Annotated in this window: 37 protein-coding genes; 23 read left to right on the top strand and 14 right to left on the bottom strand. The window is 40.2% G+C overall.

Going from position 1 to position 42,490, the window contains the following annotated elements; genetic code table 11:
- Window positions 1–222: 222 nt before the first annotated feature.
- From hemG to CVP05_RS12450, 5 genes are all read right to left on the bottom strand, one after another.
- The gene (hemG, locus tag CVP05_RS12470; RefSeq protein WP_100289884.1) at window positions 223–750 is read right to left on the bottom strand and encodes a menaquinone-dependent protoporphyrinogen IX dehydrogenase; all 528 of its coding nucleotides are present in this window, start codon (window positions 748–750) and stop codon (window positions 223–225) included.
- A 4-nt stretch (window positions 751–754) separates the two neighbouring features.
- Window positions 755–2,218: a TrkH family potassium uptake protein gene (locus CVP05_RS12465; protein WP_100289883.1), complete on the bottom strand. Its 1,464-nt coding sequence runs from the start codon at window positions 2,216–2,218 to the stop codon at window positions 755–757.
- A 2-nt stretch (window positions 2,219–2,220) separates the two neighbouring features.
- Window positions 2,221–2,835 carry a YigZ family protein gene (locus tag CVP05_RS12460; protein ID WP_100289882.1) on the bottom strand — a complete coding sequence of 205 codons (615 nt, stop codon included), beginning with the start codon at window positions 2,833–2,835 and terminating at the stop codon, window positions 2,221–2,223.
- A 144-nt stretch (window positions 2,836–2,979) separates the two neighbouring features.
- Window positions 2,980–3,831 (bottom strand): RNA polymerase sigma factor RpoH, encoded by an 852-nt coding sequence (gene rpoH, locus CVP05_RS12455; protein WP_100289881.1) that lies wholly within the window; start codon window positions 3,829–3,831, stop codon window positions 2,980–2,982.
- A gap of 124 nt (window positions 3,832–3,955) precedes the next feature.
- On the bottom strand, window positions 3,956–4,744 hold the full coding sequence (locus tag CVP05_RS12450; protein ID WP_100289880.1) for an IclR family transcriptional regulator: 789 nt from the start codon (window positions 4,742–4,744) through the stop codon (window positions 3,956–3,958).
- 194 nt (window positions 4,745–4,938) lie between these two features.
- On the opposite strand from CVP05_RS12450, the gene yiaK reads away from it, so the two are divergent.
- The 15 genes from yiaK to CVP05_RS12375 all read left to right on the top strand — a co-directional run bounded on the left by yiaK (window position 4,939) and on the right by CVP05_RS12375 (window position 21,279).
- Entirely contained in the window at window positions 4,939–5,937 is a 999-nt protein-coding gene (gene yiaK / locus CVP05_RS12445) for a 3-dehydro-L-gulonate 2-dehydrogenase (RefSeq protein WP_100289879.1), read from the top strand.
- A gap of 16 nt (window positions 5,938–5,953) precedes the next feature.
- Complete coding sequence (locus CVP05_RS12440; RefSeq protein ID WP_100289878.1) at window positions 5,954–6,424, top strand: NanQ anomerase/TabA/YiaL family protein; 471 nt, start codon at window positions 5,954–5,956, stop codon at window positions 6,422–6,424.
- A gap of 15 nt (window positions 6,425–6,439) precedes the next feature.
- On the top strand, window positions 6,440–6,919 hold the full coding sequence (locus tag CVP05_RS12435) for a TRAP transporter small permease (protein ID WP_100289877.1): 480 nt from the start codon (window positions 6,440–6,442) through the stop codon (window positions 6,917–6,919).
- Window positions 6,919–8,196: a TRAP transporter large permease subunit gene (locus tag CVP05_RS12430; protein WP_100289876.1), complete on the top strand. Its 1,278-nt coding sequence runs from the start codon at window positions 6,919–6,921 to the stop codon at window positions 8,194–8,196. The genes CVP05_RS12435 and CVP05_RS12430 overlap by 1 nt, the downstream gene beginning before the upstream one ends.
- 101 nt (window positions 8,197–8,297) lie before the next feature.
- Window positions 8,298–9,284, top strand: coding sequence for a TRAP transporter substrate-binding protein (locus CVP05_RS12425; RefSeq protein WP_100289875.1), 987 nt, complete (start codon window positions 8,298–8,300; stop codon window positions 9,282–9,284).
- Between the two features lie 96 nt (window positions 9,285–9,380).
- Complete coding sequence (locus CVP05_RS12420; RefSeq protein WP_100289886.1) at window positions 9,381–10,364, top strand: TRAP transporter substrate-binding protein; 984 nt, start codon at window positions 9,381–9,383, stop codon at window positions 10,362–10,364.
- A 70-nt stretch (window positions 10,365–10,434) separates the two neighbouring features.
- Window positions 10,435–11,949, top strand: a complete 1,515-nt coding sequence (locus CVP05_RS12415) for a sugar ABC transporter ATP-binding protein (protein ID WP_243389251.1) — start codon at window positions 10,435–10,437, stop codon at window positions 11,947–11,949.
- Between the two features lie 56 nt (window positions 11,950–12,005).
- Window positions 12,006–13,049, top strand: coding sequence for an ABC transporter permease (locus tag CVP05_RS12410; RefSeq protein WP_100289874.1), 1,044 nt, complete (start codon window positions 12,006–12,008; stop codon window positions 13,047–13,049).
- Window positions 13,050–13,079: 30 nt separating this feature from the next.
- Complete coding sequence (locus CVP05_RS12405; RefSeq protein ID WP_100289873.1) at window positions 13,080–14,189, top strand: ABC transporter substrate-binding protein; 1,110 nt, start codon at window positions 13,080–13,082, stop codon at window positions 14,187–14,189.
- A gap of 71 nt (window positions 14,190–14,260) precedes the next feature.
- A complete protein-coding gene (locus tag CVP05_RS12400) occupies window positions 14,261–15,145 on the top strand; it encodes an SMP-30/gluconolactonase/LRE family protein (RefSeq protein ID WP_100289872.1) in 885 nt (294 codons plus the stop codon).
- 9 nt (window positions 15,146–15,154) lie between these two features.
- Window positions 15,155–16,636, top strand: coding sequence for an FGGY-family carbohydrate kinase (locus CVP05_RS12395; protein WP_100289871.1), 1,482 nt, complete (start codon window positions 15,155–15,157; stop codon window positions 16,634–16,636).
- Between the two features lie 26 nt (window positions 16,637–16,662).
- Entirely contained in the window at window positions 16,663–17,523 is an 861-nt protein-coding gene (locus CVP05_RS12390) for an L-ribulose-5-phosphate 3-epimerase (RefSeq protein ID WP_100289870.1), read from the top strand.
- Window positions 17,517–18,212, top strand: a complete 696-nt coding sequence (araD, locus tag CVP05_RS12385) for an L-ribulose-5-phosphate 4-epimerase (protein ID WP_100289869.1) — start codon at window positions 17,517–17,519, stop codon at window positions 18,210–18,212. Before CVP05_RS12390 ends, araD begins: the two co-directional genes overlap by 7 nt.
- Window positions 18,213–18,404: 192 nt before the next feature.
- Entirely contained in the window at window positions 18,405–18,923 is a 519-nt protein-coding gene (hutZ, locus tag CVP05_RS12380; protein ID WP_100289868.1) for a heme utilization protein HutZ, read from the top strand.
- A gap of 4 nt (window positions 18,924–18,927) precedes the next feature.
- The gene (locus tag CVP05_RS12375) at window positions 18,928–21,279 is read left to right on the top strand and encodes a TonB-dependent hemoglobin/transferrin/lactoferrin family receptor (protein ID WP_100289867.1); all 2,352 of its coding nucleotides are present in this window, start codon (window positions 18,928–18,930) and stop codon (window positions 21,277–21,279) included.
- A gap of 28 nt (window positions 21,280–21,307) precedes the next feature.
- Here CVP05_RS12375 and CVP05_RS12370 read toward each other — a convergent pair whose 3' ends face one another.
- The 6 genes from CVP05_RS12370 to CVP05_RS12345 form a co-directional block, all read right to left on the bottom strand.
- A complete protein-coding gene (locus CVP05_RS12370) occupies window positions 21,308–22,003 on the bottom strand; it encodes a DUF8095 domain-containing protein (protein WP_100289866.1) in 696 nt (231 codons plus the stop codon).
- 43 nt (window positions 22,004–22,046) lie between these two features.
- A complete protein-coding gene (gene aroA, locus CVP05_RS12365; protein WP_100289865.1) occupies window positions 22,047–23,348 on the bottom strand; it encodes a 3-phosphoshikimate 1-carboxyvinyltransferase in 1,302 nt (433 codons plus the stop codon).
- A gap of 11 nt (window positions 23,349–23,359) precedes the next feature.
- Window positions 23,360–24,457: a histidinol-phosphate transaminase gene (hisC, locus tag CVP05_RS12360; protein ID WP_100289864.1), complete on the bottom strand. Its 1,098-nt coding sequence runs from the start codon at window positions 24,455–24,457 to the stop codon at window positions 23,360–23,362.
- Window positions 24,458–24,509: 52 nt separating this feature from the next.
- The gene (gene serC, locus CVP05_RS12355; protein WP_100289863.1) at window positions 24,510–25,586 is read right to left on the bottom strand and encodes a 3-phosphoserine/phosphohydroxythreonine transaminase; all 1,077 of its coding nucleotides are present in this window, start codon (window positions 25,584–25,586) and stop codon (window positions 24,510–24,512) included.
- 107 nt (window positions 25,587–25,693) lie between these two features.
- The gene (ygfZ, locus tag CVP05_RS12350) at window positions 25,694–26,560 is read right to left on the bottom strand and encodes a CAF17-like 4Fe-4S cluster assembly/insertion protein YgfZ (RefSeq protein WP_100289862.1); all 867 of its coding nucleotides are present in this window, start codon (window positions 26,558–26,560) and stop codon (window positions 25,694–25,696) included.
- A 10-nt stretch (window positions 26,561–26,570) separates the two neighbouring features.
- Window positions 26,571–27,434 carry a YicC/YloC family endoribonuclease gene (locus CVP05_RS12345; protein ID WP_100289861.1) on the bottom strand — a complete coding sequence of 288 codons (864 nt, stop codon included), beginning with the start codon at window positions 27,432–27,434 and terminating at the stop codon, window positions 26,571–26,573.
- A gap of 99 nt (window positions 27,435–27,533) precedes the next feature.
- Here CVP05_RS12345 and rph point away from each other — a divergent pair, with 99 nt between their 5' ends.
- Both rph and pyrE read left to right on the top strand, forming a co-directional pair.
- Complete coding sequence (gene rph, locus CVP05_RS12340; protein ID WP_100289860.1) at window positions 27,534–28,250, top strand: ribonuclease PH; 717 nt, start codon at window positions 27,534–27,536, stop codon at window positions 28,248–28,250.
- 11 nt (window positions 28,251–28,261) lie between these two features.
- A complete protein-coding gene (pyrE, locus tag CVP05_RS12335; RefSeq protein ID WP_100289859.1) occupies window positions 28,262–28,903 on the top strand; it encodes an orotate phosphoribosyltransferase in 642 nt (213 codons plus the stop codon).
- Window positions 28,904–28,982: 79 nt separating this feature from the next.
- Here pyrE and CVP05_RS12330 read toward each other — a convergent pair whose 3' ends face one another.
- The gene (locus CVP05_RS12330) at window positions 28,983–29,477 is read right to left on the bottom strand and encodes a YfbU family protein (RefSeq protein ID WP_100289858.1); all 495 of its coding nucleotides are present in this window, start codon (window positions 29,475–29,477) and stop codon (window positions 28,983–28,985) included.
- 15 nt (window positions 29,478–29,492) lie between these two features.
- The gene (locus tag CVP05_RS12325) at window positions 29,493–30,242 is read right to left on the bottom strand and encodes an MlaA family lipoprotein (RefSeq protein ID WP_100289857.1); all 750 of its coding nucleotides are present in this window, start codon (window positions 30,240–30,242) and stop codon (window positions 29,493–29,495) included.
- 354 nt (window positions 30,243–30,596) lie between these two features.
- Here CVP05_RS12325 and carA point away from each other — a divergent pair, with 354 nt between their 5' ends.
- From carA to argF, 6 genes are all read left to right on the top strand, one after another.
- A complete protein-coding gene (gene carA, locus CVP05_RS12320) occupies window positions 30,597–31,748 on the top strand; it encodes a glutamine-hydrolyzing carbamoyl-phosphate synthase small subunit (protein WP_100289856.1) in 1,152 nt (383 codons plus the stop codon).
- Window positions 31,749–31,796: 48 nt separating this feature from the next.
- Window positions 31,797–35,000, top strand: a complete 3,204-nt coding sequence (gene carB, locus CVP05_RS12315) for a carbamoyl-phosphate synthase large subunit (protein WP_100289855.1) — start codon at window positions 31,797–31,799, stop codon at window positions 34,998–35,000.
- A gap of 273 nt (window positions 35,001–35,273) precedes the next feature.
- On the top strand, window positions 35,274–35,435 hold the full coding sequence (speFL, locus tag CVP05_RS12860; protein WP_100289854.1) for a leader peptide SpeFL: 162 nt from the start codon (window positions 35,274–35,276) through the stop codon (window positions 35,433–35,435).
- Window positions 35,436–35,651: 216 nt separating this feature from the next.
- Complete coding sequence (gene speF / locus CVP05_RS12305; RefSeq protein WP_100289853.1) at window positions 35,652–37,814, top strand: ornithine decarboxylase SpeF; 2,163 nt, start codon at window positions 35,652–35,654, stop codon at window positions 37,812–37,814.
- 66 nt (window positions 37,815–37,880) lie between these two features.
- The gene (gene potE / locus CVP05_RS12300; protein WP_100289852.1) at window positions 37,881–39,197 is read left to right on the top strand and encodes a putrescine-ornithine antiporter; all 1,317 of its coding nucleotides are present in this window, start codon (window positions 37,881–37,883) and stop codon (window positions 39,195–39,197) included.
- 94 nt (window positions 39,198–39,291) lie between these two features.
- Window positions 39,292–40,296 (top strand): ornithine carbamoyltransferase, encoded by a 1,005-nt coding sequence (gene argF / locus CVP05_RS12295; RefSeq protein WP_100289851.1) that lies wholly within the window; start codon window positions 39,292–39,294, stop codon window positions 40,294–40,296.
- 6 nt (window positions 40,297–40,302) lie between these two features.
- Here argF and rep read toward each other — a convergent pair whose 3' ends face one another.
- On the bottom strand, window positions 40,303–42,315 hold the full coding sequence (gene rep, locus CVP05_RS12290) for a DNA helicase Rep (protein WP_100289850.1): 2,013 nt from the start codon (window positions 42,313–42,315) through the stop codon (window positions 40,303–40,305).
- Window positions 42,316–42,490 lie beyond the last annotated feature (175 nt).

Genomic DNA, 42,490 nt, shown 5'->3' with positions numbered 1-42,490 from the left:
CTGATAAATTGTTAAAGAACAGTTGCTATCAAGCAAGGGGTACTATTTTAGTTGTTTTAAAAACGCTAGTCAATAGTCGAATAAAAAATTTTATTTTAATATTCCTTTAATTCCCACTACCTTACAGCAGCGGAGGCGTATTATAGTGAGCTTTCAAAACTATGCAAGTATTTTTTTTCACAAAAGAAATTACTTGTTTTCTTTATGAACAATTTATTACGCTTATGCGCGGTTAACCTGATGTTTTAACCGATCAGCGAACTGATAGACATCATTCCAATTAGTATATTCTATTTCTTTTGTGGTATCCGTTTCTCCACCAGTTATTCTCATAATCAGTTGGATCATCACTCTATCGATAAAGCGGTATCTAGGATAATATAAACCACCTGCGAATACTTGCGTGATTGTGGGTTTCCATTTGCTTTTTTGTAAAAACTTTCGCGTATAGCCATTGGTTTCTGGCGTGTTTTTATCTGCTTTTCGCGCAGTAAGATTCACAGAGAAGAAAGCTGTAGGCATTTGGTTCAGCTGTAGATGATATTTTTCAATAAATTGATACAGATTTCGATGAAAATGCCCATAGCGAATAGAGGCCCCGATAACAACTTGAGAAAATTGTTTTAAATCGACCGCACTTTCTGGATTTAGAGGAGCGACCTCTACTACCCCTCCCATTTTACATGCAATCTCATGGGCTATTTTCATGGTTTGCCCATCATGACTTAAGTATAAAATTAACGTTTTCATATAACTATGACTTCCAAAAAGTAGGGGTGAATAAAACGAGCAATGAAAACGTTTCTAATCGACCACAAATCATTGCAAATGTTAATACTATCTTAGCGCTTTCAGGCACATTAAAAAAATCATTATGAACGGCACCAAGTCCAGGACCTGCGTTTGTTAAGGTAGCAAAAACAGCGCCCATCGCATCAAATGCACTCATTCCACATAAAATAACCCCAAATACACATCCCCAATAAACCAAAATAAATACCATTAAAAATGCCCAAATACTTTCAAGCATCCGAATGGGTAAAATAGTATTACCTAATTTGATCGGTTGAACTAAATTAGGGTGAACCAAACTCCGTAACTCTCGCTTAACTTGTAACCATAAAATCAACACTCGGATAGTTTTCAACCCTCCTGTCGTTGAACCTCCACATCCGCCAATCAAGCTCGCAATCACTAATAACATCGCTGCAAATGCCGGCAAATCATTAATATCAAAAATCGTATAGCCTGCAGTCATAGACATAGAGGTTAACTGCAATGCTCCTTGAATTAAAGCGGTATCAAGATACTCTACTACATCATAAAAGTATAAAGAGAACGAAAACAGCAAAATAAAACTCACTTGTACACTCAAAAAGAAACGAAATTCAGGATCTCGCCAATAATTTCGCCAAATGCTTTGTTTGCCAAGATGACTTAATGCTGAAATATGGAGGCTGAAGTTTACGCCAGCAATTAACATAAAAAGTGTTGTGATGGTATAAATGGTAGCACTGTTAAAATAACTAATACTCGCATCATGTGTCGAAAACCCACCATTAGAGACCGTTGAAAAACTATGTCCGATAGCATCAAATACACTCATGCCTGCCAACCAATAAGACAATGCACAAAGTATTGTTAATGAGAAATATAGTACCCACAATAATTTTGCCACTTCTGCAATGCGTGGTCTTAACTTTTGTTCTTTTAGTGGCCCAGATGATTCTGCTCGGTAAAGTTGCGCACCACCTATTCCTAGCAATGGAATGATGGCTACAGCTAGAACAATAAGCCCCATACCACCTAACCACTGTAAAAATTGGCGGTAAAACAAAATAGCTTTGGGGAGAGTGTCTAAATTTTTGACAACCGTCGCGCCAGTTGTTGTTAACCCAGAGAAAGATTCAAAAATTGCAGAGGAAAAAGATAAATTAGGTTTTTCAAACAGCATAAAAGGAATAGCACCAATTCCGCCAAGCACTAACCAAAATGCGACAACAATCAAAAAGCCATCACGTGACCGTAACTCTTCCTTATGGTGATGACAAGGCCACCATAAGGATAATCCGATAATGGAACTTATCAGAAAAGTCTGAACAAATGCTTTACCGCCACCATCTCCATATAATAAAGCAACAAGTGCAGGCACAAGCATTGTAATAGAAAAGCACATGACTAAAATGCCTATAATGCGAATAATAGATAATATTTGCACAATTACCTTCTTATTTTTTCAATGATTAATTGCCCTGCTGAACGTTCTTGAATTTCTCGCTCAAATTTGCCTCTATTGTCTTCGCTGATGGCAAGCTGAAACCAAACTTTATCGGTAAAGTCCTGCGATTCTATCACGATATTATATTTTTCATATAATAATTGTAACCAATTAATTTGCCCATAATCACAAACCAGGCTGTAAGACTGCCGTAAAATTTTCACGTCTGTTTCTAATTGCTTTAAGGCTTGTTGAACCCCATTTCCATAAGCGCGTACCAAGCCTCCAGTTCCCAACTGAATCCCCCCATAATAGCGGACTACAACAGCACTAATTTCCCCAATACGACTGCCCTGTAACGCACTTAACATGGGTTTTCCGGCAGTCCCTGCTGGTTCTCCATCATCTGAAAAACCATATTGTTGACTATCGTCCGGAGCGCCCGCAACTGCAGCCCAACAATGATGCCTCGCGGCAGGGTGCAACACTCTTAATTCCTGCCAAAAATTGCGCGCCTGCGTAATGTTCTCTACATGACTCAAATAGGTAATAAAGCGACTTTTTTTAATTTCTTCTTCAAAAACAACCGCACTTTTAGGGATTAAATATTGACTCATAACGGCTTATTCAAACGATCATAATTATTCGGTTATGCTAACAATTTTATTTTTTATTTCAACAAAGTGACACAAAAATAAAAGGACTACGCCCTGATAATATACAAGACATAGTCCTCAATTGAGAGACTTTTAGCTTACAACTTAAAAAACCACTGCATTTTTTAATTTTTTCAATGCATTGTTTTCAAGCTGTCTAACACGCTCTGCAGAAATATTATATTTTGCCGCTAAATCGTGCAAAGTCGCTTTATTGTTATCATCTAACCAACGCGCTTTGATAATATCTTGGCTGCGCGCATCTAAGCTTGCAAGCGCTGCTGCAACTTGCTCTGTCGCTTGATTTTCGTAATTTTCATTTTCTAATTCAGACGCAAAATTTGAGCTTTTATCTTCCAAATAGAGTGATGGCGAATAAACATCTTCCTCACCCTCTTCATTTGGAAGATCAAAAGCAAGATCTGACCCCGTCATACGGGATTCCATTTCAATCACGTCTTTTGCTGTAACGCCTAGTTCTTCAGCGACAAGGTTAACTTCATTCTCATTAAACCAACCTAAGCGCTGTTTTGTCTTTCTCAAGTTAAAGAACAATTTACGTTGTGCCTTAGTTGTTGCCACTTTCACAATACGCCAATTACGCAAAACATACTCATGAATTTCTGCTTTGATCCAGTGTACTGCAAAAGAAACGAGTCGCACGCCAACTTCAGGGTTAAAGCGTTTCACAGCTTTCATCAAACCAATATTTCCTTCTTGGATCAAGTCAGCTTGCGGTAAACCATAACCCGAGTAACCACGCGCTACATGAATAACAAAACGAAGATGAGAGAGAATAAGCTGTTTCGCTGCCTCCACATCTTCATGGTAATACAAACGTTCAGCTAGACTCTTTTCTTCCTCCGCGCTAAGCATTGGATATTCATTCGCCGCGCGGATATAACCTTCGAGACTACCTTGAGGAACAAGCATCATTGTTTGTGTTTCTGTATTCATTATTTTCCTTCTTAAATAAACATATTACTATGTTAGTTATAACATAATCTTCCCTAAGATCAATGAAAATTCGTTATGTTATGACGATTTTTGTAATAGTTAGACTATGTTCTTGTTAAAAAGTTCAATATGCTGATGCGCCTAATTCATAGGATATTGCCTTTGCGGTATCCTTAATACACCCCATTAACGCCGTTTTATCCCATTGGCTTAATTTAGCCGTAGATAAAGAAACGGAAAGTGCATAGAGAACATCACCATTAAAATTGAAAATAGGATAAGCAATGCACGTTGTTCCGATTTCATTTTCTTCATTATCCATCGCATAACCGACTTCCTTTATGTGTCTTAATTCTTGTGTCATATCATCAAGCACAACAATGGTATTGTCAGTTAATTTTTGTATCCGCATAGGATCCTGCTGCCAATAATGGGCTAGATATTCTGGCTTATCATATGCCATAAAAAGCTTACCCATCGCTGAGCAGTATAATTGTAAATGCTGTCCCACATAAGCACGCGTACGAGTCAAGCCGGTTTTTGGATCCAATTTATAAATCATTACCGCATGATCATGCTGTCGCATTGAAAAATTAACCGTTTCTCCAGTTTCCTGATTTAGCTTATTTAACAAGGGGATTGCTATACTTAAAATATCCATAGATGCCAATGTTTTTTGGCCTATTGCTAGACATTTTGTTGTCAGCCGGTAACAACCACTGATATGTGTTTGCTGAACATAACCACATGACTGCAATGTTTGAAGCATGCGATGAGTGGTACTCTTATTTAATTCTGCCAACTCAGCTAACTTGGCTAACAAACAGCCATTTGGATAATCACTTAAAATATCAATTAAAGAGAGCGCTCTAACTAAACTCTGATTTGTTGTTTTTTTTACTTCCAATTCCATGTATTGATCCTTTTTATCAACAAATTCATTTCACATAACAATAGAACTAGCCTGCCTTCTATACAATACTATACAAATTAAAATGAGATATAGATCACAAAAACGACAATATTAAATAGGATTAAAATCATGGCTAAGTATAATATATGAAATAGCATTTCACAATATGAAACATTAAACTTAAGAGGTTATTTATGAAAGTGACTTATGATGAACTCAAAGCAGAATTTAAACGTGTCTTACTTGCTCGTGGAGTCAAAGAAGCTACAGCTGAAGAATGTGCAACGATGTTCGCTGATACCACTCAATCCGGCGTATATTCTCATGGTGTAAACCGCTTTCCTCGTTTTATCCAACAATTAGAAAAAGGCGATATTAACCCTGAAGCAGAGCCAACAAAAGTACTTTCTTTAGGTGCAATTGAACAATGGGACGCCCATCAAGCTATCGGTAACTTAACCGCGAAAAAAATGATGGATCGCGCAATGGAAATAGCAGATCAACACGGTATCGGTGTGGTTGCTCTGAAAAATGCAAATCACTGGATGCGTGGTGGTGGCTATGGCTGGCAAGCGGCTGAAAAAGGTTATATCGGTATTTGTTGGACTAACTCTATCGCTGTTATGCCACCATGGGGAGCGAAAGAATGCCGTATCGGTACCAACCCATTAATTATTGCTATTCCATCAAACCCAATTACTATGGTTGATATGTCTTGTTCTATGTATTCTTATGGAATGTTGGAAGTCAATCGCCTTGCTGGCCGACAAACCTTTGTTGATGCTGGTTTTGATGATGAAGGCAATTTAACGAAAGATCCAGGCACAGTAGAGAAAAACCGTCGTTTATTACCAATGGGTTATTGGAAAGGCTCAGGCTTATCTATTGTATTAGATATGATTGCAACATTATTATCTAATGGTTTATCAGTCGCAGAAGTCACTGAAGAAAAAGATGATGAATACTGTGTATCACAAGTCTTTATTGCGATTGAAGTTGATCGCTTGATTGATGGCAAAACAAAAGACGAAAAACTACAAAAAATTATGGATTATGTTCGTACAGCAGAACGCGCGGACCCAGATGTCGCAGTGCGTTTACCAGGACATGAGTTCACCACCTTACTTGCAGACAACAAAGCCAATGGTATCCCTGTCGACGATACAGTTTGGGCGAAATTAAAAGCATTATAACAATAGGGAGTCTGCTATGTTTTTCGGGCACATTAACCAAATCGATGCAAATATTTATCCAAAAGTGATACAAAAAGCATTGAATTATCTAAAAACAACGAATTTCGACGAATTAGAAGTCGGTCGTTATGAACTTGACGGGAAAAATATGTATGTACAAGTTCTTGATTTGCAAACTCAAGAAAAGAGCCATTATCAACCCGAAGTACACCGTCATTATTTAGATGTTCAATATTTGCATAGTGGAAAAGAAACCATTGGTGTCGCAATTGACAATGGGCAAAATGACATTGCACACGATTACGATGCTGAACGTGACATTCTGTTCTATAAAGATGTACAAAATGAAACCACATTGGTTATGCGTCCGGGAAATTTTGCCGTCTTTTTCCCTACTGATATACATAGAGCAGCTTGCTGCGATGGCGACTCATCTTTAATCCGTAAAGTTGTTGTCAAAATCGCAGTCTCTCAACTTCATGAATAATCTCAGGGGGCATACATGAATACACTTGCACGTTATTCAACAAAAATCCTCGAAACTCTGGTTGTCATTATCTTGGCGATAATGTCCACTTTAGTCTTCCTCAATGTCGTTTTACGTTATGGCTTCAATAGCAGTATTAGCGTAACAGAAGAGGTAGCTCGCTATCTGTTTGTATGGCTATCTTTCTTAGGCGCAATTTTAGCGTTTAATGAAAATCAACATGTTAGTGTCAACGTTTTAGTCGACAAGCTATCACCACTAAAACGACGCGTATTACGCCTTATCACTGATGGTTTAATGCTATTTTGCTGTTATCTAGTCTTTGACGGCAGCATGACACAATTCCAATTAAACTGGGACAATATCGCGCCAATCTCAGGTATTCCTACTGGTATTACATTTTTAGCGAGCGTTATCGCAAGTGCCGCTATCGGCCTATTACTCGTATTAAGAATGTTTGCCAATTTGACCGCACTTGCTAAAGGAGATAAATAATGACTGTTGTAATTTTTCTAAGTGTCTTACTGATCTCCATTTTAATCGGTATTCCTGTCGCCTTTGCCCTTTTATTGTGTGGTGTGGCATTAATGCTTCACTTAGATCTCTTCGATCCGCAAATTATGGCTCAGCAATTAGTGAGCGGTGCAGATAGTTTCTCTTTGTTAGCCATTCCATTCTTCGTGCTAGCAGGTGAGCTCATGAACCAAGGTGGATTATCTAAGCGTATTATTGATCTACCCATGAAATTAGTGGGTCACAAACGAGGGGGATTAGGTTTTGTTGCGATCCTTGCAGCAATGATCATGGCAAGCCTTTCTGGTTCAGCAGTAGCGGATACCGCCGCAGTTGCAGCGATGTTGTTACCGATGATGAAAACGACAGGCTACCCTGTCGATCGTTCTGCAGGCCTGATTGGTACCGCGGGTATTATTGCGCCAATTATCCCACCGTCTATTCCATTTATTATCTTCGGTGTCGCCAGTGGTGTTTCAATTACCAAGCTGTTCCTAGCGGGTATCTTCCCAGGAATCTTAATGGGCGTTTGTTTGGCCATTGTTTGGTGGTTCCAAGCGAAAAAATTGGATCTCATGACATTTTCTAAAGCGTCCAAAGAAGAGCTTTGTATTTCATTCAAAAACAGTATTTGGGCATTATTATTACCAGTCATTATCATTGGTGGATTCCGTTCAGGCATGTTCACCCCAACTGAGGCTGGGGCTGTTGCCGCGTTTTATGCCTTAGTAGTGTCAATTTTTGTTTATAAAGAACTAAAATGGTCACAATTATATGGTGTCCTATTGGCCGCAGCAAAAACTACCGCAGTGGTGATGTTCCTCGTAGCGGCAGCACAAGTCACTGGTTGGTTAATTACCATTGCTGAATTGCCACAAATGATGACCGAGCTACTTGAGCCATTATTAGACAGCCCAACGACATTACTGATTGTGATCATGTTATTAGTCTTTGTTATCGGTATGGTAATGGATCTTACGCCAACAGTATTAATCTTAACCCCTGTATTAATGCCATTGGTCGAAGAAGCGGGTATTGACCCTGTATATTTCGGTGTTTTATTCATCTTAAATACATCGATAGGTTTAATTACCCCACCTGTCGGCAATGTATTAAATGTTATTACTGGCGTATCTAAACTGCCATTTGATCAAGCAGCAAAAGGGATTTTACCTTATCTCTTTATGATGATCGCGTTATTATTTACCTTTGTATTTATCCCTGATTTAATCCTGGTGCCATTGAGCTGGATGTCATAAATCAGACAAGCAAAAGTGCGGTTGGCTTGGAAAAAGTTTTGCAAAACTGACCGCGCTTTCACTTTAAAGTAATGAGTTTAACCCACAAAAAAGGAGTATCCATGAAACTTTTTAATCTTAAAACTTTAGCTGCTCTTGTTGCAAGCACCGTTCTATTTACTGCCAGTGCAAACGCTGCAACCACATTACGTTTTGGTTATGAAGCACCTCGCACTGATACCCAACATGCTGCCGCAAAAAAATTCAATGATCTCTTAAAAGAAAAAACAAACGGCGAAATCAAATTAAGCCTTTTCCCAGATAGTACCTTAGGGAATGCCCAAACTATGATCGCTGGCGTACGTGGTGGAACTATCGATATTGAAATGTCTGGTTCACCTAACTTTTCAGGCCTTGAGCCAAAATTAAATGTAATTGATATTCCATTTATTTTCCAAAATCGTGAGCATGTTTATAAAGTGTTAGATGGCGAAGTTGGTCAAGAATTATTACAATCTCTTGAAGATAAAGGATTGAAAGGTTTAGCTTTCTGGGATGTTGGTTTCCGTTCGTTTACAAACTCAAAACACCCAGTAAAAACACCAGATGACATCAAAGGATTAAAAGTACGTACAAATCAAAATCCGATGTACATTCAAGCCTTTACCTTATTAGGTGCAAATCCAGTGCCAATGCCGTTATCTGAGCTTTACACTGCTCTAGAAACACGTGCAGTGGATGCGCAAGAACACCCAGTCGGTATTGTTTGGTCATCAAAATTATACGAAGTACAAAAGCATTTAAGTTTAACGAACCATGGTTACACACCATTAATCGTCGTGATGAACAAAGCTAAATTTGATGGCTTAAGCCCTGAATTACAACAAGCTATTTTAGAGTCAGCTAAAGAAGCGGGTGCATATCAACGTCAATTAAATGAGCAAAATGAGCAAGACATCATTAGCAAAATGAAACAAAACGGCATTGAAGTCATTGAAGAAGTCGACACCAAACCGTTTAAAGATGTGATTGAAACCCAAGTTCGTCAAGCATTTATTGACAAGAATGGTGACGAATTAATTCAAAAAATTGATGCATTAGCTAAATAATGAACCACGTTCATTAATATTCTCAAAAGTGCGGTAGAGTCTAAAAAACTTTTTAAAATTCTACCGCACTTACCCTGTTAAAGAGGAGAAATCATGATGAAAATTACCCATCTCAAAAAAATCGCAGCCATCATTGCAGGTTTCATGACAATCAACATGGCACAAGCAGCCACCTCACTCCGCTTTGGTTACGAAGCCCCTCGCTCTGATAGCCAACATGTTGCCGCCAAAAAATTTGATGAGTTATTGAAAGAAAAAACGAAAGGAGAATTAAAACTCAGCCTTTTCCCTGACAGTACATTAGGCAACGCACAAACCATGATCAGTGCCGTGCGTGGTGGAACCGTTGATTTAGAAATGTCGAGTTCTTCTAACTTTACAGGTTTAGTACCCGAATTAAATGTCATTGATATCCCATTTATTTTCCAAAATCGTGAACATGCCTATGCCGTATTAGATGGTGAAATCGGACAAGGCTTACTCCAAAAACTTGAAGCACAGGGCATGAAAGGATTGGCTTTTTGGGAGGTGGGTTTCCGTGGCTTTACCAATTCTAAACATCCCGTCACCAAAGTAGAAGATGTAAAAGGCTTAAAAGTTAGAACGAATCAAAATCCTATGTATATTCAAGCCTTTACTATCTTAGGCGCAAACCCAGTGCCAATGCCATTATCTGAACTCTATACCGCATTAGAAACAAAAGCAGTGGATGCTCAAGAACACCCAATTGGCATTGTTTGGTCCGCAAAATTATATGAAGTACAAAAATATTTCAGCCCAACTAACCACGGCTACACGCCATTGTTAGTCGTAATGAACAAGGCAAAATTTGATGCCTTGCCAGCAGAACAGCAGCAAGCAATCATAGAAGCTGCACAAGAAGCAGGCAAATTCCAACGCCAACTCAATTTTGATAATGAGCAAACGATCATCGAAAAAATGAAAAAAGCGGGCGTTGAATTTGTAGAAGAAATAGATACAAAACCATTTAAAGCAGCTGTAGAAGGCGAAACTCGCAAAGCCTTTATCGAAAAAAATGGTGATACCTTGATTAAACAGATTGATGCCCTTGCAAAATAATCTGTCGACACGAATAGTGTGTTTTTACACACTATTCACATGACCCTTCCTCAACATTATGGAGGAAAAAATGGATTCAAACACTCAGCCAATACTCAAAATGCAAAACATTGTTAAACGTTTTGGCGCTAATATTGCGGTTAACAATGTCAGTTTGCATATCCATCAAGGTGAAATCGTTGCTTTGCTAGGTGAAAACGGGGCGGGCAAATCGACCTTAATCAAGATATTAGCCGGCATTTATGATTGTGATAGCGGTGATATTTTCTTTCACAATAAAAAAATTCATTCTGCAAATGCCTTAAAAAAGGACAATAAACAACCGATTGCGTTTATTCATCAAGATTTAGGCTTAATTGAATGGATGACAATTGCGGAAAATATGGCCTTTGTCATGGGCTTTCCTCGCCGTTTCGGTCTAATTGATTGGGCGAAAATCCGTGAACAAGCACAAAAAGCATTAGATTATGTCGGCATAAAATTATCTGCAGACACGCGCGTATTTGATCTCAGTCGCACCGAAAAGGCGTTACTCGCCATTGCTCGTGCAATCGCAATAAATGCAGAAGTGTTGATTCTTGATGAACCAACGGCTTCTCTCCCGGCAAGTGATGTAGAACATTTGTTTACCGTACTTAACCGTTTACGCGAACAAGGTGTAGGCATGGTTTATGTCACTCATCGCTTAGATGAAGTTATTGCAATTTCCAATCGCATTTTGGTCATGCGTGATGGCTTTCCAGTGGCAGAAGGCGAAACCCAACATTATGATGTAAAAGGCCTTGTTAAAGCCATTGTGGGAGAAGAAACACGAGGTAAACAACGCAATCCTTTGCCTCAAAATAGTGATGAAATGCTACGTTTAGACAATGTGGTTGTCGGTGACACCGGCCCAGTATCCTTTACATTACATAAAGGCGAAATGATTGCCCTTGCGGGTTTACGTGGCGCGGGTCAAGAGGAAATCGGTCGTCTATTATTCGGTTTACGACAGTTAGATCAGGGGGCGATGCACTTAAACAATCAGCCTTATCTTGCTCATTCTCCACAAGAGGCTATTCAGCAAGGTATAGCCCTAGTTGCAGGCGATCGTACAAAAGAAAGCGTATTTATGTCCATGACCACCACTGAAAATTTATTTATCAACCCTGTTCTCAGTGGGCATGCGCCTTTGAAATGGTATCACCGCCGTCAAGAACTCAGTGAAAGTTGGTTTAAATATCAGCTATTTGATATTCGTCCAAAGAATTTGTTTATTGATGCCAGTGCGCTATCGGGAGGAAATCAACAGAAAATTGTTTTAGCACGTTGGATGCACTTGAATACACCCGTACTTATTTTGGAAGATCCCACTGCCGGTGTTGATGTTGGTGCAAGAGCTGAAATTTATGATTTATTAAATAAAGCCTTAGATAAAGGAATTGCAATTATTGTGATTTCCACAGACTTTGAAGAAATCGCTCACCTTTGTAATCGAGCATTAGTCTTTAATCGAGGCGATATTGCCGGAGAATTAAGAAACGAGGACGTTTCCTTTGCAAACCTCCTTGCCCTTGCCTCTGACGCAAAATCCAAAATGGCTTAACCTATTATTTCGAGCAGTTAGATAAAATCTAGCGTTGTCACCTTCTAGGAGGATTTATGGCTCAAACTAACATAAAATCGACCGCACTTGAACAGCCTGTTTCTATTACTAGAGACGGTTTTTTGCCTTGGTTTTCTCAAATGCTAACTCGTTATGGATTGCTATGGCTATGTATTCTATTGGTCATATTATTCTCGCTTACCACTGAATCCTTCGCTTCAATGTTAACCCTAAATGCCATTTTAGAGAGTAAATCTAAAATTGCGCTGCTTGCCCTTGCTGCCACAACAACCATGATTGTAGGAAAAATTGACTTAAATGTCGGTTTTGGCATTGTGTTATGGCATATTTTGGTGATTACCTTACAAGTGCAATTTGGTTTTTCTTGGCAAATGTCAATTCTTATTGTACTCGCCATTGCCGCGCTATATGGTTTATTAAACGGCATTCTTGTGGCTTTGGCTGACATCGACAGCTTTGTCGCCACACTCGGATCCGGCACGGTATTATATGCTATCGCCCTTTGGCATTCAGGAGGCCGTCAAATTGTAGGCGATTTACCCGATGAATTCATTGCATTAAATAGTACAGAAATCTTCGGCCTCCCCATTTCCGCTTTTTATGTGTTAATTGTTGCGATCATTATGTGGCTAATTACTGAACACACCCCTACCGGACGCTGTATGTATGCGGTAGGAGGCAATCCAACCGCTGCGCGTTTAAATGGTATCAACATTAAAAAATATACGATTGTCCCTTTTGTTGTATCAAGTGTATTGACTGCTTTTACAGGCATTTTAATCTCTGCTCAACAAGGTGTGGGGCAAGCGAGTGTTGGTATGGATTATTTGTTACCCGCTTTAGTCGGGGCATTCTTAGGCAGTACCACAATTCGACCGGGTCGTATTAATGTGTGGGGAACCGTTGTTGGAATCGCGATCCTCGCCATTGGCATATCTGGTATACAGCAATTCGGAGGCGCATTCTGGGTTGAACCTTTATTTAACGGGACAACATTACTTTTGTCCATTACGATTGCCGGTTATGCGCAACGTAAGCGTTTACTAAATCAAAAATCAATTCAGAAGAAATCTTCTTAATCCGTTGTTTCACTCAAAAAGGAGTAGACTATGAAAAAAAATATTTCTCATACTTTAACCGCACTTTCTGCGCTCATTGCCATGTCTTTTTCCAGTGCTAGCTTGGCAGCAGACCCTTTTGTTGAAGAAGCTAAACAGCAGGTAGCTGCCGCAACTGCGAAAAAAGAAAACTGGGACGGCCCAACAACTGGCCCAAAACTTCAAGCAGACAAAAAGGTGATTTTCATTGCCTCTGATATGAAAAATGGTGGTGTGTTAGGGGTGATTGATGGTATGAAAGAAGCCGCTTCTGTCGCAGGGTGGAAACTCGATGTATTAGACGGCGCCGGCACAGTTAACAATCAATTAGCCGCGCTTAACCAAGCCATTGCGAAAAAACCCGATGCGATTGTTATCGGCGGTTGGAACCCAAATGTGGCAAAAATTCCACTGAAAAAAGCCGTACAGAACAATATTACGCTTGTGGCTTGGCATGCCACACCACAACCCGGCCCGGATGAAAAATATAATATTTTCTATAACGTTACCTCAGACTCTGACGAAATAGCGCGGCTTTCTGCCTTACAAGCCATTGTTAAATCAGAAGGGAAAGCGCAAGTGGTCATCTTAACAGATTCACTCTATGAAATTGCATTACGCAAAGCCAATGTGATGAAAGACACTATCGAAAAATGTCAGGAGTGCAAAGTATTAGAGTTTATTGATACGCCACTAGCAGATACCTCTAGCCGTATGCCAAGCCTAACGTTTAGCTTGTTACAAAAGTATGGGGATAATTTACAATATACGCTCGCCATCAATGACTTATACTTTGATTTTATGGCACCGTCCTTGCGTTCAGCAAATAAAGGCGAAATGCCATATAACATCTCTGCCGGCGATGGCTCCGTGACCGCTTATCAACGTATTCGCAATCAAGATAAACAGTTTGCAACCGTCCCTGAACCATTAAATCTACATGGTTGGCAGCTTGTAGATGAACTTAATCGTGCTTTTGCTAAAGAACAACCATCAGGTTATGTCACCCCCGTTCATCTTGTTATCAAAGAAAATGTCGCTTTTGATGGTGGAGATAAAAATCTTTATGACCCACAAAACGGTTATAAAGAAGCTTACAAAACCATTTGGGGTGTTCAATAAATTCGCCATCATGTCCCCTATGCATGGGGGCATATTTGACGATAGAACTTATCTTTTATTGAGGGTTGGCTATGGCACTACAAGTTGAAGTTTATGACGAGCGTTTTCATTCCTTAGTGGGGACAAAATTTCACCTCACCGAATTATTTCAATCGGCTATTTGGGCGGAAGGTCCTGTTTGGCATCAAGAAAAACAAACGCTTATTTTCAGCGATGTAAAAGGCAATAAAATGTATACATGGTCTGAACAACAGGGGATACAAATTTTCCGTTCTCCGTCTCACTTTGCCAATGGAAATGCCATTGATCAACACGGTAATTTAATCACCTGCGAGCATGGCAGACGCGCGATCAGCCAAACAGATTCACAGGGAAATATTCGCATATTAGTTGACAAACTGGAGCATAAACGCCTAAATTCACCCAATGATGTTGTGGTAAAATCCGATGGCACAATTTGGTTCACGGATCCCCCTTATGGCATTTTAAGCGATGCCGAAGGGAAAAAATCCCCAAGCGAAATCATTGGTTGTTATGTTTATTGTTATGATCCAAAAACCAATGATATTAATATCGCCACTTTTCACGTGATGCGCCCTAATGGTTTAGCATTTTCACCAGATGAAAAACAATTATTTGTGGCAGATATGTCTGCCGTTGAATTTGAAAAAACAGGCTTACATCACCTCGTTGTCTTTGATGTCGAAGGCCGGAAATTAACCAATAGACAGGAAATAGCGGAAATTAATCCAGGCATTCCTGATGGTTTTTGTATCGATCAACAAGGTATTATTTTTTGCAGTTGTGAAAACGGATTGATTGTTTTAACTGCGCAAGGCGATTACTTAGGTCGTTTTATTTTAGACAAAACGACGTCCAATTGCACCTTTGGACAACATCAAAAAGAATTATTTATTACAGCAAGCAATAGCGTATATCGCTTAAACATAGAATAGGAAGAGATAATGAATTACTATTTAGGAATTGATTGTGGTGGCACTTTCGTTAAAGCCGGTATTTATGATAGTCAAGGCAAAGAATATGGTTCTTTTCGTCAGGGGCTAGATGTCATTAGCGAGCATTCTGGTTGGGCTGAGCGCGATTTAGATGTTTTATGGGAAACCTGTGCAAGTGTCATTCAAGGTGTACTCAAACAAACGCAAATTGATGGTTCTGCCATTAAAGGGCTTGGTATTTCTGCACAAGGCAAAGGTTTATTCTTACTTGATAAAAATCATCGTCCATTAGGGCGCGGCATTTTATCTTCGGATCAACGGGCCCTGAGTATTGTCAAGCAATGGCAAAAAGACGATATGCCAAGTAAACTCTATCCTTTAACGCGCCAAACCTTATGGACGGGACACCCTGTATCTATTTTACGTTGGATTAAAGATAATGACCCACAACGTTATCACAACATTGGCGCAGTATTAATGTCCCATGACTACTTACGCTTTTGCTTAACTGGGAATGTCAATTGTGAAGAAACCAATATTTCAGAATCCAATTTATACAATATGGCGACTGGGCAATATGACGAAAAATTGGCACAACTGTTAGAAATTCCTGAAATATTGACCGCACTTCCCCCTGTTGTGGGCGCCTCAGAAGTCGCAGGTTACATCACTGCTGAAGCGGCACAAAAAACCGGCCTACGTGAAGGCACGCCTGTCGTCGGAGGGTTGTTTGATGTAGTTTCTACCGCCATTTGCGCCGGTTTAGATGATGAAAGTAAGCTCAATGTGGTTCTTGGCACATGGTCTGTCGTGAGTGGGATTACATCTCATATCGATCCAAACCAAACCCTGCCTTTCGTATATGGCCGTTATGCTCAAGAAGGGCAATTTATTGTCCATGAGGCAAGCCCAACTTCAGCAGGGAACTTAGAGTGGTTTACAAAGCAATGGAGTCAGCTCAACTATCAACAAATTAATCAGCTTGTGGCCGATTTACCTAAAGCAGAAAGCAGTGTATTCTTTATTCCGTTTTTATACGGTTCTAATGCGGGTTTGGGCATGCAGGCGGGCTTTTATGGAATGCAGGCATTACATACTCAAGCACATCTTCTACAAGCTATTTATGAGGGCGTTCTCTTTAGCTTAATGACGCATTTAGATCGTATGCGCATTCGTTTTCCTGATACAAAAATCTTACGAGTGACTGGCGGGCCTGCAAAATCAGAAGTTTGGATGCAAATGCTTGCAGATTTAAGCGGATTGTCCATTGAAATCCCGCAAATTGAGGAAACTGGCTGCTTAGGCGCGGCATTAATGGCAATGGTTGGAAATGGCGAATATACCGATTGCCAAGCAGCACAAAGTGCGGTCGGAAAACAAATTATTTCTGTGCAACCTGATATGACAAACCATAAAAAATACCAAGCCAAATACGCGCGCTATCAAGCCCTAGTAAACAGCTTAAAACAATTTAATGAAATGCAATTTTAGTCAATTAACACAATACGGAGTAATCCATGAGAAAACATAAATTAGGTATTTATGAAAAAGCATTACCAAAAAATATAAGTTGGCAAGATCGACTATCCATTGCGAAAGCTTGTGGTTTCGATTTTGTCGAAATTTCGGTTGATGAAACAGATGAGCGTTTAGCTCGCTTAGATTGGACTAAGCAAGAACGCATTGAATTAGTACAAGCGATTATCAACACTGGCGTGACGATTCCATCAATGTGTTTATCTGGCCATCGCCGCTTCCCATTTGGTAGCCGTGACGAAGCGACTCGCCAGAAAGCTTATGAAATTATGGAAAAAGCTATCCAGCTTGCCGTCGATCTCGGTATCCGTACCATTCAACTTGCCGGCTATGATGTATATTATGAAGAACAAGATGAAGAAACCATCGCTCGCTTCCAACAAGGTTTGGAATGGGCCGTTGAATTAGCAGCAAGCAATCAAGTCACTATTGCGGTAGAAATCATGGATACCCAATTTATGAGCTCAATTAGCCGTTGGAAAAAATGGGATAACATTATCCAATCTCCATGGTTTACCGTTTACCCTGATTTAGGCAATCTTTCAGCGTGGAATGACAATGTCGCAGAAGAGCTTAAATTAGGCATTGACAAAATTTCAGCCATTCACTTAAAAGATACTTACAAAGTGACTGAAACCTGTAAGGGCCAATTCCGAGATGTTCCGTTTGGTGAGGGGTGTGTCGATTTCCCTGCCTGCTTTAAAACACTCGCTGAATTAAATTATCGTGGTGCATTTTTAATTGAAATGTGGACAGAAAAGGCCGAAGAACCGATTGCAGAAATAATTAACGCTCGTCGTTGGATTGAACAAAAAATGAAAGAAGGAGGATTCCAATGTTAGAACAATTGAAAGAAGAAGTATTACAAGCCAATTTAGAATTACCGAAATATGGCTTAGTAACATTTACTTGGGGGAATGTTAGCGCTATCGATCGCGAAAAAGGTTTAGTCGTCATTAAACCATCAGGTGTCGAATATGACGTAATGAAAGCTGAAGATATGGTCGTTGTCGATTTAGCAACAGGTAAAGTTGTGGAAGGCACAAAAAAACCTTCTTCTGATACCCCAACACACTTAGAATTATATCGTCAATTCTCTGAAATTGGTGGCATTGTCCACACCCATTCTCGTCATGCAACCACATGGGCGCAAGCTGGACGTGATCTCCCAGCATTAGGCACCACACATGCCGATTATTTTTACGGCACGATTCCATGCACACGTCTAATGACAGATAGTGAAATTCAAGGCGAATACGAATTAGAAACCGGAAAAGTCATTGTTGAAACATTCCGTCAGCGTGAAATTAATCCAAAAGATGTCCCTGCCGTATTAGTTAACTCCCATGGCCCATTTGCTTGGGGCACTGATGCTCATAATGCGGTACATAATGCTGTTGTACTTGAAGAAATTGCGTATATGAATTTATTCTCATATCAGTTAAATCCAAATTTATCTTCTATGCAACAAGTGCTACTTGACAAACATTATCTACGCAAGCATGGTAAAAATGCTTATTATGGTCAATAATCCTTAATCATATGCCCTCATTTGAGGGCATATTTCTATAAAACTCTTCATTTTTAAACCGCACCTCTCCCCTCTTTAAAACACAAAAACTCAGTTATATTTACAAAACATCTCCTATATTTGCCATTTTTACTTAAAATAAGCTATAATTTATTGATAACAATTATCAATTACGAAAATTAAGGAGTCGAAATGACAACTAAACAAGAAATATTACAAAATCGTCTTGGCCCTGAAATAGAAGCACTCAAACAGCAATGCCAAACCATTTTGCTAGCGACCGTAGACAAAACAGGAAATCCCAACGTCAGTTATGCGCCATTTGTCATTGAAGAAGGGGAATACCGTGTATTAATTTCAACCATTGCTCGTCATGCTCGAAATTTACTCGAGAATCCTAAAGTATCATTAATGCTAATTGAAGATGAACATAGCTGCCGCCAAATTTTTGCTCGCCGTCGCTTATCTTTTGATGCCACTGTTCGCGAACTTACTCGATATAGTTCTGAATGGCTACGTAGTATTGAGGCATTAAAAACCCGTCATGGCAATTTAATTGATGAATTATCGCGATTAGAAGACTTTAAATTATTTGCTTTTAAACCAGAAACAGGGCTATTTGTTAAAGGATTTGGTCAAGCCTTTCAAGTTAGCAGCCATGATTTAGTCAGCGTTATCCACTTAGATCAAGGCCATATTAGAGAGGAATAACCCCATGTGCAACAAAGTGCATAAGCGAACAATATCTGTTTTATCTACTCTAGCTTTACTGAGCTTTCCCTTATATGGTCTCGCTGAAGAACTGACTCTTGACACAATTGAGGTATCTGCTGATACCACAATCGACACCAAAGCAGCAGTACTCAAAAAACAACAAACAGAAATTCAAAACGAGCTCATTCGAGACACGCGTGATTTAGTGCGCTATGTCAGTGATATAGGGATTAGCGACAATGGCCGACATTTAAAGGGATTCTCTATTCGCGGAGTGGAAGGAAATCGCGTTGGAATTAGCATTGATGGGGTAAATTTACCTGACTTTGAAGAAAATTCCCTCTATGCTCGTTACGGTAATTTTAACAGTTCACGCCTATCCATTGATACCGAACTTGTTCAACAAATTGAAATTGCACGTGGCGCAAATTCCTTTAACGCGGGTAGTGGCGCATTAGGTGGAGATGTGAATTATCGAACCTTAGATGCCCAAAATCTTGTACAACCCGGTCGTCAATGGGGTATGCTTTTACGCGGAGGTTATGCCAGTAAAAATAAAGAATGGGTACGTACTGTGGGGGTGGGTTATGTCGGCGAGAAACTCGATGCTATTTTGATCTATTCACAACGTACCGGCCACGAATTACGCAGTAGCGGACGAGGCTCATACTATGATTTTTCTCAGAGCCAACACCCCGATCCTTCAACTCACCGTTTCCATAGCTACTTAGGAAAACTCAATTACCAAATAAACGCGAATCATCGTATTGGTATCAATATTAACGGACAAACGGGGAGCAATTATACCAATGAACGTTCCTATACCCTTTATCCTGGTGCTTGGCGTGAAGCGGATGATCAACATAAGCGTCTTAATGGGAATGTGTATTATGCCTATACGCCAAACTCGCCTTACCTTGCTTTATTTAAAGCCGATATTGACTACCAACACACCAATCTTGCCGCAGTAGGCTATAAAGGTGGACATCATTGGAAAACTCAAGAGAAGCAACTTGATGAAATTTTTGACCGTCGTATGAAAACAAAATTTACCCGTTTTTCACTCCAATTAGACAGCCAACCCTTATATTTATGGGGGGAACATCATTTAGGATTTCGGGCTTTTATTGCAGAACGCCGGTTTGAAAATATCAACCACGACATCATCGGTATCAATACGCCATATCACACAGGTTATTATTATACTATCCAATATCCTGTCAAAACGCGTTTATATAGCCTTGCCTTTCAAGATCATATCCATTGGTATCCAAAAACTCTCTTCTCAATGCTCACGGGACAAGCAGGCATACGTTATGATCACGAAAAGCTTGTTCCACAATCACTAAATGCCCTCTGTAGTAAAGCCTGTACTGCGGAAGGTAAACCAGACCAAAATACTTTTAGCAATTGGACGGGATTTCTCGGCCTGAATGCGCAACTCAACGACACCTGGTCGATGGGATATAAATTAAGCACCGCTTATCGTACACCCACCGCCTCAGAAATGTATTTTACTTTTACTAATGCTTATGGCACATGGAAATCCAACCCTAGCCTAAAACCGGAACGTAGTCTTAGCCATACCCTATCGCTACAAGGCCAACATGCAAAAGGCCAATTGGATATTAGCGTATATCATTCCCGTTATCGCCATTTTTTATTAGAACAAGAAAATATTATTAAACAAGATGATGGCTATGGTCATACTGTACTTACGCCAATGCAACAAATGGTCAACATCAACCGCGCGCAGATTTCAGGTATCGAAATCAAAGGGAAATTAAACCTTAGCGCTTTACTTCCTGTCTCAGACGCCTGGAAAATGATGGGGGGAGTCGGTTATAGTCAGGGCAAGCTGTCGAATGGTGAAAGCTTATTGTCTATTCAACCACTCAAAACGGTCATCGGTTTAGATTTTGAAGCACCTAATGGAACATGGGGGATTTTTTCACGTTTGACTTATCTCGGTGCCAAACGCCATAACGCCGCAAAAATCGCAGAAAATAGCCGAGTATGTTTACAAACCTCAGTGAATCCTTGGTATCCATTTTATAGTGATCAACCGACCATTTGTACGGATTATGGTTATGAGAAAAACATCACAACATATAAATATCTGAACAAATCTGCTTATCTCGTTGATCTATTCGGATTTTACAAACCCAGCCCCAATATCACATTACGAGGCGGTATTTACAATCTCTTTAATCGCAAATACCATACTTGGGACGCCCTTCGCGGAATCAACGCCCACAGCACAACTAACGCCGTCGATCGCGATGGTATAGGTCTAACACGCTTCCAAGCGCCTGGACGCAATTTTGCAGCCTCTATAGAAATGCGCTTTTAACTGGTGATAACAAAAAGTGCGGTCTTTTCTACCGCACTTTTTCCTTGCCACACACAATACTAGACAATATGCCGACTTTTTCCATCAAATTAGCAATCGCCAAGCGTTTTCCATGTTCACGTTCTTCGGCTCGAATTTTCTCTTCTAATGCCTTATCACTCAAAAAAAACGCTGCCTTATAACCTACATTTTGAGGCTTTTGTTGCTGAAAAAGCGTGCCTGTAATCAAGCTAGTAAAATATTGATTTTCAGTCGCGTAGTAATTTGTCACCATGCGCAAATCAACGCCCCGCTTGCTTGCAAAATCCGAACAAAGGGCTGTATTTGCCGTAAATTGGGCATGACCCACACGCCCTTTACCAAACTCATAGAAATCAAATACCTTACTTTGACCGAGGGCATTTACCCCAGCTGGATCATGAGGATCCACTGATTGTGTATGATTCAACAATATCACACGCATGGGCTGCTCATTAACATCATAAATATAGTAAATATCGCCTAACTTTCGATAAGTATCTATATTATCGAACTTTTCTCTTTGTAATGCCGTACCCTGCTTAGCGGTTTTCTGTCCCCATGCTTCAGCAACCTGCATAAAACTTATTGCTTGGGTTGAACCATCAATTTCTTGATAAGGCAACCAAGCTAATTCATTTTTAGTTGCACAAGCAGATAACATCAATGACGTTAAAAGTGCGGTAAAAAAATGCCGTTTTTTCATTCTGTTTTATATTATTTAAGTAAAACCTATCTCGATTAGGCCATTATTGAGCAATACGCAAAAACTCATCAAAAAATGTCGGGAACGTTTTTGCAGTACATTTCGGATCTAAAATCGTCACTGGTGTATCAGAAAAAGCCACCAACGCAAAACACATTGCCATGCGATGATCGTTATAGGTTTCAATTTCCGCATGTTTAAACTGCCCTAAATCTAGAGGTTGAACGCGGATAAAATCCTCCCCTTCCTCAACTTCAGCTCCGACTTTACGCAACTCAGTGGCCATCGCGGTCAGGCGATCAGTTTCTTTTACTCGCCAATTATAAATATTACGAATTACCGTTTCCCCTTGAGCAAATAATGCAGTTGTTGCAATGGTCATCGCCGCATCGGGAATATGATTCATATCCATATCAATCCCGATCAAGTCTCCTCGTTCAGCTTGGATAAAATCCTCACCCCATGTAATTTTAGCGCCCATTTTTTCCAATACATCTGCAAATAAACGATCGCCCTGAATAGAGTTTTTACCCACGCCTGTTACTTTCACTTTTCCTTTAATCGCGCCTGCTGCTAAGAAATAAGAGGCAGAAGAAGCATCGCCTTCAACCAAGAACACACCAGGTGATTTATATTGCTGCTGGCCTTTTACCACAAAATGCTGATAATGATGATTTTCTACCTCAACGCCAAAAATCGCCATCATATTCAACGTAATATCAATATAGGGTTTTGAGACTAATTCCCCCATAATTTCAATTTCCGTATCCGCACTGGCCATAGGCGCGGCCATTAAAAGTGCGGTCAAAAACTGTGAAGAAACTGAGCCATCAATCTTCACTTTTCCGCCTTGCAACCCCGTATTACGAATAGAAAGCGGAGGATAACCTTCTTGTTCAAGGTATTGAATTTCTGCGCCCGCTTGACGTAATGCATCGACTAAATGCTGAATAGGTCGCTCTTTCATACGAGGTTCACCGGTTAATACAATTTCACTTTGTATAACATCGCCCTCATTAGCCAAACATAATGCAGCGGTCAATGGGCGCATAGCCGTACCAGCATTTCCTAAAAATAATGCTAACCCACTTTGCCAGCTAAATGCCTTACCTAAACCTTGCACCTCACAGACGGATTTATCATCAGACAATTGGTAAGATACGCCTAATTGCTGTAAAGCATTGAGCATATGGCGTACATCGTCACTATCTAATAAATTCGTCAGTTTGGTCGTCCCTTTCGCCAAAGCGGCTAACAATAAAGCGCGATTAGATAAGCTTTTTGAACCCGGTAAATTGACCGTGCCTTCCATATGACTAATCGGGTTGAGTGTAATTGAATCCATAATGTTCTATCCTATAGCCCTAATACTTCTGAAAGTGCGGTTAAAAAACGCTGATTTTCTTCCGGTAAACCGATGGAAATACGAAGATGATTTGGTAATCCATATCCCGCAACAGGGCGCACAATGACTCCTTTGCGTAATAAAGCCTCATAAATAGGCAAGGCGGGTTGACCTAAGTCTAACATGACAAAATTGCCTTTAGAGGGGATATATGCTAACCCTTTGTCTGCAAAAAAACGTTCTAATAATTCAACACCTTGACGATTATTCTCGGCAACTTTTTGAATAAAACTATCATCATTCATTACCGCAATGCCTGCGGCTAAAGCAAGGCTATTACAGTTGAAAGGCTGACGCACTCGATTAAACAATCCCGCAATCTCTTCATTTGAAACGGCATAGCCAATGCGTAACCCCGCTAGCCCATACGCTTTAGACAAAGTACGGCATACCACTAAATTCGGGTAGCGCTGCAGCAATTCAAAGGAATTTACACGCTCACTCGCTGCAGTAAATTCAGTATAAGCTTCGTCTAACACCACTAGCACATTACTCGGCACTTGTGTTAAAAACTGCTCAATTTGCTGATGGGTCAAAAACGTCCCTGTAGGGTTATTGGGATTAGCAATATAAATTAATTTGGTTTTATCGTTAACCGCAGCCAAAAAGCCATTTAAATCATGGCCATAATCCAACGCTGGTATCACACGTGCTTTCGCATTACGCGCCTGTGCAGCTAGCGGAGCAACAATAAAAGTATATTGTGAGAAAATCACTTCATCTTTCTCACTCACAAAAGTTTGAAAAATCAATTCCAACAAATCGTTAGAGCCGTTGCCTAAGGTAATTTGCTCCGAACCCAGCCCAAATTTTTTTGCCACCGCTTGTTTGAAATAAAATCCGTTAGCATCTGGGTAGCGCGTAAGATCATCTAGTGCCTCACGAATCCCTTGTTTGGCGCTTTCAGGAAAACCGAAAGGGTTTTCATTGGAAGCCAGTTTAATGATATTGGAGATACCAAGCTCTCGTTCCAACTCTTCAATGGGTTTACCTGCTTGGTATGGCGAAAGGTGTTGTACACCTGCATTTGCAATAGTTAAAAATTTCATATTATTGACCGCACTTCTAGGGAAATCAGGCGACTTCAGCCACCCGATAGTATTAGATATTTTCCGTTTCAAATTTTTTCATAAAGGCAATTAAAGCTTCTACACCCGCTAACGGCATTGCGTTATAAATCGAAGCGCGCATGCCGCCTAACACCTTATGCCCTTTCAATGCATGTAATCCTGCAGCGGTAGCTTCTGCTACAAATTTCGCATCTAATTCCGGATTACCTGTCACAAAGGTCACGTTCATCGTTGAACGGTTTTCTTTTGCCACCACATTAGAGAATAATGCGCTACTATCAATATAATCATAAAGCGTTTGCGCTTTGATAGCGTTACGTTTTTCATATTCACGTAACCCGCCTTCATTCAACATATGCTTAAACACTAATGCACACAAATACCAAGCAAAAGTAGGCGGTGTATTGATCATAGAGTCCGCTTTACTTTGTACCGCATAATCCCAAATGGACGGTGTTGATTTACGTGCCTTGCCAATTAAATCTTTACGAATAATCGCAATAGTAATGCCGGCTGGCCCTAAATTTTTCTGTGCGCCGGCATAAATCATACCAAATTGGCTAATATCAATTTGGCGAGCCAAAATATTTGAGGACATATCTGCCACTAACACAGCATCGCCTACATTAGGAACATCAAAAATTTCCACACCGCTGATCGTTTCATTCGGGCAATAATGCACATAATCATACTGCGAAGCGATATCACTAAAATCTAAACGGGTGATTTTATAATTATCATCAACAATATTAATTTCATCTATCTCAGCAAAATTGCGAGCCTCTTTAGCCGCTGTTGCCGACCAATGCCCACTGGTCAAATATAATGCCTTGCCTTTTTCACCCAATAAATTCATCGGAATCGCGGCAAACTGACCACGCGCGCCACCTTGCATAAATAAAATTTCATAATTATCGGGAACACCATATAATTGGCGCAAATCTTGTACCGATTGTGCCGCTAACTCCATGAAATATTTACCGCGATGGCTCACCTCCATCACCGACGTTCCCTGATTTTGCCAATTGAGCAATTCTTGTTGAGCTTGTGCTAATACTGCCTCAGGCATCATAGCTGGGCCTGCGCTAAAATTAAATACTTGTGACATTTGACTTCCTGATAACCATTATTTTAATAAAATGACTAAGGGCGATAATCGCCCTCATATGAATATGTTTAGTTGTATCACTAGCTTGCGCTCAACGCAATCATTTTTTAATCTAAAACATAAGACAAGGGTTGAATACACAGCGCAGTATGATCATCTGGCAGACGAAATTGTGTGCTAGCCTCAAGTTGATTGCTTAATACAGCTTGTACATATAACACGCCATCCATGCTCACCGCACTAATTATGCTCCCTGTTTTTCGCCAATTGGTTTCAAGCAACATCTCTAATTCAGACCCGATTGTAGGCATAGTTTCTGTTTTACCGATTAAGGTATACATCGCCCGCTTGTTTGCGCCACGATATTTGGCTCGCGCGACGGTTTCTTGGCCAATATAGCAGCCTTTTTGAAAAGAGATCGCCTGCTCAATATGCTGTAAATTCAAGGCTTGTGGAATAAATTCGAATGCCTGCTGAGCAAGCACAGGAATACCATCTTGAATCTCAAGTCTGTCCCATTCTTGCGCAACACCAATATCGCCTAACTCAATCGCCCAACCCAATGCATTGCTTTGTTCCGTATCAATAATAATACGGCGATTTGGCGCATATTGCACACTGAAATAATCCGAATACAACGTGTCATCATTAGCCACCCCAACCAACCAAACCTTTTCAATCGGCGTAAAGGTCACTTTAGAAAAAACCGCATATTTTTTTAAATTTGCCAAGCCATTTTCAACGAAATGTTTACGCATAAGCAAATAAAACACCGTCTCTTTCACCCGTATCAAACGGAAAAGCGAGACAACTTTTCCCTTTGGATCACAGTTTGCTGTTAAAGTTGATTGTCCTACGGGTAATTTCGTCACATCACATGTTAATTGCCCTTGCAAATATTTTTCCGCATCCTCGCCGGCCACCTCAATCAAGGCATACTGGGTTAAATGCGCTGTGATTAATGTTCCACTCATCCCTATTTCCTTATTCTAAATTCTGAATTTGTTCACGCATTTGCTCAATTAACACTTTCAATTCCACTGCAGAATTCGTGATATCCGTGTTAATGGATTTTGATGCTAAGGTATTCGATTCACGATTAAGTTCTTGCATCATAAAATCTAATTTACGCCCTACCGCGCCGCCTTTTTGCAAAATATTACGCGTTTCTTTTACATGCATTTCTAAGCGGTCTAACTCTTCGGCGACATCAATACGTTGTGCTAATAAAATGAGTTCCTGCTCTAAACGCGTTGGATCTGGTTGTAGCTGAATCTCTTCAAAACGTTGTAACAGTTTGTCACGTTGCCATTGTAAAATTTCCGGCATTTTTGACCGCACTTTTGCCGCTTCAATACTAATTGCTGATAAACGCTGCTGGATAATATCTTGTAATTTTTCGCCCTCGCGCCCGCGCATTGCAATAAATTCTGCCAATAATTCATCAAAGCCCGCTAATAAATCTTGGCTCATGACATCAAGATCTTGTTCAGGTAACTCCACCACGCCAGGATAACGTAACACATCAGTTAAATTGATTTCCCCTTCTCCGGCTTGCTGCTTAATCCATTTCAAAGATTGGATAACCGAATTCGCTAATGCCTGATTTAAGTTAAGTTCAAGTACGGTTTGTTTTTTACTATCAATACGCAAACTACACTCAATTTTGCCTCGCGTCAGATTTTGACGAAGTTTTTCACGTAATGTATTTTCTAGGCCTCGAAATTGTTCTGGCAGGCGGAAAAAATTTTCCAAATAACGCTGATTTACCGAGCGAATTTCCCAAACTGCATCGCCCCATTCTTTTTTTATTTCACGACGGGCAAATGCGGTCATACTATAGATCATAATTTCTTCCTTTACATTGAAAATTTATTCCACATTGTACCCATAAATCCCCCTGCGTGCTAGAATAACCCAATTTTTTAATAGAAAAGAGGAAATATCATGCGTCCGGATAACCGTCCATTAAATCAAGCTCGCCCAATTAAAATTACTCGCCACTATACAAAACACGCTGAAGGATCCGTGCTCGTCGAGTTTGGAGATACGAAAGTGCTCTGTACCGCTTCTGTTGAGGAGAATGTACCTCGTTTTCTAAAAGGGCAAGGGCAAGGTTGGGTCACGGCGGAATATGGTATGTTACCACGTTCAACCCATAGTCGTATGCAGCGGGAATCTGCCAAAGGTAAACAAAGCGGCCGTACGATGGAAATTCAACGCTTAATCGCGCGTTCTTTACGTGCCATGATTGACTTAACCGCCTTAGGAGAACGTTCAATTACGTTGGATTGTGATGTGATTCAAGCCGACGGTGGAACACGTACCGCTTCAATTACCGGCGCCTGCGTTGCGCTTTGTGATGCTATCCATCAATTAATGGCAAATGGCACCTTAAAAACCAATCCCATCAAAGGATTAGTCGCCGCAATTTCTGTTGGCATTGTCAACGGTGAGGCCGTTTGTGATTTGGAATATGTCGAAGATTCTGCGGCAGAAACAGATATGAATGTTGTGATGTGTGAAGATGGTCGAATGATTGAAGTACAGGGTACGGCTGAGGGTGAGCCTTTTAGCCATGAAGAATTATTACAATTGCTTGATCTTGCCAAACAAGGTTGCCAACAAATTTTTGCCGTACAACATCAAGCACTCGCACAATAATTGAGGTCAATATGCAAAACTACAAACAGCAATTTATCGAATTTGCCCTTAGCCGTAATGTGTTGCGTTTCGGTGCTTTCACACTTAAATCAGGACGTGTCAGCCCTTATTTTTTCAATGCGGGGTTGTTTAATACCGGTGCTGATTTGGCTCGTTTAGGGGAATTTTATGCCGCTGCCATTCAACAAAGTGCGGTAAATTTTGATATGATTTTTGGTCCTGCATATAAAGGTATACCCATCGGAACCACCGTATCCATTGCCCTAGCAAATCAATTCAACGTTGACAAACCTGTTTGCTTTAACCGTAAAGAAGCTAAAGATCATGGTGAGGGAGGGAATTTAATCGGTAGTCCGCTACAAGGCAACGTTTTGCTAGTTGATGATGTCATTACAGCTGGTACAGCTATTCGAGAAGCGATGGATATTATTGCTGAACATGGCGCCACATTAAGTGCGGTTTTAATTGCTTTAAACCGCCAAGAACGCGGCAAAGGCGAGCTATCCGCCATTCAAGAGGTTGAGCGGGATTATCAATGTCAGGTATTCTCGATTATTGATTTAGATGACTTGATGCAATTTATTGAGAAAGATGAAAAATATCGTCAATATTTGCCAGCTATGCAAGCTTATCAAGCCGAGTTTGGTATTTAATTTTCCCAAATTCCATCAATAAAACAGGCTACGTTTTACAACTCAATAATTAGGGCGCATCATGCGCCCTAATTGACAATTAAGCATTCAAAATACGTTCAATTTCACTCGCGCTGAGATGATACTCATGTGGACAGCTATGTAACACATCTAACATTTTGCTATATTTATCCCACATTGGTGTTTGAGAATCACAGCCATGCTCGCACTCCATCACATGCTGATATTTTCCCTCTATCCCCGTAATAAAACGTAAATAATTAAGGTATTTACGCTCACGGATAGCACAATATCCAGGAAATTGTAAACGCAATTCACTAATGCTAGATTTATCCGCTAGTTGCTCATATGACACATTTAGCGCATTATACATTTCCAAAGTATCTAACACCATTTGGCATTCTTGTTCTGATAAATCACAAAACTCTTTATCCAACTCTTTTAATTCTCGGCGGAAGCCACCCTTTACAATAGCTTCTAAGCGTTGGTATTTTCCGGCATTTTGTGGCTCTAATAAGGCCATGAGTTTATATTGATTCGTCAAAATAAGACGTTGGGTCGAGGTCATTTCCATAACAATATCCTTAATTTAGTCTATTTCTTTTAATTCATCTTCAGAGAGCACTTCCTGCTTTTCTGAGCCTTTGCCATCTGTTACTCTAAATTCTAAATTTTGATAATACGCTTCACGAAACGTAATATAAGGATCCTGAGCTTGTTGTAATAACGCATCTTGATCTAATAATTTTGCCCGAGCATCTATACCTTGCACACCCCACTTAACTAATGCCCATGGCCCACCTACCCACTCATAAAAAGGATAGGTATAAGCAGAATCAACCACAGATCCTACGGCTTGTCTTGGCGTGGTTGGCCCATAGAGAGGTAACATAATATAAGCACCCGGCTCGACGTTATAGCTTCCTAACGTATCACCAAAAGTACGATTTCCATCAATTTTCAGCGGTTCGCTATAACTTGCCCAGTCAATCAGTCCGCCTAAACCAAACACGGAATTAATCCAAAAGCGGTTAAAATGCACCATCGCTTTTTGCCCTTCGCCTTCCAGTAAACGGTTAATAAAACTGACCGGCTCATCAAGATTATTCGCAACATTTACTAAGCCCGTGCGAATAGGAGACGGCACATATTCTTTCCAACCTGTTGCGACAGGTTTTAACACGTAAGGATCCACTACATTATAGTTAAAGCCCCACATTGTACGGTTAAATCCTTCTAAGGGATCATTACGTTCACCGGTTTGTGGATCCGTTGTCGCACAACCTGTCAATACGATACTGCCTAATAATACTGTTGCAAGAATATTTTTCTTTTTCATAACTGCCTTCCAAACCTAAAAGTATGTACCTATTGTAAACAACTTAACCCTTTACTACAAATAATTTACGCGCATGATAGCAAAAGAGATACTTGCTTTTATTTGGATATTTATGCAAAATAAATGAATAAATAATCAATTAAACGTTTGCGAATTCTGCTTGAAAGGAAAGACTAGCTCATTTAAAATAAAAGCGCTTAGTCAACTTGATTAACATTCAGACACGATTTGGTTAATTTATAATACTGCCGTGACAAAAAAGTGCGGTCAGTTTTGTCGAATTTTACTAGGTTGTGGTTAATGAACATTCGTAAGTGTTCAACCCAAATAGATTACATTATTTAGGAGTAATTCATGTCTGAACCGGCAATTTTAGTCCTCGCGGACGGTTCCATTTTCCATGGTACCGCAATCGGTGCTAGCGGTCATACTATTGGTGAGGTCGTATTTAATACCTCAATGACAGGTTATCAAGAAATCCTAACGGATCCTTCTTATTTTCAACAAATTGTAACCCTCACTTATCCCCACATCGGCAATACTGGGACAAATGATGAAGATGCCGAATCTCATGCAGTTTATGCCAGTGGCTTAATTATTCGTGACCTTCCGTTACTACACAGTAATTTCCGTGCAAATGCAAGTCTTAGCGATTATCTTAAAGCCAATAACGTCGTGGCTATTGCAGATATAGACACCCGTCGCCTAACCCGGATTTTACGTGATAAAGGCGCACAAGCGGGCTGTATCATGGCTGGGGATATTGATGAACAAAAAGCCTTATCTCTTGCCAAAAGTTTTGGCTCGATGGCTGGTAAAGATCTTGCTCAAGAAGTGACCACTTCCGAACGTTATGAATGGATTGAAGGGGAATGGAAATTGGGACAAGGCTTCGTATCAAATAATCATCCTGAATTTCATATTGTGGCGTATGATTTTGGTGTCAAACGCAACATTTTAAGAATGCTGGCTGAGCGCGGTTGTCATATTACTGTTGTGCCTGCCACAACCCCCGCCAAAGACGTCTTAGCCCTGAATCCTGATGGTATTTTTCTTTCTAATGGCCCAGGAGACCCTGAGCCTTGTCATTATGCCATTAATGCGATTCAAGAATTATTAGCAACCAAAAAACCTATTTTTGGTATTTGTTTAGGCCATCAATTATTAGGCTTAGCCGTTGGCGGTAAAACGAAAAAAATGGCATTTGGTCATCATGGTGGTAATCATCCGGTACAAGATCTGGACAGCCAAAAAGTCTTGATTACCAGCCAAAATCATGGCTTTGAAGTTGATGAACATAGCTTGCCAAAAAATGTGAAAATCACGCATCGTTCTTTATTTGATCATTCTGTGCAAGGCATTGAATTAACGGATCAGGTAGCATTTTCATTCCAAGGTCATCCTGAGGCAAGTCCAGGTCCTCATGATATTGCCTATTTGTTTGATAAATTTACTGATGAAATGCGTAAAATCAAACATACACATACTCAAGCGATCGCCTATTAATCCAAATAGTAAGGGCTATGGACCCACTTAAGATAAAGAGATACTAAGATGCCAAAACGTACAGACATAAATACCATATTAATCATTGGAGCAGGCCCGATTGTCATCGGGCAAGCTTGCGAATTCGATTATTCCGGCGCTCAAGCATGTAAAGCGCTACGTGAAGAAGGCTATAAGGTAGTATTGGTGAACTCTAATCCTGCCACCATTATGACTGACCCAGATATGGCGGATGTCACGTATATAGAGCCAATCACGTGGGAAACAGTAGCAAAAATTATTGAAAAAGAACGACCTGATGCCATTTTACCGACAATGGGAGGGCAAACGGCGCTCAATTGTGCATTAGATCTATCCAAAGAAGGGATATTAAAAAAATACAATGTGGAATTAATTGGTGCAACTGAAGATGCCATTGATAAAGCTGAAGACCGTGGCCGTTTTAAAGAAGCCATGGCTAAAATAGGCTTAAACACACCAAAATCCTTTGTCTGCCATACCTTCGAAGAAGCTTGGACCGCACAAGCAGAAGTTGGCTTTCCAACCTTAATTCGTCCATCATTCACGATGGGGGGTTCTGGTGGAGGGATCGCCTATAATCGAGATGAATTTCAAGCAATTTGCGAGCGTGGTTTTGATGCCTCGCCCACCCATGAATTATTAATTGAACAATCCGTATTGGGTTGGAAAGAATATGAAATGGAAGTGGTACGTGATAAAGCGGATAACTGCATTATCGTATGTTCCATCGAAAACTTTGATCCAATGGGTGTTCACACCGGCGACTCAATTACTGTCGCCCCTGCTCAAACCCTAACCGACAAAGAATATCAAATTATGCGTAACGCTTCTTTGGCAGTATTACGTGAGATCGGGGTAGATACAGGTGGCTCAAATGTTCAATTTGCGATAAACCCAGAAAACGGGGAAATGATCGTAATTGAGATGAATCCTCGTGTGAGCCGCTCTTCTGCGTTGGCTTCAAAAGCAACCGGTTTTCCTATCGCGAAAGTGGCTGCAAAACTGGCGGTAGGTTATACCTTAAACGAGTTGCGTAATGATATTACAGGTGGCTTAATTCCAGCCTCTTTTGAACCATCAATTGATTATGTCGTCACTAAAGTGCCTCGCTTTGCCTTTGAAAAATTTCCACAGGCCGATGATCGCTTAACCACCCAAATGAAATCCGTTGGCGAAGTGATGGCGATGGGACGGACTTTCCAAGAATCGCTACAAAAAGCCTTACGCGGTCTAGAAACCGGTATTTGCGGATTCAATTTAATGTCAGAAGAACCAGAAAAAATCCGCCAAGAACTCGGCAATCCTGGCCCAATTCGTATCCTCTACGTTGCCGATGCATTTGGCGCTGGATTTAGCCTAGAAGAAGTCCATCATTACAGTAAGATCGATCCTTGGTTCTTAATTCAAATTCAAGATTTAGTACAAGAAGAACTCGCATTAGAAAAACGCCACTTAGATGAATTAGATTATGCAGAATTACGCCGTTTAAAACGCAAAGGTTTCTCTGATAAACGCATTGCACAACTTACCCAAACTAGCGAAAGTGCGGTAAGAAATAAACGACATTCTCTTAACTTACACCCTGTTTATAAGCGCGTAGATACTTGTGCGGGTGAATTCAAATCTGATACTGCTTATCTCTATTCTAGCTATGAGGAAGAATGTGAAGCCCGCCCATCAGAGAAGCAGAAAATCATGATTCTAGGTGGTGGGCCAAACCGTATAGGACAAGGCATTGAGTTTGATTATTGCTGTGTACACGCAGCATTAGCCTTACGTGAAAGTGGCTTTGAAACTATCATGGTAAACTGTAATCCTGAAACCGTTTCTACAGATTTCGATACTTCAGATCGTTTGTATTTTGAACCATTAACACTAGAAGATGTACTCGAAATCATTCATGTGGAAAAACCTTATGGGGTCATCGTGCATTACGGTGGTCAAACGCCACTAAAACTGGCGAATGACTTACACGCCAATGGTGTAAATATCATCGGTACCTCCGCCGAAAGCATTGATGCGGCAGAAGATCGGGAACGCTTCCAACAAATCTTAAAAGATCTGAATTTAAAACAGCCGGAAAACCGTACTGCTCGCAATAGTGAAGAAGCCGTAACATTGGCAAACGAAGTGGGATATCCATTAGTTGTACGTCCTTCTTATGTATTGGGCGGCCGTGCAATGCAAATCGTATATAATGATGACGAATTGAAAAAATATATGCGTGAAGCGGTATCTGTCTCCAACGATAGTCCGATTTTACTCGATCATTTCTTAAATAACGCGATTGAAGTCGATGTAGATTGTATCTGTGATGGCGAACAGGTCTTAATCGGTGGCATCATGCAACATATTGAACAAGCCGGTATTCACAGTGGTGATTCAGCCTGTTCTTTACCACCTTATTCCCTCAACCAAGACATTCAAGCTGAAATTCGTCGCCAAACCAAAGCGATGGCGCATGCCTTAAATGTCGTGGGCCTCATGAATGTACAATTTGCGATTCAAGATAACGTCATTTATGTATTAGAAGTGAATCCGCGTGTAAGTCGCACCGTTCCATTTGTGAGCAAGGCGACAAGCTTGCCATTAGCAAAAATTGCTGCACGGGTTATGGCGGGAATATCTCTGAAAGAACAAAATATTCTCGAGGAAATCACACCGCACTTTTATGCGGTTAAAGAAGCGGTGTTCCCATTTATCAAATTCCCTGGTGTAGATGTCATTTTAGGGCCTGAAATGCGTTCAACCGGTGAAGTCATGGGCGTAGGTAAAACGTTCTCTGAAGCATTCCTGAAAGCACAATTAGGCGCAGGTGAACGTATTCCAAAAACAGGTAAAGTCTTTGTCTCCGTCGATAATCGTGATAAAGCCCGTTTGTTACCAATTGCACATGCTTTACAAGAATTAGGTTATGGATTATGTGCCACCATCGGTACGGCAAAATATTTACGCGAACATGGAGTAACGGTACAAACCGTCAATAAAGTACGCGAAGGCCGTCCACATATTGTTGATGCCATTAAAAATAATGAAATCGTTATGGTGATAAATACAGTAAGTAATTTGTCTGAATCGGTGGCTGACAGCCATTCTATCCGTCGTAGCGCTTTACAACAAAAAGTGTTCTATCAAACAACGATGGCAGGTGCAGAGGCGGCTATCCAAAGTATAAAAAGCTTATCACAATATGATGTTTATTCAGTACAAGAATTACATCAACAATTATAATTAATCACCAAAGTAAATGGGATTTATATCCCATTTACTTTTAACATTTCATCTCACATTTGCGTAATATATCTATCACATACTATTTCAAATAATAATACATTTAAATATATTCAATAACAGGGTTAACATTTCTAAAATATATTATTTTACTTTAAATAAAACAATATAAAAAATATGATTAAATAAGTTGACTTTTAAAATAATAAAACTAAACTCTATCTGAATTTAAATAAAATATAAGGCGGTTTTAAATAAAACTAGGAGAATCTTATGTTGATATCAGATATTCACAGAGAATATAATCCTACTAAAGGTCGTTCTCTTATGGCTCATATTCGCAGAACAAGACATATTATGATGCCTTCCCATCGCTCGTGCTTTTCTTACTCTATCTTTGGCTCTAGAATCTCGCCGTTCCACAGCTTTATTTAAAGCCTGTGCTTTCAAACCCCTGCTAAATGAATTTTATTTATTTCATTATATTTTATATTGAAAAATAATTTTATTTAGCTATTCCAAATAAATAATAAATAAACATCTTTCTGTTTAAGTGATAAATAACAGAGTCGTTTTTATTATTTATATTCGTACGCTATTACTTATAAATAATGGCGTGAATTATCTTTATTTAAAATCAAGGAGAATATTATGCGAAATTTAAAAATAGCATATAGTCCACTCGTGAAAAAATACTTCACATCTCATCGAGAATTAGTCTCTATTCATGAGACTGATTTCACCGATGTCGCAGCGGTAGTATTAAGCTCAGTTGAAATTCAAGAGCATATTGCTTCCATTAAACAAACTGAGTTTAACCTCCCTATATTTGTTGTACTCAGTGAAGGCGATAAACTCGATCAAACCTATTTCGATCAAATTTATCATATTCAAGATCTCAATAATTACGATCTTACTTTATATAGTCGCCAAATTGAGACCGCTGCACATCTTTATGAAGAAAAGCTACTACCACCATTTTTTAAAATGCTAAGTGAGTATGTGGAAATGGGTAATTCGGCATTTGATTGTCCAGGACATCAAGGTGGTCAATATTTTCGCAAACATCCTGCGGGGCGTTTTTTATATGATTTTTATGGAGAAAATATTTTCCGTTCCGATATCTGTAATGCCGACGTAAAACTTGGTGATTTATTAATTCATGAAGGCGCCGCTTGCGATGCACAAAAACATGCAGCTCAAGTGTTCAATGCAGATAAAACATATTTTGTACTCAACGGCACATCCTCAGCCAATAAAGTCGTCACTAATGCATTACTTGCCCCAGGTGATTTAGTACTCTTTGACCGTAATAACCATAAATCAATCCATCATGGCGCATTGATTCAAGCTGGTGCGACGCCAATTTACCTCGAAACCGCACGTAATCCATTCGGTTTTATTGGTGGTATTGATAGCCACTGTTTCGACGAAGATTATTTAAAAGGGCTCATCAAAGAAACCGCTCCTGATAAATTAAATTTAGCTCGTCCGTTTCGTTTAGCGGTGATTCAATTAGGGACCTATGACGGTACCATTTACAATGCTCGTCAAGTAGTGGATAAAATTGGTCATCTTTGTGACTATATCTTATTTGATTCTGCTTGGGTAGGCTATGAGCAATTTATTCCAATGATGAAAGACTGCACACCATTATTATTGGAATTAAATGAAAACGATCCTGGTATTATTGTGACCCAATCGGTGCACAAACAACAAGCCGGTTTCTCACAAGCCTCACAAATTCATAAAAAAGATAAACATATCAAAGGACAAGAAAGATATTGTAACCATAAACGCTTTAATAACGCGTTCATGCTACACGCCTCAACCAGTCCATTTTACCCAATGTTCGCTACCCTAGATGTCAATGCCAAAATTCAAGGCAGTGCCGCGGGTCGCCGGTTATGGCAAGACTGCGTAAAAATTGGTGTCGAAGCACGGAAAATCGTTTTAAATTCTTGTGAACTCATCAAACCGTTTATCCCAACTCAGGTAAATGGTAAAAAGTGGCAAGACTATGACACCGATGAAATCGCCAATAATTTAGAATTTTTTAAATTCCATGCTCAAGATAAATGGCATCAATTTGAAGGATACGCAGAAGATCAATATTTTGTTGATCCATGTAAATTCTTACTCACAACACCAGGTATTAATATTGAAACCGGTGAATATGAATCATTTGGCGTGCCTGCAACTATCTTAGCCAATTATTTACGCGAAAACGGTATTATTCCAGAAAAATGCGATTTGAACTCCATCTTATTTTTGTTAACGCCTGCTGAAACCTTAACAAAAATGCAAACCTTAGTCGCCCAAATCGCATTATTTGAGAAGCATATCAAACAAAACTCCTTATTAAAAGACGTATTACCAACAGTTTACGAAAATAATGCTGAACGTTATCGTGGTTATACTATTCGTCAATTGTGTCAAGAGATGCACGATCTCTATGTAAGCCGTAATGTCAAACAATTACAGCGCGCGCTCTTCCGTCGTGAAACATTCCCAACTTATGCCATGAATCCACATGAAGCGAATATTCAACTTATTCGCAACAAAGTGGAACTCGTGCCATTAACTGACATTGTTGGGCGTATCGCAGCGGAAGGCGCCTTGCCATACCCTCCAGGCGTGCTTTGTGTCGTACCCGGTGAAAAATGGAGTAGCACAGCCCAACAATACTTCCTCGCACTAGAAGAAGGGATTAACTTGCTACCAGGTTTTGCACCTGAAATTCAAGGGGTCTATTTACAACATGATCCTGATGGACGCACACGCGCTTATGGCTATGTATTGACTGAATACTAATTACAACAAAAGTGCGGTAGGTTTTAAAAAAGTTTTCGCAAAACAACCGCACTTGGAGACAAAATTATGAGTACGAAAAGTAATAAAATTGGTGTCGTTCAGCTGACCATTTTAACGATGGTAAATATGATGGGTTCCGGTATCATCATGTTGCCAACAAAATTAGCTGAAATAGGAACAATCTCTATTGTGTCTTGGCTCGTCACAGCCGTTGGCTCAACTGCCCTGGCTTATGCTTTTGCACAATGTGGAATGTTTAGCCGTAAGTCAGGCGGCATGGGAGGATATGCGGAATATTCTTTCGGTAAAGCCGGAAACTTTATGGCAAATTACACTTATGGGGTTTCCTTAATTATTGCCAACACCGCTATCGCAATCTCTGCAGTAGGTTATGGTTCAGAATTAATGGGAATCACACTTTCGCCTATTTCCATTGCCATGTGGACTATCTTTACCCTCTGGCTTGCCACAGTATTAAACTTCGGTGGCGCTCGCATTACCGGCAATATCAGTTCCTTTACTATATGGGGCGTTATTATTCCCGTAGTCGGCTTATGTTTCATTGGGTGGTATTGGTTTGATGGCGAACTGTATGTACGTTCTTGGAACCCTCACAACGTGCCCACATTTGAAGCGATTGGTGTTTCCATTTCCATGACTTTGTGGGCATTTCTCGGTTTGGAATCTGCTTGTGCCAATACTGATGTGGTCGAAAACCCAGAAAAAAATGTCCCTATTGCGGTTTTAGGCGGAACAATTGGGGCAGCTGTGATTTACATTATTTCAACCAATGTCATCGCGGGCATTGTACCTAATTTAGAATTAGCGAATTCTACCGCCCCATTTGGTTTAGCCTTTGCGCATATGTTTGATGAAACTACGGGCAAAATCGTTATGGGGTTAATGGTATTATCTTGTTTTGGTTCTTTACTGGGTTGGCAATTTACCATTGCGCAAGTATTCAAATCTTCTGCAGATGAAGGCTATTTCCCAGCATTCTTTAAAAAAGTCACCAGCAAAGATGCGCCTGTAGTAGGTATGATTACCATTACCGCCATTCAAACCCTACTTTCGTTGATGACCATTAGTCCTTCATTAAACAAACAATTTAATGTCTTAGTGGATTTAGCTGTCGTGACTAATATTATTCCATATTTGCTTTCGATGGCAGCATTAGCCGTATTACAAAAAGCGGAACATGTGCCGGCCTCAAAAGCTAAATTGACCACCATTGTCGCCTTTATTGGCTCCTTATACAGCATCTATGCGCTTTATGCTGCGGGAGAACAAGCAATGACATATGGCGCCATTGCCACCTTTATCGGCTGGACATTATATGGTTTTGTATCAGATCGTTTCGATATTCATCAAAAAATATCATAACGCACAACTATCCCTTCGTCTCTGAAGGGATAGTTTTTTTTAGCCAAGCGAGTATAATTAATTTACACTCACCATATCTAAGGAGAAAACTATCATGCCAGTCAATCTTCGTAATCGCCATTTCTTACGTCTTATGGACTTCACCCCTCAAGAATTTCAATTCTTACTCGATTTATCCGCAGAACTCAAAAAAGCGAAATATACTGGTACTGAACAACCCCGCTTAAAGGGTAAAAATATCGCTTTAATTTTTGAAAAAACCTCAACCAGAACACGCTGTGCGTTTGAAGTCGCTGCGTTTGATCAAGGGGCAAATGTCTCTTATATCGGACCAAGTGGCTCACAAATCGGCCACAAAGAGTCCATGAAAGATACCGCTCGTGTGCTAGGTCGTATGTATGATGGTATTCAATATCGCGGTTATGGACAAGAACTCGTTGAAACATTAGCAAAATATTCGGGTGTTCCTGTTTGGAACGGTCTAACCGATGAATTTCACCCAACCCAAATTTTAGCAGACTTCCTCACCATGCTTGAACACAGTGAAGGCAAGCGCCTTAATCAAATAAAAATGGCTTATTTAGGTGATGCACGCAATAACATGGGAAATTCCTTTGTAGAAGGTGCTGCACTGATGGGATTGGATCTACGTCTAGTTGCGCCAAAAGCCTATTGGCCAGAACAAACATTACTCGATGAAGTCGCTGAAATCGCGAAAAAAACGGGGGCAAAAATCACTTGCACAGAAAATGTAGATGAAGGCGTAAAAGACGTTGATTTCCTTTATACTGACATTTGGGTATCTATGGGCGAACCTGAATCAGCTTGGGAAGAACGCATTAATTTAATGAAGCCTTATCAAGTAAATAAAGCCCTACTTGAACGCACTGGTAATCCTAAAGTGAAATTTATGCATTGTCTGCCGTCATTTCACGATGAAAATACCAGTGTAGGTAAAGCGATGGCCGAAAAATACGGTATGAATGGCTTAGAAGTCACAGACGAAGTCTTTGAATCCGATGCCTCTATCGTATTTGATGAAGCTGAAAACCGCATGCACACCATCAAAGCCGTTATGGTCGCGACACTGGGACAATAGTTTATCCTACTTTTTCAATGCCGCCCGTAGGCCTGCTAAGCCACTGGCGGCTTTTTGTTGCTTTTGTTCTTCGGTCATGGGCGGTTTGTCGCGCTCCCATTGTAAATCATCAGGCGGCAATTCCAATAAAAAACGACTAGGTTCCGGACGTAATAATTCACCGAATTGGCGGCGTTCTTTACATAACGTAAATCGCAACGTTTGTTGCGCGCGAGTGATCCCCACATAGGCTAACCGCCTCTCCTCCTCCACATTGTCTTCATCAATACTGGTTTGATGAGGCAAGATACCTTCCTCCATACCGATTAAAAACACATGGGGAAATTCTAGCCCTTTGGAAGCATGCAAGGTCATTAATTGCACCTGATCGCTTTCATCATCTTCCTCCCCGCGCTCCAACATATCGCGTAAGGTCAAACGAGTGACAACTTGGTTTAAACTCATCGGTTCATCAACTTCATTACCTTTGAGCATGTCAGCCACCCACTCAAACAATGTCGCCACATTACGTGTTTGCATTTCAGCGATTTTCGGACTATTGGCATGTTCATACAAATATGCCTCGTATTGCACACCATTTAACATGGATTTCACCGCGTTTTCAGGCTCTGAGCGTAAGGCCTCATCGCTTAATTCCACAATCCAGCGAGCAAATTTTTGCAGGGCCTCATAAGCCCTCGGTGTTAAACGTTGAATCAGTTCAAAATCAAAAATGGCCTCAAATAAGCTCACCTGTTTTTCTTGCGCCAACTCCCCTAATTTTTGCAACGTTGCCGTGCCAATTTCTCGTCTCGGTGTGTTCACTATGCGTAAAAATGCCGCGTCATCATCTTGGTTCACGACCAGTCGCAAATAGGCCATCATGTCTTTGATTTCCACACGAGAGAAAAACGATGTACCGCCTGAAATTTTATAGGGAATACGGTTTTGCATAAGCATTTTCTCTAGCAATCGGGATTGATGATTGCCGCGATATAAAATGGCATAATCCTTATATTTTGTTTTATGAGAAAAGCGGTGTGCGATCAGCTCTCCGACGACACGTTCAGCCTCATGATCTTCATTTTTCGCCTCAATAATATGTAACTTCTCGCCCTCACCTAAATTGGAAAACAATTTTTTATCAAACACATGTTCATTATTATCAATCAGAATATTTGCACAATGTAAAATCCGCTGAGTAGAACGATAATTTTGTTCTAATTTAATCACTTGTAAACGAGGAAAATCATCACGCAAGCGAATCATATTCTGTGGACGCGCCCCGCGCCAAGAGTAAATGGACTGATCATCATCACCAACCACAGTAAAACGCTCACGTTCTCCCACCAACAATTTAATCAATTCATATTGGCTCGTGTTCGTGTCTTGATATTCATCGACCAACAAATAACGAATTTTCTCCTGCCATTTCGACCGCACTTCTGCATGCTGTTTAAATAACAGTGTTGGTAGCATAATCAGATCATCAAAATCTAAAGCATTATAAGCGCGAATTTGTGCGGCATAACGCCCATAACATAGCGCAAAGGTACGTTGTCTCTCATCTCTCGCCTGCGCTAAAGCTTGTTCAGGCATAATAAGATCGTTTTTCCAATTCGATATTGTCCCAATCAATGCCCGTAACAAATCCTTATCTTCTGATAACAAATCTGCCGTTAATTCTTTCAATAAAGCCAGTTGATCATGCTCATCAAATAATGTGATATTACTTTTAAACCCTAAATGCTTATATTCTCGTTTAATAATATCAAAGCCTAAAGTATGAAATGTGGAAACAATCAATCCCTTACTTTGCGCTTTGCCAATGGAATGTGCCACCCGTTCTTTCATCTCTCTAGCGGCTTTATTGGTAAACGTAACCGCAGCAATATTTTTCGGTAAATAACCGCACTTTTCTACCAAGTACGCGATTTTATTAATAATCACCCGAGTTTTACCCGACCCTGCGCCAGCCAAAACCAAACAAGGCCCAGAGACATATTCAACGGCATGTTGTTGTTGAGAATTCAGTTTCATATTCTTTCCATATTTCCACAAATATCATAAATTATAACGAATTTCCCTGATAAATGTCTCACGCTTACCGCATTTTTAGGTTATGATACCGCCCATTATCATTTTGTCCATCAACCCAGTGGCTTCAATATTATGGAATACCAAAAACATGGAAGGTCAGTCAGTCAGTCAGTCA

Source organism: Conservatibacter flavescens, from assembly GCF_002795425.1.
Classification (GTDB): Bacteria; Pseudomonadota; Gammaproteobacteria; order Enterobacterales; family Pasteurellaceae; genus Conservatibacter; species Conservatibacter flavescens.
Note: the sequence above shows the minus strand (reverse complement) of the source record. Positions and strands in the feature narration are given on the sequence as shown.

Excerpts from the sequence above, each read along its gene's own strand:
- carA (WP_100289856.1), top strand. The coding sequence starts at position 30,597 with ATGTCTGAACCGGCAATTTTAGTCCTCGCGGACGGTTCCATTTTCCAT.
- potE (WP_100289852.1), top strand. The coding sequence starts at position 37,881 with ATGAGTACGAAAAGTAATAAAATTGGTGTCGTTCAGCTGACCATTTTA.
- rep (WP_100289850.1), bottom strand. The coding sequence starts at position 42,315 with ATGAAACTGAATTCTCAACAACAACATGCCGTTGAATATGTCTCTGGG.
- speF (WP_100289853.1), top strand. The coding sequence starts at position 35,652 with ATGCGAAATTTAAAAATAGCATATAGTCCACTCGTGAAAAAATACTTC.
- CVP05_RS12375 (WP_100289867.1), top strand. The coding sequence starts at position 18,928 with ATGTGCAACAAAGTGCATAAGCGAACAATATCTGTTTTATCTACTCTA.
- speFL (WP_100289854.1), top strand. The coding sequence starts at position 35,274 with ATGTTGATATCAGATATTCACAGAGAATATAATCCTACTAAAGGTCGT.
- CVP05_RS12410 (WP_100289874.1), top strand. The coding sequence starts at position 12,006 with ATGGCTCAAACTAACATAAAATCGACCGCACTTGAACAGCCTGTTTCT.
- CVP05_RS12400 (WP_100289872.1), top strand. The coding sequence starts at position 14,261 with ATGGCACTACAAGTTGAAGTTTATGACGAGCGTTTTCATTCCTTAGTG.
- CVP05_RS12325 (WP_100289857.1), bottom strand. The coding sequence starts at position 30,242 with ATGAAAAAGAAAAATATTCTTGCAACAGTATTATTAGGCAGTATCGTA.
- CVP05_RS12390 (WP_100289870.1), top strand. The coding sequence starts at position 16,663 with ATGAGAAAACATAAATTAGGTATTTATGAAAAAGCATTACCAAAAAAT.
- serC (WP_100289863.1), bottom strand. The coding sequence starts at position 25,586 with ATGTCACAAGTATTTAATTTTAGCGCAGGCCCAGCTATGATGCCTGAG.
- CVP05_RS12450 (WP_100289880.1), bottom strand. The coding sequence starts at position 4,744 with ATGGAATTGGAAGTAAAAAAAACAACAAATCAGAGTTTAGTTAGAGCG.
- CVP05_RS12440 (WP_100289878.1), top strand. The coding sequence starts at position 5,954 with ATGTTTTTCGGGCACATTAACCAAATCGATGCAAATATTTATCCAAAA.
- ygfZ (WP_100289862.1), bottom strand. The coding sequence starts at position 26,560 with ATGAGTGGAACATTAATCACAGCGCATTTAACCCAGTATGCCTTGATT.
- hemG (WP_100289884.1), bottom strand. The coding sequence starts at position 750 with ATGAAAACGTTAATTTTATACTTAAGTCATGATGGGCAAACCATGAAA.
- carB (WP_100289855.1), top strand. The coding sequence starts at position 31,797 with ATGCCAAAACGTACAGACATAAATACCATATTAATCATTGGAGCAGGC.
- CVP05_RS12395 (WP_100289871.1), top strand. The coding sequence starts at position 15,155 with ATGAATTACTATTTAGGAATTGATTGTGGTGGCACTTTCGTTAAAGCC.
- CVP05_RS12430 (WP_100289876.1), top strand. The coding sequence starts at position 6,919 with ATGACTGTTGTAATTTTTCTAAGTGTCTTACTGATCTCCATTTTAATC.
- CVP05_RS12370 (WP_100289866.1), bottom strand. The coding sequence starts at position 22,003 with ATGAAAAAACGGCATTTTTTTACCGCACTTTTAACGTCATTGATGTTA.
- CVP05_RS12460 (WP_100289882.1), bottom strand. The coding sequence starts at position 2,835 with ATGAGTCAATATTTAATCCCTAAAAGTGCGGTTGTTTTTGAAGAAGAA.
- aroA (WP_100289865.1), bottom strand. The coding sequence starts at position 23,348 with ATGGATTCAATTACACTCAACCCGATTAGTCATATGGAAGGCACGGTC.
- CVP05_RS12330 (WP_100289858.1), bottom strand. The coding sequence starts at position 29,477 with ATGGAAATGACCTCGACCCAACGTCTTATTTTGACGAATCAATATAAA.
- CVP05_RS12435 (WP_100289877.1), top strand. The coding sequence starts at position 6,440 with ATGAATACACTTGCACGTTATTCAACAAAAATCCTCGAAACTCTGGTT.
- CVP05_RS12420 (WP_100289886.1), top strand. The coding sequence starts at position 9,381 with ATGAAAATTACCCATCTCAAAAAAATCGCAGCCATCATTGCAGGTTTC.
- CVP05_RS12345 (WP_100289861.1), bottom strand. The coding sequence starts at position 27,434 with ATGATCTATAGTATGACCGCATTTGCCCGTCGTGAAATAAAAAAAGAA.
- hutZ (WP_100289868.1), top strand. The coding sequence starts at position 18,405 with ATGACAACTAAACAAGAAATATTACAAAATCGTCTTGGCCCTGAAATA.
- araD (WP_100289869.1), top strand. The coding sequence starts at position 17,517 with ATGTTAGAACAATTGAAAGAAGAAGTATTACAAGCCAATTTAGAATTA.
- CVP05_RS12425 (WP_100289875.1), top strand. The coding sequence starts at position 8,298 with ATGAAACTTTTTAATCTTAAAACTTTAGCTGCTCTTGTTGCAAGCACC.
- yiaK (WP_100289879.1), top strand. The coding sequence starts at position 4,939 with ATGAAAGTGACTTATGATGAACTCAAAGCAGAATTTAAACGTGTCTTA.
- hisC (WP_100289864.1), bottom strand. The coding sequence starts at position 24,457 with ATGAAATTTTTAACTATTGCAAATGCAGGTGTACAACACCTTTCGCCA.
- pyrE (WP_100289859.1), top strand. The coding sequence starts at position 28,262 with ATGCAAAACTACAAACAGCAATTTATCGAATTTGCCCTTAGCCGTAAT.
- rpoH (WP_100289881.1), bottom strand. The coding sequence starts at position 3,831 with ATGAATACAGAAACACAAACAATGATGCTTGTTCCTCAAGGTAGTCTC.
- rph (WP_100289860.1), top strand. The coding sequence starts at position 27,534 with ATGCGTCCGGATAACCGTCCATTAAATCAAGCTCGCCCAATTAAAATT.
- argF (WP_100289851.1), top strand. The coding sequence starts at position 39,292 with ATGCCAGTCAATCTTCGTAATCGCCATTTCTTACGTCTTATGGACTTC.
- CVP05_RS12415 (WP_243389251.1), top strand. The coding sequence starts at position 10,435 with ATGGATTCAAACACTCAGCCAATACTCAAAATGCAAAACATTGTTAAA.
- CVP05_RS12405 (WP_100289873.1), top strand. The coding sequence starts at position 13,080 with ATGAAAAAAAATATTTCTCATACTTTAACCGCACTTTCTGCGCTCATT.